The sequence below is a fragment of the Novosphingobium sp. CECT 9465 genome, from assembly GCF_920987055.1.
Lineage (GTDB): Bacteria > Pseudomonadota > Alphaproteobacteria > Sphingomonadales > Sphingomonadaceae > Novosphingobium.
The window spans coordinates 224,837-281,869 of sequence record NZ_CAKLBX010000003.1 but is presented as its reverse complement, the minus strand read 5'-3'; the positions used below and the strand labels follow the sequence as shown (position 1 = coordinate 281,869).

General features: G+C 61.6%; 48 protein-coding genes and 8 pseudogenes (2 of these 56 only partly in view). 27 read left to right on the top strand and 29 right to left on the bottom strand.

Features of this window, described 5'->3' with window-relative positions; translation table 11 throughout:
* The 3 genes and pseudogenes from LUA85_RS20640 to LUA85_RS20630 form a co-directional block, all read left to right on the top strand.
* Positions 1 to 809: pseudogene (locus tag LUA85_RS20640) on the top strand (helix-turn-helix domain-containing protein); its annotated part reaches 12 nt to the left of the window's first position; the annotation flags it as partial.
* A gap of 637 nt (positions 810 to 1,446) precedes the next feature.
* Positions 1,447 to 2,976 (top strand): group II intron reverse transcriptase/maturase, encoded by a 1,530-nt coding sequence (gene ltrA, locus LUA85_RS20635; protein ID WP_008828485.1) that lies wholly within the window; start codon positions 1,447 to 1,449, stop codon positions 2,974 to 2,976.
* A 67-nt stretch (positions 2,977 to 3,043) separates the two neighbouring features.
* Positions 3,044 to 3,592 (top strand): annotated as a pseudogene (locus tag LUA85_RS20630) (transposase); the annotation flags it as partial.
* 233 nt (positions 3,593 to 3,825) lie between these two features.
* On the opposite strand, the gene LUA85_RS20625 reads toward LUA85_RS20630, so the two are convergent.
* Both LUA85_RS20625 and LUA85_RS20620 read right to left on the bottom strand, forming a co-directional pair.
* Positions 3,826 to 4,425: a GNAT family N-acetyltransferase gene (locus LUA85_RS20625; RefSeq protein ID WP_004212923.1), complete on the bottom strand. Its 600-nt coding sequence runs from the start codon at positions 4,423 to 4,425 to the stop codon at positions 3,826 to 3,828.
* The gene (locus LUA85_RS20620) at positions 4,422 to 5,096 is read right to left on the bottom strand and encodes a YgjV family protein (RefSeq protein WP_080604539.1); all 675 of its coding nucleotides are present in this window, start codon (positions 5,094 to 5,096) and stop codon (positions 4,422 to 4,424) included. The genes LUA85_RS20625 and LUA85_RS20620 overlap by 4 nt, the downstream gene beginning before the upstream one ends.
* Before the next feature lie 528 nt (positions 5,097 to 5,624).
* Between LUA85_RS20620 and LUA85_RS20615 the strand changes: the two genes are divergently transcribed.
* Complete coding sequence (locus LUA85_RS20615) at positions 5,625 to 6,023, top strand: hypothetical protein (protein ID WP_004212919.1); 399 nt, start codon at positions 5,625 to 5,627, stop codon at positions 6,021 to 6,023.
* Between the two features lie 72 nt (positions 6,024 to 6,095).
* Here LUA85_RS20615 and LUA85_RS20610 read toward each other — a convergent pair whose 3' ends face one another.
* Complete coding sequence (locus LUA85_RS20610; protein WP_231472229.1) at positions 6,096 to 6,806, bottom strand: TonB-dependent siderophore receptor; 711 nt, start codon at positions 6,804 to 6,806, stop codon at positions 6,096 to 6,098.
* Between LUA85_RS20610 and istB the strand changes: the two are divergent.
* The 3 genes and pseudogenes from istB to LUA85_RS20595 all read left to right on the top strand — a co-directional run.
* Positions 6,730 to 7,068: pseudogene (gene istB, locus LUA85_RS20605) on the top strand (IS21-like element ISSsp5 family helper ATPase IstB); the annotation flags it as partial. The gene LUA85_RS20610 and the pseudogene istB overlap by 77 nt on opposite strands.
* 72 nt (positions 7,069 to 7,140) lie before the next feature.
* Positions 7,141 to 8,295 carry a TonB-dependent receptor gene (locus LUA85_RS20600; RefSeq protein ID WP_004212916.1) on the top strand — a complete coding sequence of 385 codons (1,155 nt, stop codon included), beginning with the start codon at positions 7,141 to 7,143 and terminating at the stop codon, positions 8,293 to 8,295.
* Positions 8,295 to 9,995, top strand: a complete 1,701-nt coding sequence (locus tag LUA85_RS20595; protein WP_062348204.1) for an alkaline phosphatase — start codon at positions 8,295 to 8,297, stop codon at positions 9,993 to 9,995. Before LUA85_RS20600 ends, LUA85_RS20595 begins: the two co-directional genes overlap by 1 nt.
* Here LUA85_RS20595 and LUA85_RS20590 read toward each other — a convergent pair.
* Positions 9,988 to 10,257: a hypothetical protein gene (locus tag LUA85_RS20590; protein ID WP_231472219.1), complete on the bottom strand. Its 270-nt coding sequence runs from the start codon at positions 10,255 to 10,257 to the stop codon at positions 9,988 to 9,990. The genes LUA85_RS20595 and LUA85_RS20590 overlap by 8 nt on opposite strands.
* Entirely contained in the window at positions 10,223 to 10,417 is a 195-nt protein-coding gene (locus LUA85_RS20585) for a hypothetical protein (RefSeq protein WP_231472218.1), read from the bottom strand. The genes LUA85_RS20590 and LUA85_RS20585 overlap by 35 nt, the downstream gene beginning before the upstream one ends.
* A gap of 11 nt (positions 10,418 to 10,428) precedes the next feature.
* Between LUA85_RS20585 and LUA85_RS20580 the strand changes: the two genes are divergently transcribed.
* The 3 genes from LUA85_RS20580 (at position 10,429) to LUA85_RS20570 (ending at position 14,604) form a co-directional block, all read left to right on the top strand.
* On the top strand, positions 10,429 to 10,611 hold the full coding sequence (locus LUA85_RS20580; RefSeq protein ID WP_143058613.1) for a hypothetical protein: 183 nt from the start codon (positions 10,429 to 10,431) through the stop codon (positions 10,609 to 10,611).
* A gap of 418 nt (positions 10,612 to 11,029) precedes the next feature.
* Positions 11,030 to 13,486 (top strand): TonB-dependent receptor, encoded by a 2,457-nt coding sequence (locus tag LUA85_RS20575; protein WP_231472217.1) that lies wholly within the window; start codon positions 11,030 to 11,032, stop codon positions 13,484 to 13,486.
* Positions 13,486 to 14,604, top strand: a complete 1,119-nt coding sequence (locus tag LUA85_RS20570; RefSeq protein WP_231472216.1) for a glycerophosphodiester phosphodiesterase — start codon at positions 13,486 to 13,488, stop codon at positions 14,602 to 14,604. Before LUA85_RS20575 ends, LUA85_RS20570 begins: the two co-directional genes overlap by 1 nt.
* A 727-nt stretch (positions 14,605 to 15,331) precedes the next feature.
* Here LUA85_RS20570 and LUA85_RS20565 read toward each other — a convergent pair.
* The 3 genes from LUA85_RS20565 to LUA85_RS20555 form a co-directional block, all read right to left on the bottom strand.
* Entirely contained in the window at positions 15,332 to 17,815 is a 2,484-nt protein-coding gene (locus LUA85_RS20565; RefSeq protein WP_004212907.1) for a TonB-dependent receptor, read from the bottom strand.
* A gap of 82 nt (positions 17,816 to 17,897) precedes the next feature.
* Positions 17,898 to 18,797 carry a FecR domain-containing protein gene (locus LUA85_RS20560; protein WP_062347978.1) on the bottom strand — a complete coding sequence of 300 codons (900 nt, stop codon included), beginning with the start codon at positions 18,795 to 18,797 and terminating at the stop codon, positions 17,898 to 17,900.
* Positions 18,794 to 19,369: an RNA polymerase sigma factor gene (locus LUA85_RS20555; RefSeq protein WP_004212904.1), complete on the bottom strand. Its 576-nt coding sequence runs from the start codon at positions 19,367 to 19,369 to the stop codon at positions 18,794 to 18,796. The genes LUA85_RS20560 and LUA85_RS20555 overlap by 4 nt, the downstream gene beginning before the upstream one ends.
* 124 nt (positions 19,370 to 19,493) lie before the next feature.
* On the opposite strand from LUA85_RS20555, the gene LUA85_RS20550 reads away from it, so the two are divergent.
* A complete protein-coding gene (locus LUA85_RS20550; protein ID WP_037472268.1) occupies positions 19,494 to 20,990 on the top strand; it encodes an alkaline phosphatase in 1,497 nt (498 codons plus the stop codon).
* Positions 20,991 to 21,064: 74 nt separating this feature from the next.
* On the opposite strand, the pseudogene LUA85_RS20545 reads toward LUA85_RS20550, so the two are convergent.
* Positions 21,065 to 22,498 (bottom strand): annotated as a pseudogene (locus tag LUA85_RS20545) (catalase); the annotation flags it as partial.
* A 7-nt stretch (positions 22,499 to 22,505) separates the two neighbouring features.
* Positions 22,506 to 23,372, bottom strand: a complete 867-nt coding sequence (locus LUA85_RS20540; RefSeq protein ID WP_004212898.1) for a recombinase family protein — start codon at positions 23,370 to 23,372, stop codon at positions 22,506 to 22,508.
* Between the two features lie 109 nt (positions 23,373 to 23,481).
* Between LUA85_RS20540 and LUA85_RS20535 the strand changes: the two genes are divergently transcribed.
* The gene (locus LUA85_RS20535) at positions 23,482 to 23,700 is read left to right on the top strand and encodes a hypothetical protein (RefSeq protein WP_006953930.1); all 219 of its coding nucleotides are present in this window, start codon (positions 23,482 to 23,484) and stop codon (positions 23,698 to 23,700) included.
* A pseudogene (locus LUA85_RS20530) lies at positions 23,694 to 24,356 on the top strand (Tn3 family transposase); the annotation flags it as partial. The gene LUA85_RS20535 and the pseudogene LUA85_RS20530, both read left to right, overlap by 7 nt.
* Positions 24,357 to 24,385: 29 nt before the next feature.
* Here LUA85_RS20530 and LUA85_RS20525 read toward each other — a convergent pair.
* Positions 24,386 to 24,511 (bottom strand): annotated as a pseudogene (locus LUA85_RS20525) (peptidase); the annotation flags it as partial.
* A 140-nt stretch (positions 24,512 to 24,651) separates the two neighbouring features.
* On the opposite strand from LUA85_RS20525, the gene LUA85_RS20520 reads away from it, so the two are divergent.
* On the top strand, positions 24,652 to 24,816 hold the full coding sequence (locus LUA85_RS20520) for a helix-hairpin-helix domain-containing protein (RefSeq protein WP_231472215.1): 165 nt from the start codon (positions 24,652 to 24,654) through the stop codon (positions 24,814 to 24,816).
* Here the strand turns inward: LUA85_RS20520 and LUA85_RS20515 are convergent.
* Positions 24,813 to 25,964, bottom strand: a pseudogene (locus LUA85_RS20515) (Tn3 family transposase); the annotation flags it as partial. The gene LUA85_RS20520 and the pseudogene LUA85_RS20515 overlap by 4 nt on opposite strands.
* Before the next feature lie 62 nt (positions 25,965 to 26,026).
* On the opposite strand from LUA85_RS20515, the gene LUA85_RS20510 reads away from it, so the two are divergent.
* On the top strand, positions 26,027 to 26,818 hold the full coding sequence (locus LUA85_RS20510) for an IS6-like element IS6100 family transposase (protein ID WP_231472214.1): 792 nt from the start codon (positions 26,027 to 26,029) through the stop codon (positions 26,816 to 26,818).
* Positions 26,819 to 26,845: 27 nt separating this feature from the next.
* Here LUA85_RS20510 and LUA85_RS20505 read toward each other — a convergent pair.
* From LUA85_RS20505 to LUA85_RS20490, 4 genes and pseudogenes are all read right to left on the bottom strand, one after another.
* Positions 26,846 to 27,139 (bottom strand): annotated as a pseudogene (locus LUA85_RS20505) (IS21 family transposase); the annotation flags it as partial.
* A gap of 159 nt (positions 27,140 to 27,298) precedes the next feature.
* Positions 27,299 to 27,553 carry a hypothetical protein gene (locus LUA85_RS20500; protein ID WP_231472213.1) on the bottom strand — a complete coding sequence of 85 codons (255 nt, stop codon included), beginning with the start codon at positions 27,551 to 27,553 and terminating at the stop codon, positions 27,299 to 27,301.
* Between the two features lie 99 nt (positions 27,554 to 27,652).
* On the bottom strand, positions 27,653 to 28,636 hold the full coding sequence (locus LUA85_RS20495) for an aldo/keto reductase (protein WP_231472212.1): 984 nt from the start codon (positions 28,634 to 28,636) through the stop codon (positions 27,653 to 27,655).
* Between the two features lie 111 nt (positions 28,637 to 28,747).
* Positions 28,748 to 29,131: a DUF2255 family protein gene (locus LUA85_RS20490; protein WP_231472211.1), complete on the bottom strand. Its 384-nt coding sequence runs from the start codon at positions 29,129 to 29,131 to the stop codon at positions 28,748 to 28,750.
* Positions 29,132 to 29,708: 577 nt separating this feature from the next.
* Between LUA85_RS20490 and LUA85_RS20485 the strand changes: the two genes are divergently transcribed.
* Both LUA85_RS20485 and LUA85_RS20480 read left to right on the top strand, forming a co-directional pair.
* Positions 29,709 to 30,449, top strand: coding sequence for an SDR family oxidoreductase (locus LUA85_RS20485; protein ID WP_231472210.1), 741 nt, complete (start codon positions 29,709 to 29,711; stop codon positions 30,447 to 30,449).
* Positions 30,450 to 30,561: 112 nt separating this feature from the next.
* Positions 30,562 to 31,461 carry an NmrA family NAD(P)-binding protein gene (locus LUA85_RS20480; RefSeq protein ID WP_231472209.1) on the top strand — a complete coding sequence of 300 codons (900 nt, stop codon included), beginning with the start codon at positions 30,562 to 30,564 and terminating at the stop codon, positions 31,459 to 31,461.
* 18 nt (positions 31,462 to 31,479) lie between these two features.
* On the opposite strand, the gene LUA85_RS20475 is transcribed toward LUA85_RS20480, so the two are convergent.
* The 3 genes from LUA85_RS20475 to LUA85_RS20465 all read right to left on the bottom strand — a co-directional run bounded on the left by LUA85_RS20475 (position 31,480) and on the right by LUA85_RS20465 (position 33,832).
* The gene (locus LUA85_RS20475; RefSeq protein ID WP_231472208.1) at positions 31,480 to 32,223 is read right to left on the bottom strand and encodes an SDR family oxidoreductase; all 744 of its coding nucleotides are present in this window, start codon (positions 32,221 to 32,223) and stop codon (positions 31,480 to 31,482) included.
* 55 nt (positions 32,224 to 32,278) lie between these two features.
* The gene (locus LUA85_RS20470) at positions 32,279 to 32,722 is read right to left on the bottom strand and encodes a cupin domain-containing protein (protein ID WP_231472207.1); all 444 of its coding nucleotides are present in this window, start codon (positions 32,720 to 32,722) and stop codon (positions 32,279 to 32,281) included.
* 201 nt (positions 32,723 to 32,923) lie between these two features.
* Positions 32,924 to 33,832 carry a LysR family transcriptional regulator gene (locus tag LUA85_RS20465; protein WP_231472206.1) on the bottom strand — a complete coding sequence of 303 codons (909 nt, stop codon included), beginning with the start codon at positions 33,830 to 33,832 and terminating at the stop codon, positions 32,924 to 32,926.
* 392 nt (positions 33,833 to 34,224) lie between these two features.
* On the opposite strand from LUA85_RS20465, the gene LUA85_RS20460 reads away from it, so the two are divergent.
* The 6 genes from LUA85_RS20460 (at position 34,225) to LUA85_RS20435 (ending at position 39,241) form a co-directional block, all read left to right on the top strand.
* On the top strand, positions 34,225 to 35,247 hold the full coding sequence (locus tag LUA85_RS20460; protein WP_231472205.1) for an aldo/keto reductase: 1,023 nt from the start codon (positions 34,225 to 34,227) through the stop codon (positions 35,245 to 35,247).
* Positions 35,248 to 35,419: 172 nt separating this feature from the next.
* Entirely contained in the window at positions 35,420 to 36,121 is a 702-nt protein-coding gene (locus tag LUA85_RS20455; RefSeq protein WP_231472204.1) for an NAD(P)H-dependent oxidoreductase, read from the top strand.
* Between the two features lie 250 nt (positions 36,122 to 36,371).
* On the top strand, positions 36,372 to 37,361 hold the full coding sequence (locus tag LUA85_RS20450) for an aldo/keto reductase (RefSeq protein ID WP_371823752.1): 990 nt from the start codon (positions 36,372 to 36,374) through the stop codon (positions 37,359 to 37,361).
* An 87-nt stretch (positions 37,362 to 37,448) separates the two neighbouring features.
* Positions 37,449 to 38,225 (top strand): carboxymuconolactone decarboxylase family protein, encoded by a 777-nt coding sequence (locus LUA85_RS20445; RefSeq protein WP_231472202.1) that lies wholly within the window; start codon positions 37,449 to 37,451, stop codon positions 38,223 to 38,225.
* A 73-nt stretch (positions 38,226 to 38,298) separates the two neighbouring features.
* On the top strand, positions 38,299 to 38,511 hold the full coding sequence (locus LUA85_RS20440; RefSeq protein ID WP_231472201.1) for a hypothetical protein: 213 nt from the start codon (positions 38,299 to 38,301) through the stop codon (positions 38,509 to 38,511).
* Positions 38,477 to 39,241 carry an IS6-like element IS6100 family transposase gene (locus LUA85_RS20435; RefSeq protein ID WP_001389365.1) on the top strand — a complete coding sequence of 255 codons (765 nt, stop codon included), beginning with the start codon at positions 38,477 to 38,479 and terminating at the stop codon, positions 39,239 to 39,241. The genes LUA85_RS20440 and LUA85_RS20435 overlap by 35 nt, the downstream gene beginning before the upstream one ends.
* A 106-nt stretch (positions 39,242 to 39,347) precedes the next feature.
* Here LUA85_RS20435 and LUA85_RS20430 read toward each other — a convergent pair whose 3' ends face one another.
* Positions 39,348 to 40,490, bottom strand: a complete 1,143-nt coding sequence (locus LUA85_RS20430; protein ID WP_231471603.1) for a tyrosine-type recombinase/integrase — start codon at positions 40,488 to 40,490, stop codon at positions 39,348 to 39,350.
* 217 nt (positions 40,491 to 40,707) lie between these two features.
* Here LUA85_RS20430 and LUA85_RS20425 point away from each other — a divergent pair, with 217 nt between their 5' ends.
* Positions 40,708 to 41,676, top strand: a complete 969-nt coding sequence (locus LUA85_RS20425) for a hypothetical protein (protein ID WP_231471604.1) — start codon at positions 40,708 to 40,710, stop codon at positions 41,674 to 41,676.
* On the opposite strand, the gene LUA85_RS20420 is transcribed toward LUA85_RS20425, so the two are convergent.
* Genes LUA85_RS20420 through LUA85_RS20410 form a run of 3 tightly spaced genes read right to left on the bottom strand, consistent with a single transcriptional unit; the run spans position 41,627 to position 44,222 of the window.
* The gene (locus LUA85_RS20420) at positions 41,627 to 42,670 is read right to left on the bottom strand and encodes a TniQ family protein (protein WP_231471605.1); all 1,044 of its coding nucleotides are present in this window, start codon (positions 42,668 to 42,670) and stop codon (positions 41,627 to 41,629) included. The two genes, LUA85_RS20425 and LUA85_RS20420, sit on opposite strands and share 50 nt — an antisense overlap.
* Positions 42,670 to 43,494, bottom strand: coding sequence for a TniB family NTP-binding protein (locus tag LUA85_RS20415; protein WP_231471606.1), 825 nt, complete (start codon positions 43,492 to 43,494; stop codon positions 42,670 to 42,672). Before LUA85_RS20415 ends, LUA85_RS20420 begins: the two co-directional genes overlap by 1 nt.
* Positions 43,482 to 44,222, bottom strand: a complete 741-nt coding sequence (locus LUA85_RS20410; protein WP_231471607.1) for a Mu transposase C-terminal domain-containing protein — start codon at positions 44,220 to 44,222, stop codon at positions 43,482 to 43,484. Before LUA85_RS20410 ends, LUA85_RS20415 begins: the two co-directional genes overlap by 13 nt.
* Before the next feature lie 33 nt (positions 44,223 to 44,255).
* Here LUA85_RS20410 and LUA85_RS20405 point away from each other — a divergent pair, with 33 nt between their 5' ends.
* On the top strand, positions 44,256 to 44,930 hold the full coding sequence (locus LUA85_RS20405; RefSeq protein ID WP_231471608.1) for a hypothetical protein: 675 nt from the start codon (positions 44,256 to 44,258) through the stop codon (positions 44,928 to 44,930).
* Between the two features lie 786 nt (positions 44,931 to 45,716).
* Here LUA85_RS20405 and LUA85_RS20395 read toward each other — a convergent pair.
* The 4 genes from LUA85_RS20395 to LUA85_RS20380 all read right to left on the bottom strand — a co-directional run bounded on the left by LUA85_RS20395 (position 45,717) and on the right by LUA85_RS20380 (position 49,673).
* Positions 45,717 to 45,995, bottom strand: a complete 279-nt coding sequence (locus tag LUA85_RS20395; protein ID WP_231472200.1) for a WGR domain-containing protein — start codon at positions 45,993 to 45,995, stop codon at positions 45,717 to 45,719.
* 116 nt (positions 45,996 to 46,111) lie between these two features.
* Positions 46,112 to 47,125 (bottom strand): ParB/RepB/Spo0J family partition protein, encoded by a 1,014-nt coding sequence (locus LUA85_RS20390; protein ID WP_231472199.1) that lies wholly within the window; start codon positions 47,123 to 47,125, stop codon positions 46,112 to 46,114.
* Positions 47,126 to 47,215: 90 nt separating this feature from the next.
* Positions 47,216 to 48,418 (bottom strand): AAA family ATPase, encoded by a 1,203-nt coding sequence (locus LUA85_RS20385; protein ID WP_026149984.1) that lies wholly within the window; start codon positions 48,416 to 48,418, stop codon positions 47,216 to 47,218.
* 169 nt (positions 48,419 to 48,587) lie between these two features.
* Positions 48,588 to 49,673, bottom strand: a complete 1,086-nt coding sequence (locus LUA85_RS20380) for a replication initiation protein (protein ID WP_371823751.1) — start codon at positions 49,671 to 49,673, stop codon at positions 48,588 to 48,590.
* Positions 49,674 to 50,477: 804 nt separating this feature from the next.
* Between LUA85_RS20380 and LUA85_RS20375 the strand changes: the two genes are divergently transcribed.
* Together LUA85_RS20375 and LUA85_RS20370 are read left to right on the top strand one after the other, a co-directional pair.
* Positions 50,478 to 51,164, top strand: a complete 687-nt coding sequence (locus tag LUA85_RS20375) for a toprim domain-containing protein (protein WP_231472197.1) — start codon at positions 50,478 to 50,480, stop codon at positions 51,162 to 51,164.
* Positions 51,165 to 51,222: 58 nt separating this feature from the next.
* Positions 51,223 to 55,440 (top strand): strawberry notch family protein, encoded by a 4,218-nt coding sequence (locus LUA85_RS20370; protein ID WP_231472196.1) that lies wholly within the window; start codon positions 51,223 to 51,225, stop codon positions 55,438 to 55,440.
* A 15-nt stretch (positions 55,441 to 55,455) separates the two neighbouring features.
* Here the strand turns inward: LUA85_RS20370 and LUA85_RS20365 are convergent, their stop codons facing one another.
* Both LUA85_RS20365 and LUA85_RS20360 read right to left on the bottom strand, forming a co-directional pair.
* Complete coding sequence (locus LUA85_RS20365; RefSeq protein WP_231472195.1) at positions 55,456 to 56,727, bottom strand: Y-family DNA polymerase; 1,272 nt, start codon at positions 56,725 to 56,727, stop codon at positions 55,456 to 55,458.
* Positions 56,727 to 57,033 carry the 3' portion of a LexA family protein gene (locus LUA85_RS20360; RefSeq protein ID WP_371823747.1) on the bottom strand. 143 nt of this gene lie beyond the right edge of the window, so only the last 307 of its 450 coding nucleotides appear in the window; its start codon lies beyond the right edge, outside the window; its stop codon occupies positions 56,727 to 56,729. Before LUA85_RS20360 ends, LUA85_RS20365 begins: the two co-directional genes overlap by 1 nt.

Genomic DNA, 57,033 nt, shown 5'->3' with positions numbered 1-57,033 from the left:
CACTCCTTAAAAAAATCGCCGATGAAGGCCCCTGCCGAGCGGGTGGTGAAGGACATCCGGCGGCAGACCCGTCGGCACTTCTCGGCCGAAGACAAGATCAGGATCGTGCTGGATGGCCTGCGCGGCGAGGACAGCATTGCCGAGCTGTGCCGCAAGGAAGGCATCGCCCAAAGCCTGTATTACACCTGGTCGAAGGAGTTCATGGAAGCGGGCAAGCGTCGCCTGGCTGGCGACACTGCCCGTGCCGCAACCACCGGCGAGGTGCAGGACCTGCGCCGCGAAGCCCGTGCCCTGAAGGAATGCGTTGCCGACCTGACGCTCGAAAACCGTCTGCTCAAAAAAAGTATGATCGCGGATGGGGGCGACGACGAATGAGGTATCCAGCATCGGAGAAGCTCGAGATCATCCGGATCGTCGAGCAATCGCACCTACCAGCCAAGCACACGTTGGACGAGCTCGGCATTGCCCGTCGGACCTTCTACCGCTGGTACGACCGGTTCCTCGAAGGCGGCCCGGAGGCGCTGGAGGATCGGCCATCGACACCGAGCCGGGTGTGGAACCGGATCCCGCCTGACATCCATGATCAGATCATCGAGCTGGCGCTGGGGCAGTCCGAGCTAAGCCCCCGGGAACTGGCGGTGCGTTTTACCGATGAGAGGCGCTACTTCGTGTCGGAAGCCACGGTTTACCGTCTGTTGAAGGCCCACGATCTGATCACCAGCCCGGCCTATGTCGTGATCAAGGCCGCCGATCAGTTCCACACCAAGACCACGCGGGTAAACGAGATGTGGCAGACTGATTTTACCTACTGTGCGCCTCGTCCCGGATGGTCCGGGGTGCATATGACTGGAATGCAAAGGAGAAAGGAGGAACTGAACGAATGCCTTGCCCTCTGCTGTGAGGGGGCATGAGCCCAAGCGGCGGTGACCTGCCGTCAACTGGCAGGGTGACGTAGCCCGCAGGTAAAGGGGATTGAGGCGAAGCCGTTACGCCGAGATGGTCCCCGAGGCTGTAGCGCTGGAAGGTTGAGGAACACGAACCGGTTAATCCGCATCCGAGGGCTGAAATGTCGCCTTCGCCTACACGGCTTAACAGGCGGAATGCTGATGATGGCGCCGGAGACGTATGTCGGCGACATCCGAATGTGGCCGGAAATGTAGCCCGTCCGCATGGAGCCATGGAGAGAATGCAGCCAGGCCATGGCATCGGCATCGACTTGCGGGACGCAAGGACAAGGACTGCGACCGGCAGCCTCCCCAGCGCGCGAAAGTCCAGCATATGAACGAGGGAAGGCATGATGGAATGCCAAGGGAGTTGGCCCCGATGTCCACCGTGCTGGCGGAGTCCCCGTAGTAGTCCGCGACAGGGAAAGCCTGTCACATGGCGAAGGGGGACAGTTCAATCAGCTTGAAGTGCAAACTACCTGACCAAACGAGGTGAAGACCTTTGATAATCAGCGAAATGCAGCACAAGCTCGCGACGTGGGCCGAGAGCGACCAGAACCGCAAGTTCGATCGCCTTCTCCGGCTCATTGCCGATCGGGCGTGGCTTGCCGAGGCGGCTCGGATCGTGCTGGCGTCGAGTGGCGCCAATACGCCGGGCATCGACGGAATGGACAAGCGACGGATGCAGGCCGTACTGGCAGAACAGCTGGCCAGTCTGCGAACGGACTTGCTGACGGGGAGTTATCACCCGCAGCCGGTCAGGCGAATCTATATCCCGAAAGCCAATGGCAAGAAACGACCACTTGGTATCCCGACCCTGAAAGACCGCATCGTCCAGCGCGCGATGCTGATGGCCATGGAGCCGATCTGGGAAAGCGACTTCCATCGCCTCTCCTACGGCTTCAGGCCGGAACGCAGCGTGCATCACGCTGTCCGGACCGTGAAGATACAGTTGCAGGATAGTGGTGCCGGAGCGCGGGGCCGCTGGATCATCGAAGGTGATCTGGCGAGCTACTTCGATACGGTCCACCACCGGCTTCTGCTTCGCTGCGTTCGGCGGCGAATCCGGGATGATCGGTTTGTTGATCTGCTCTGGCGATTCCTGAAGGCGGGCCACGTCGACCGTGGCCTGTTCGTCGCCTCAAGCGAAGGTGTACCGCAAGGCGGCGTGCTGTCGCCGCTCCTGTCCAACATCATGCTCCATGAGTTTGATGCGTGGCTGGAGGCGAAATACCTGAGCGACAAGGCGCGAAAGGATCGCTGGGCATGGAACTTCGGCATCCAGCAGGGGCGCCCCATCACGGTTCGCGAGAACCGGCAATGGAAACCTGCTGTCGCCTACTGCCGTTACGCCGATGACTTCGTTGTCATCGTCAAGGGCACCAAGGCACATGCCGAGGCCATCCGCGAGGAATGCCGGGCCTTTCTGGAAGACGACCTGAAGCTGACGTTGAATATGGACAAGAGCCATATCACCCACGTCGACGACGGGTTCGTGTTCCTCGGGCACCGGATTATCCGCAGGCGGGGATCGAGCGGACGCATGTCCGTGGTCTCAACGATACCCAAGGAGAAGGCCAAGACCTTCGCTCGCCGATTGGTCGAGGCTCTCTCCGGCAATCATGAGGTTGCCGCGGTGGACATGATCGACGGTCTGAACCGCCAGCTGGCGGGATGGGCTGCGTTCTACAGGTTCACCGACTTCACGGCGCGCACATTCCGGCGCATCGACACCGTCGTGTTCTGGAAAATGGCGCACTGGTTGGCGCAGAAGTACCGGTCCCGTATCAAGCCTTTGATGCGTAAATGGTACCGCATGCCGGAAACCGGCCAATCGAAGACGTGGCTGGTCTACGGTCGAAGCAATCAGGGCAATGCCGTCGGCAAGGCGCTGCGACGACTGGTCACAAGCCAGAAGATGCAGTTCCGGTGGCGGAATCCGGAGCGAAATCCCTACATCTATCGGGACGAGCTCCGAAACACCGTCACCTCCCGCTATCGTGATGTCGCCATGGCCTTGGACCAAGGTTGAATAGAGAGCCGTATGCGCTGAAAGGTGCACGTACGGTTCGGGGAGGGGAAGCGCTTATGCGCTTCCTACTCCACTCAAGATCATCGGGTGGGGCTGGATGTACCTGTCGACCGTGCTCGACGACTTCTCGCGCTACATTATCGCCTGGAAACTGTGCACCAACATGCGCGCCGAGGATGTGACCGACACGCTCGACCTGGCCCTTGGCGCATCGGGCTGCGACAGCGCCACGGTGCTGCACAAGCCCAGGCTGTTGTCGGATAATGGCCCCAGCTACATCGCCGGCGAATTGGCTGAATACATTGAGGCCCGGAAGATGAGCCACGTGCGCGGTGCCCCGATGCACCCGCAAACCCAGGGCAAGATCGAGCGCTGGCACCAAACCCTGAAAAACCGCATCCTGCTGGAAAACTACTTTTTGCCCGGCGACCTCGAAGCCCAAATCGAGGCCTTCGTCGAGTACTACAACCACCAGCGTTACCACGAGAGCCTGAACAACGTGACGCCCGCCGATGCCTACTTCGGCAGGGCTCCAGCCATCATCAAACAGCGCGAAAGGATCAAGCGACAGACCATCGAACATCGGCGCTTGCAACACCGCAAGCTCGCCGCCTAACATCAACCCCCAGACGAGGTCCGCACTCCGCTAATTTACGCCGCGAGTTGTGCCGAATGTTCTGACGACGGACACTGATTGCGTCTCCATTCAGCGAGGCTGACACGTGTCCGTAATGTCGGCAACGGGGCGGAACCTGCCGAAACGATCGCTGTCGAGCCGCTACCGTGAATCCGTGTCCCGATAATGTACAGGGGCCAGTCAGTCTGGAAAGGCGGGATGATAGTTATGCATCACGCTAACGCATCCTCCTCAGCATCAGCATCGAGCATTCGGCCCATCGCGTAGTAATCGCCAATAACGCCTGATTCTTTATTGGCTGCCACAACATCTCCGCACACGGTATAGCCAAGCCGTTCATAAAATGCGAACGCCCGGTCGTTGCGAACAGCGACGTGGAAGATCAGGAAGAGCAAGCCACGGCGACGTACCCATTCCTCGGCGGACTTCACCAGGCTTGCTCCAAGCCCACGTCCCTGCCACCGTGTCCGGATAGCCAGATTAAAAGAGGCAAATTCTGCAGCGCCTTCGATGCACACGCTCCGTACATCTATGTAGCCGACGAGGTCGCCTATGCGTTGCAGGACGAAGATGCCTCGCTCGCCGGCTACGGCGGCGTTTAGTTCGGCAGTTGTGCGGCGCAGGAGTTCCCCTCGATCCCGGACATCGAAGATCATATGTTCCGCTTCGCGAGCGAGGGCGATCTTCAAGCGTACCAAAGCTTTAGCGTCGTCAAGGTTCGCCGGCCGTAGCTCGCTCCAGCTCTGCTTTCCGCCTACTTGAGCTATCGAACGCGCCGGCGGGAGTGGGCGCGCGTATATTACCTGTGTCATGTGAGGATCTGGACTCCCTGTAACGCGCGCGCGCGCTTTGAGATCGCGAGTTTGCCGAGGGAAAGGTGACCAGAGCGGAAAGCGTGACGTGGGGAAAGCCGCGCCGGATAGCTGAGGCTGCGCGGCCCGTCCGCTTGACGCTGTTCCCGCTTCCAAAAGGCAAAAAGCCCGAGCAGATTCCCCGCGACCGATACAAGATCAACGGCCAAGGCGAACGGTGCGCCAATGAGAAGATTGTGGGCCAGCCAGAAGGGCGCGGCCACGAGAAAGACGATCTTCATCCGCGTCGTTGATCGCTGGGTCCGCGCAATGAAAGAAGATGCACCGCCGCAAGCGGCAAGGCCGGACAGGATTCCATGCCAGGTCGCCACGGTGAGCAACAGCAGCGCGAGCAACGTCGCGCCGTCGAGCGCGAGCTTGGCAACCCGGTCACGAACCACCAGCGCGACGGTGAGCTGCATCAGGGAAAGAAGGCATGCGGCCGAAGCGGTAGGCGCGCCGATCAGCGCGAAGTGAAGCGCGAATGCGCCCGCGCCCGCGCCCTGCACCATGAGCGCTCCCCGGCGCGAGGGTAGGAGCGGCCAGCTCACCACGCAGCCGAGACCAACAGCCCCGAATAGGATCGCAGCTAACCCGGTGCTCGCAAACGTTTGATCGAGGAAAAGCGACATGCACGCTCGCGTCGGGGTTGGTCCGGCTTCCACCGTGAAGGAAGAAGGTTAATGTGGCGTTGTCGTCGACCGCTTTCCCATCGCGAGTCCCGGCCACAATGGCATTTGGCTTTTGACGAGGACTGGTTCATTCTGCGTCCAGCGCGGCGCTCTTCCCCTTGGGTTCCGCCCTTGTTTGGACCAGGACAATGGTGCGTGACGCTTTCAAGCTTCTCGCCATCTCGACGTCGCTCGTGCTTTCTGGCTGCGTCAGTCCGCGAGAAATGGCCGCTCGCCATCGGGCGGCGTGTGCGAGCTACGGCTTCCAGCCTGGAACGGAGAGCTATGCGAATTGCCTTCTCCAGCTCGACGTAGGTGATTACGGCTACGGCCATCATAGGGGTGGCGTGCCGTTGTTTCCCGCCCGGCATCAGGCGCCCGCGCCGCCTCCGCCTATCGCCACGCAGGACTAAGGTCGGCTAAAGTTCACTGATGCCCCATCGTCCTGACCTATTGATCTACGCACTTTCGCTCGGAAGCGCAGCGCCCGTGGCGGCTCAGCAGGTGGTGCCCGCCAAACCACGAACCGCCGCGGGTGCGTCGAAGTTCGTCCAGGACATGCTGACCCGCGGCACAGCCGTCGCAAAGCCTTGGCCGGGTTTCGTGCGGAACAGCAGGATCACGAGCGTAGGAGTGAAAGGTGGTTGCCTCGTTACGCTCACGCTCGCCGACAAAAGCGCCCTCAGCGTGAAACTAGATCAGGTGGTTGCGATCCGACCGCTTTACTCGGCCAACGCGCCCCAGGCGTCGGTGGAGATCAAAGGGGGCGCGCAGCCCTACGAGGGTCTCGATATATTCGTCGGGGACAACGACGCGGTGCGCCGCGTCGGTGATGCCCTGGAGTTCATGCGCCAGTCCTGTGATCCATCGGCGAAGACTGGTTTCTAAACCGGCCAGCGGCGTCTCACCGACTTTTGCGAGGGCGGCTTGATCCGCACCCGACCAAGTTGGCCAACACCGTTATAATCTCATTCTAACCGTTGCGCGCACCGTCGTCGGCGCGCCGGGCATGATGTTGTTGTCGTTGTAGGCGGACGAGAAATAATCGCTGTTAAGCAGATTCTCGACGTTGATTTGCGCCTCGATCTGGGGGGTGAGCTTGAAGAATGCGGCGGCATCGACGCGGGTGAAGGCGGGCAGGATGGCGGTGTTGCTGATGGACGTGAAGCTTTTCGACTGGTGGTAGACACCGGCGCCGGCCCCCAAGCGTGGGGTGAGGTCGTAACGCGTCCAGAGCGAAGCCTGTTGTTTTGGAACCAGCGGAACCTCGCGCCCGGCCGGGGCGGCACTCGTCGTTTTGCGAATTGTCGCGTCCTGCAGCGCATAGCCCGCGCTGATCTGCCACTGGGGTGTGATCGCGCCGCTAAGGCCGAGTTCGAGCCCTTTGCTGCGCTGCGCGCCCGTGAGCACCGTCCGTGCGGGGTCATTGGGGTCGGCCGCGCGGGTGTTGGTGCGGTCAAGCTGGTAGATGGCGGCGGTCAGGTTCAGCGTCGGGCGGATATCCCATTTGAGGCCAAGCTCGTAATTGTCGAACCTCTCCGGCTCCAGCGCGGCGCTGGTGACATCGAGCGATGAGAATTGATCCCCCGACTGCAGCGAAATGATGGAGGCCCGCGACGAGCGCCGTCTTCTGCGCTTCCAGAAGCAGATGGCCGGATACAAGCTGCTCATCATCGACGAACTGGGCTTTGTGCCGCTCTCCAAGACCGGCGCCGAACTGTTGTTCGAGCTGATCTCCCAGCGTTACGAACGCGGCTCCACCTTCATCACCAGCAACCTGCCCTTCGACGAATGGACCGAAACCTTCGGATCTGAGCGTCTCACAGGCGCGCTCCTCGATCGCCTGACCCATCACGTCAGCATCCTCGAGATGAACGGCGAAAGCTATCGCCTCGCGCACAGCCGGGCCCGCAAGGCCAAAACCAGACCCTGAAAATTACACCAATGCCGGGGGGAGTGGCCCTCGGGCTACGCCCTCACGCCACTCCCCCCGGCATGTAACACGATGGCCTGGTTTTACGCCGCCGAATGGCCGACTTTTGCTCCGCCGTTGACAATCGAGGCACGGCTGCAGAATCGCGACAAGGGCAACATCAACTGGACGGTCGGCGGTGCCTGGTTCAAGGACAAGATCAGCCTGTTCAGCACGCTGGACGGCGCCGACACCTTCCGTACCGTGTTCGAAGCGAACTATCTGCAGCGGCGCGAAAGCCTCGCGGCCTTCGCAGACGTCGATTTCAAGGTCGCGCCGCGCCTTCGTGCCGATCTGGGCGTGCGCATCAGCAACGAAAAGAACCGCTTCAGCGGCTACACGCATGATCTCAACCCCTATGGCGTGTCGATCGGATCGCTGGTGTTCGCCCTGCCCGCCGAATTCGACAACAAGCTCAGTGAGACGAGCCCTTCGGGTCGCGCCACGGTCACGTATGAACTGAGCGAGGATGCACGGGTCTATGGCTCGGTCGGACGCGGCTTCCGTGCCGGCGGTTTCGACGGCAGCACGATCTGGTCGACCCCCGAAGCCGATGCATTCAAGTCGGAAAGCGTATGGGCCTATGAAGGCGGGGTGAAGTTCATGCCTGCGCGCGGCCCTGTGCAGTTCGAAGTTGCGGGCTTCTATTATGATTTCTCGAACATTCAGGCCGGTTCCTTCCGCACCTATGATGGCGCCACCACCAGCGTACGCACCAATGTGGGCAAGGCGCGCAGCTATGGCGGCGAGGCCAGCTTCACGATCCGCCCGGTGCGCCCGATGACCATCAATTTCGGCGTCGCGCTGCTCGACACGAAGGTCACCGCGATCGAGGCGATCACCGCTGCCGAAAAGGCGCGCCTGGGCAACGACTTGCCGTTCGCGCCGAACATGACGCTGAACGGCTCGATCCGCTACGAGTTCGCGCTGAACGATCGCATGACGCTGACGCCTCAGGTCGATGCCCGCTACGTCGATGCCTATTATGGCGATCTCGACAATACGGCGCCGGTCGGGGACTTCGCGCTCGTCAATGCGCGCATCGATCTCAAGATCGACCAGCGCTGGACCGTGGCCGGCTTCGTGCGCAACATCGCCGATGTCGATTACACGACCGGCGGATCGGCGACGCAGGCATTCAGCGGCACGCCGCGCACCTGGGGCGTTTCGCTCGGGGCGCGTTTCTGATGGCGCTGACGCGGCGCGGCGTTCTTGCGGGATCGGCGGCGGGCGGGCTTTTGCTCGCCGCCGGTCCCGCCGGGGCAAAAACGAACATGGTCTTCGCGCATGGCGTGGCGAGCGGCGATCCGCATGCCGACAGCGTCCTGCTGTGGACCCGCGTGACCGATCCTGCCCATGGGCCGGTCAGCGGCACATGGGAAATGGCCGAGGATGAACTGTTCACGCGCATCGCTGCGCGCGGATCGTTCAGCACATCGGCGGCGCGGGACCATACGGTCAAGGTGATCGCCTCCGGCCTGAAGGCGGGCCGCGAATATTTCTACCGCTTCCGTGCCATGGACACGGTATCGGCGATCGGGCGGGCAAAAACCCTGCCAACGGGACGCATCGATCGTCTCGATATCGTGCTCGCCTGCTGCGCCATGTATATGTTCGGCGAATTTCACGCCTACCGGGCCATTGCCGATCGGGAAGCGGTGGACCTCATCCTCTTCGTGGGCGACTATATTTACGAATATGGCGCCAACTCGATGCCCGCACTCATGGATGTTCGGGCGATCGAGCCAACGCACGACACGGTCACGCTCGCCGACTATCGCGCACGCTATGCACAGTGGCGTCGTGATCCGGCCCTGCGCGACGCCCATGCCCGCGCGTCGTGGATTTGCATGTGGGACGACCATGAAATCGCGAACGACGACTGGATGCATGGTGCCCAGCATCACGATCCGGCGGCCAACGGCGACTGGGAGGAGCGCAAGGCTGCGGCGGTTCAGGCCTATCTGGAATGGATGCCGATCCGCGATCCTGTCACTTCCGATCCCTATGGCATCACCCGCAGCTTCGCGTTCGGCGATCTCGCGACGCTGGCCCTGCCCGAAACCCGGCTCAAGGCCCGCCAGCAGCAATTGTCGCTGGCCAAGGATCTCGACTGGCATGTTGTCGACCGGCGCGGCAGTGGGGAGCGGGTGATATCCGACCCGGCGGAACTCAAGACACTCGACCTCAAGGCCCTGCCGCAAGGCGTCACGCGCGAACCCGATGTCGCAGCCTTCCGCGAGAAACTTGCCGATCCCGCGCGCGAAATGATCGGCGCGGAACAATGCGCATGGCTGGCGGACGAACTGAAGGCCCATAAGGATGCTCGCCGCCCGTGGTTCCTGTTCGGCAGCGCGACCATCCTGTCCAGCTACGTCTATCCCGATCTGACGAAGTTTCCCGATGGCAAGGTAGCGCTGGCGCCGATGTACGCCCTGACGCGCTATGGCCTGCCGCTTCTCAATGTCGATTCCTGGGACGGCTATGCCGGCGAGCGGGACAAGCTGTACGACCAGTTCGAGAAAAGCGGCGCGAACCTGCTCGTGCTGTCGGGCGACAGTCACATGGCCTGGATCAACGAACCCCATCGCGGGGACCGCCGGATTGGTCTCGAGCTTTCCGCCTCCACGCTGACCGGTCCTTCGATCGGGGAACTGCTCCTGCCGTCGGGGCCGGTCGGCGACGCCTTTGTCCACGACAATCGCGATATACGCTGGTGCGACACCAATGCCGTTGGTTTCGTAACGGTATCGCTGACACGCGACCGGGTGGAGGCCGACTTCGTCCGCGTCCTAACGCCGCGCCAGGCGATCGGAAAGCTCGACATCGCGCGCCATGCCAGCGCACGGATCGCCGAAGATGGGTTGAGCGGCTGGGAGATCAGCTGACCGAACGGCACTGCGTCGGAGCGATCCGGCGCAGTGCCAGCAGGCCGATGAGGCCAGCCAGGCATGAGGGCAGCGCGTAGATCGCCCGCAAGGTGGTTTCGCCTAGCCCATGCGCGGCACCCGGCAGGAAGCCGATAAAGGCGAGCGCCGTGAGCGCCCCGAAAACGCCCAGCGCGGCGGCGAGCTTGTTCGCGACATTGAACGGCGCATAGTGCGTGGCAGCAAAGCTATTGCCGCCCGATCGCACCAGATCCGACACCATCGCCCGCAGCAGCTATATAGTCCGCACCCCATGCGAAACTGCGGATGAGCAGATGGGCCAGCAGCAGCGCCCCGGTCCACCCGTGAATCCCCAGTGCCTCCTCTATGAAGAAGAGCGTCACCGCCCCTTCTGCCGCGTCGGCGGCGCCGAGCGCCCGCATAGAGCAACAGGATGAGCACCAGTTCCCGGCGCAGCAGTATCGGGACCAAGGAGTCTCGATTGCCTTGGTACATCCACATCGACGAGGAAAAGACCGCGAGGTCGCTGGCGCTCAAAGGCGCTTTTCTTGCTCCTTTCATGAACGGCTTGTCGCTGACATGGAACGACCGCCTTGCAGGATCTGATGATGATTGAGTTACAAATTACGACGCGGACTTTTTTGTACGAGAGATTCTATCCGTAAAACTGACTCACGGCATAGCAACCGGGCACAACAACTATCGGCTCGGGCGAAAATAGTCTCTGAGCCAGACCCAATATCGTCATTTGCTGCACAATGCCCGATGCTCGCCTGCGAACGTTCCCCTTACCGAAAAGCTTGGGCTACTTACTGAGCGCAGACGGACCAATACACAGCCACGCCTGATCTCTCTCGCGAAATTCGGACCTACACCGCACCTTGACCGCCATCATAAGCGTCAGGACACAATGCAACATGTCCGCCGCCCAAATGTCATCAAATCGACCCGAAACGGACCGGAAATCGCAACTTTTTTCATTTAACGCGATGCTGCAAGTGCGAAATTGCGCGCTGCTTTGGGGATATTGGGTCATGAATATTTTGCACACGCGTTCGCGCGCCTGCCTGCTTGGCAGTGCCGGCCTGCTCGCTCTGGTAGTAAGCGCGCCCGCTTTTTCGCAGACGCCCACGCCCGCAGCAGACCAAGCGGCGCAGGTCGATGGCGAGGCAACGTCCATCGTCGTGACCGGTGTTAAGGCCACGCGCTCTGCGACCGCCATTACCACAACCGAAATCCAGAAGATCCTGCCGGGCGTTGCGCCTTTCAAGGCGATCCAAACCCTTCCCGGCGTCATGTATGTGACCGCTGATCCGTGGGGCAACAACGAGCAGAACGCCTCGCTCTTCATCCATGGCTTCAGCGCTCAGCAGTTGGGCCACACCCTGGACGGCGTACCGCTGGGCGATCAGAGCTACGGCAATTTCAACGGCCTTTCACCCCAGCGCGCTATCATCTCCGAAAATGTCGGCAGCGTCGTCGTCGCCACCGGTACCGCGGAACTGGGCATCGCATCGACCAGCAACCTGGGCGGCGGTATCGAGAATTTCTCCAGCGATCCGCGCGCGCAGATGGGCGCACAGCTGAACCACACTTTCGGCAGCTACGGCACGGCGCGCACTTTCGTCCGTCTGGACAGCGGCGAGTTCGGCAACGGCAATAGCGGCTATGTCTCGGTTCTGCGCCATCGTGCGCGCGCTTGGGATTTCCGCGGCAAGCAGAAGGGATGGGCCGCCAACGCCAAATTCGTCCATGACGACAGCAATGGCAAGCTGACCGCCTATTTCAGCTATTCCGACAAGCAGGAACCCAATGAGGACGCGACCACCGTCTTCAAGAACCCTACCAATGCGGCGCAGGCCTATCAGCCCTATACCCGCCCCTTCTTCTACCCCGATTTCGACGGCGCGGTCGCTTATCTGAACGCCAGCGGCAATGTACCGGCCGCCGAAGCGCAGAATTATCGCAACTATTACAGCGCCGCGATCCGGACCGATTATCTGGGCTACATCAAATATCAGGCCCATCTGTCCGACCAAGTCGACTGGTCGAACCAGGTATATTATCATAATAATGACGGCGCGGGCATCGTCGCCGGACCGATCACGGTCGCGGGCCTGCCCAACCTGTTCTCGCTCTATTTCCCCGGCCAGAATCTGAAGACGGCCACCGGCAATTCGGGCTATGCGATCCGTACCACCGAATATCGCATCGATCGCGGCGGCATCCTGTCCTCGATCGACGCGACGCTGGGCAACCATCAGATTCAGCTTGGTGCGTGGTACGAATATAACAGCTCGGCCGCCTATCGGAACTGGTATGCGCTCGATGTGACCCGGCCGCAGGACTACAACCCCTATTCGCTGCCGCCGCATGATCCGCTGTTCACCCAATATGCCAGCGAGATGCGCACCAATGTTCTGCAACTTCATGTGCAGGACAGCTGGCAGGTCACGCCCAGCCTGCTGGTCCAGGGCGGCTTCAAGTCCAGCCTGCAATTTGCCAGCGGCACCTTCCCGGTCCAGCCGATCATCGGATCGCTGCCTGGTTCGGCAAGCGCCCTGCCCGAAGGCGAGATCAACACCAAGCGCTGGTTCCTGCCCGCGATCGGCGCGAAGTGGGACTTCACCGACAGCGAGCAGGTCTATGTCAACGTGCAGAAGAACCTGCGCCACTTCCAGCCTTATGGTGGCGGCGGCGTCACGCCGTGGAGCAGCGGCAGCCAGGCGGCATTCGACAATCTGAAGTTCAATGGCCGCCCCGAAACCTCCTGGGTCTATGAAATCGGCCTACGCAGTCGCCGGACCATCGACAGTTCGTTCCTGACCGGGATCGAAGCGCAGGTGAACTATTATCATGTCGATTTCAGCGACCGCCTGCTTGGCATCACGCCTCCCGGCGCGATCGGCGGCATCGGCGGCGGTGGCATCAGCGGCGGCACACCCGCCGTGTTCAACGTCGGCGGCGTGAAGACGGACGGTATCGACGCGGCGCTGACGCTGCGCTTCGGGCAGGTCTTCTCGCTCTACAACGCCGTGTCCTACAACCGCTCCATCTACGACAGCGACTATAGCACTATCACTGGCGCGGCGACTGGCACGCGGATCGGCGGCATCGCGACCGTGGGCGGCGTCGTGCCCACCGGCGGCAAGCTGATCCCTGTCAGCCCGAAGTGGATGAACAAGACGGTTGCGACGCTGACGCTCGGCGATTTCGATGCCCAGATGATCGGCGACTATGTCGGCCGCCGTTTCACCACCTTCACCAACGATGCATCGGTCAAGTCGGTGTTCCAGGCCAGCGCCCGGATCGCCTATCGCCTGCCCGCCAGCATAGTCGGCCTGCAAAAGGCGGAGATCAGCCTGAACGTCACCAACCTGTTCGACACGACGGGCGCATCGACGGTGCAGGCGAGTGCGAACACCAACAATTACAATGTCTACCCAATCCCGCCGCGCCAGTGGTTCGCCACCTTGTCGGTAAACTACTGATGCAGGACAGGTCGGTATCCCGCCGTTCGCTGCTTCAGGCGGGTGCCGGCCTGACCGCCGCACTTGCGACGGATGTGGGGGCAGCGATCGCCGCCCCGGCCCGTCGCAAGGGTCCGCCGCTGCTCATCGCCCATCGCGGCGCATCGGCGCTGCGCCCAGAACATACGCTTGCCGCCTATGCCAAGGCGATCCAAGACGGGGCCGACTATGTCGAGCCTGACCTGGTCGCTACGAAGGACGGCGTGCTGGTCGCGCGGCACGAGAATAACATCGCGGAGACCAGCGACGTTGCCGCCCGGGCCGATTTTGCCGCGCGCAAGACGGTCAAAACGATCGACGGCGAGCGACAGGAAGGTTGGTTCACGGAGGATTTCACCTTCGCGGAACTCAAGACGTTACGCGCGAAAGAGCGGCTGGGCGCCATACGGCCCGAAAGCCAATCCTATGACGGCGCATTCCAGATCGTGTCGATGGAGGAAATCGCCGATTTCGTGGCGGCCGAATCCGCCGCGCGCGGCCGGACCATCGGCCTGATCCCGGAGATCAAGCATTCCACCTATTTCGCAGGCATCGGCCTGCAACAGGAGCAGCGGCTGATCGATATCATCGGCAAGAGCGCCTATCTGCAACGCGCGCCGTTCGCCATCCAGTCGTTCGAGGTCGCTAATCTACGCGCGTTGCGCGGCAGGATCGGCGCCTATCCCAACATCCAGCTGGCCCAGTTGATCGGCGACCCGGCCCAGATGCCGGCCGATGTGCAGGCGGCGGGCAACAAGCGCTTCTATCGCGATATGCTGACGCCCGCAGGTCTTTCCGAAATCGCCAGCTATGCAGATTATCTTGCGCCCCATGTCCGGATGATCATTCCTGTGGACGAGGATCAGCGCCTGACAAAACCCACGGGGCTCGTCGATGCCGCACATGCGGCGGGCCTTCTCGTCAGCATCTGGACCTTCCGCCCGGAAAATCAGTTCCTGGCCGCCGATTTTCGCAGCGACAAAGGCGTTTCCGCGCGCAACGAAGAAGGCAGCATTGCAGAGATGCAGCGCTATCTTGCAACGGGTGTCGATGCGATCTTCACAGACGATCCGGCTTTGGGACGGCGTGCGATTTCCTAGGATAGAGAGAATAAAAACTGCCTATTCCAAATTCACCTCTACCGGTCATTTGATCGCCATCTGGACTGGCCAGCCACAGCAAGTCCACTTCTCTTGACCATCTGCAAGCCCGATCGCAGTTTCGGATCTTCGCGCCGCTTGTGGTCGAATTGCAGCCGTTGGTTGCGCCACCCGAGCCGGCGCGCGCAGTTGCTCCCAACGTCGATCGGCTTTCCAGTCACGTCAGGCCTGATTGGGAAAGCCTGATCCTAGTGCATCTGGAACCCGGCCCGCGCCCGTGCAATTCGTCAGCAGGGCACCGCCCATATATGCTTCGGCGTGAACCGCGTCCGCATGGTGCCATCCTCTGCTATCGTCGGGGAATCGTGATCTTTCGACCTGGATCAGGCCGCACTCGATATGCTCATACGTGCCCAGCCCCTGCCGGCAATTCCCGCCGAGAGCCTGATGTCGTCGAGCTGACGATCCTCGTCGCTTTCAGCCTGCGGTGATCCATGCCATCTGAAGCTGCCACGGTGATGGATAGGCGTCGGCAATGAAGCCGCCTCGTCACCTAGCGCTACCTCCGGCCCGTTTGGCTGCCGATATCGACCGATCTCTTCTACCCGTCAGGACAAATGCGCCATAATGACAAGGCGCCACCTGCCAAGGCATTGGCAGATGGCGCCTCACCGGGCGACCCGAAGGCTGGAGGCCCCGCATAAGCGGAGCCACCTTCGGCCGGTTTTTAGAAGCTCATGCGAACGCCCATCGCATAGGTGGCGGGCGCACCGACCATACGCGACGCGCCGTTCATTTCGGGATAATAGACTTCGTCCGTGATGTTTCGGCCCATGGCATAGATCGACCAGCCATGCGGCGATTCCAGCTCGATCCGGGCATTGAGCAGCGTGTAAGCCGGCGAGGTGTTGCCGACGACCGCGTTCAGGCGGTTCGATTCCTTGCCATGATGGAAGATGTTGGCGCGGCTCTTTAGCACCCAGCCATCACCGAATCTGTAGCTGTGGACGAGGCCGACCCGACCGGTCCATTTCGGCGCACCGGGCAGCGGATCGCCGACAGTCGCGGTCACATCGGCGATGCGGTTGGAATTAAACTCGGTGATCTTCGAATAGAGATAGGTGCCCGATGCGTCGAAATCGAGTTTGTGCCCGCCGCTGTTCAGCAGGTTGACGTCCAGTGCGGCTTCGAAGCCGCGGGTCTTGGCCTTACCGACATTAGTGCGGCCGTTGGTGTCATTGTCGAGGCGCGTCGTCGCCTGAAGATTGTCGAAATCATTGGCGAAGGCGTCAAGCGACAGACGGATCGGCCCTTTATAATAACGCACGCCCGCTTCATAAGCCCAGACCGTCTCGGACTGGAACGGCTCCGTCTCGGCCAGCGTCATGATCGACGTGCCATCAAAGCCGCCCGAACGATAGCCGCGCGCGACCGACGCGAAGACATTCAAATCGTCGGTGATGAACCACTGCGCGGCAGCACGGCCGGACAGGTCGTCATCCTTGAACTGCTTGTCCCACTGAAAATTGGGCGTCGTCGCGAAAAATGTGGCGTAATTGGATATGCCCCAAGGGTTATCGTCGATGTTGCGGCCCTGCGAATCCACATCGTCCTTGGTATAGCGCAGGCCCAGCGTCAGCTTGATCTTGGGCAACAACTCATAATCAGCCTGACCGAACAGCGCGGCGCTACGGCGGCGCTGATTATGGACATTATGATATATGGTCCGCGCGGCCCAGCTGGTCCATTGGCTCTGATAGTCGATCTTGTCGCTCATGTAGAAGCCGCCGATCAACCAGTTGAAACGCCCCTGCTGCTCGTTGCGCAGGCGCATTTCGAGCGATGCCTGGCTCAGATCTTCATCGAACAGATATTCATATTGGGGATAGGGCGTGCCATCGCCATTGCCGCCGATATTGCGCTGGCTCGACTGCCAGCCGGCGACCATGTCGAAGCGGGTGGCATCGTTCAGCAGGTGCGAAAATTGTGCGGACGCGCCTTTGATGTCGATCCGTTGCTGAAAATAGGCCCGCGAATAGAAGCTGTAGGGGTCTTTATCTTCGCCGGCATTGAGAACACTGCTGTCCTCCGCTGCGCTGATGCGGTCATATTGACGGGCATCGCCACGGTCGCGACTGGCAAAGGCCTTCAGCGTCAGACTGGTATCTGGACCGAAATCGATATCCACCGTACCGCGCGCGGCGAACAGATCCTTGTCGCCAAAGCCCTTGCGTGCGCCCGGATCGTTGATCGCAGGCACCTGTCTCTGGACCACGCCGCCGACGCTCAGTTGCGCGCCCGCCAGATCGCCCGCGCCCTTCCCGTTCATGAAGCCGCCGCCCTGATCGGTCATCACTGCCAGTCGCACGCGCATATTGTCGCTGACCGGACCGCCGATCGCCGCTTCCGCGCGCAGGCTGTCATAGCTGCCATAACGCACATCGGCATAGCCGTCGAACGTGTCGCGGCCGCCGCGCGTGATCGCGTTGACGACGCCGGCCGTGGTGTTGCGGCCATAGAGAGTGCCCTGCGGCCCACGCAGCACCTCGATCCGCTCCAGATCGAACAGAGGCATGCCGAGATAGGCGTTGGAGCTTTGATAGACGCCGTCCACATGAAGGGCGACCGACGGGCTGCCATTGGGCTTGTAGTCGTCGGCGCCGCCGATCCCGCGGATGGTCAGCAGGCCATAGCTTTCGCCGCCCGTGCTGTAGTTGATCGACAGGCCCGGTACTTCATCGACCAGACTGGCGAAATCGGTAATCTTGCGTTCTGCCGCTTCCACGCCCGAAACGACGGTGATCGCCTGCGGTACTTTCGACAGGTCTTCGACCCGCTTTTGCGCGGTGACGATGATGTCACCGCCACCCGCAACGCCCGCCCCCGCTTCGGCAGCCGACAATTCGGTCGGCGCCTTGGCGACGGCGAGCGAGATCATCGCCGCGCCCTCGTAGGAAATGGCCACGCCTCGTCCGGCGATCAGGCGGCGCAGCGCCTCGGCACGGGAAAAGCGCCCCTTGAGCGCGATCGAGCGGCGACCGGCGATGGCGTCATAGGGGAAGACCATCTGCACGCCGGCCTGCCGACCGAACTCGTTCAGCGACGTCGCCATATTCTGCGCCGGGATGTTGAAGGCGATAGCGCGATCGCTCGCGGCACTGGCGGGCGCCGCGGCGAGGATCAAGGGTAGTGCGACGACATGAAAACTCATTATTGCCCTCCGATGGAAGCGTCTCTCGGAGGATGGGATGGGTGGGCGCGGCACGACCTCTATCGCAGCTGCAAAAAAATTATCAGCCGGCCGTGAGGGTAATGGCTCCATTTTCGCTGCGCTGCGATCGGATGCCGAACGACGCATGCAATGCGGTCAGCAGATCATTGGGGTTGGTGGTCGTAAAACGCCCCCCCAGCCGAATGCGCGACAGCGCCGGATCGGCGATGACGATCCTGGGGTCGAGATAGCGATTAAATTCGGCCACGACGAAGTCGAGGCTCTCGCCTTCGAACACCAGTTGACCATCTTTCCAGCTGCGCGCCCGGTCCAGCGTTACCGGGTCGGCCGGTCCGATAGCCACGTTCTGGCCGATCACGCGCGCCATCGCCCCTGCTGTAAGCCCATCGCCCCGTACGCTATCGGCCATGCCATTCAGCACGAGAAAGTCGAAGGATTCAGGTTGCTGTCGCGCATTGAAGCTGCCGGTGCCGAGTGTGAATCGTGCGCTTCCTGCCTCCAATGTCAGCTTGCCGCGCAGCGAAGCCGGAACCGTAAGGCCGATCTCGCCACGCTCCAACCAGATGCGGCTGTCCCCCTTGTCGATCCGCCAACTGATCCGCGTGCCTGTATTAAGTTCGATCCGGGTGCCATCGTCCAGCACCAGCGCGCGCCGTTCACCTATCGCCGTTTTGGCATGTTCGCGCGCAGTGGCGCGTACCGCCAGCAGCGCGCCGGCGACCGACGCACCACCGGCCAAGACGCCGGCACGCAACATCCCACGGCGGTTGATGGCGGTGGGCGCCGGTTCGGCCGGACGGTCCTCGACCGCGCGTAGACGCTCCACCTGCTCGAAGGCATGAGCCACCTGGGCAAAGGCGATGGCATGGCGGGGATCGGCCGCACGCCATTGTTCGAAAGCCTGCGGCGTGACCGAGCCTGCATCGAGCGCCGCCAGCCAGCCGGCGGCTTCCTCCATCATTTTCTCTGGTGTCGGTGGCGTTGCCATAAGCGCGAAAACGGGGCCCTTTCTTCCTGCGGTGGCGCTTCCTGCATCGCATAGGCAAGAATGGCCAGCCCTTTGGCAAGATGCTTCTCTACAGTAGAGACCGACAAACCCATCCGCACCGCTATATCGCCCGGCAATAATCCTTCGATCCGCCGCATCTTCACCACCGCGCGCGCCTGTGGCGGCAATTGCTCCATCAGCGCGATCAGCCGTGCCAGCTCCATATTGCCCGATAGCACTGCAAATTGATCCGGCGCGCTATCGGCAATTTCCATCGCTTCCATATCGGCCAGATGCTCGAACCGCACGACGGTGGCGCGACGATGACGTTCATGCGCCAGATTGCGGATGATGGTGAGGACGAAGCTGCGGGGATTGACGATCTCGCGATGATGCGACGCATTGATCGCGCGGGCATAGGCCTCCTGCACCAGATCCTCGGCCTCGGCCGTGGGGACCAGCCGAGCCGCCTGCCGCCGGAAAGCGACCCGGTGCGGCAATATCTCATCAATGAACCAGCGGTCTACATCCCTCAACCAGGTCACGGCGGCTTCCCCCTTCAGATGAGCGGGGCGGTTAGTCAGTCGGCATGACAATATCGGGACAATATCCACATTCGTCGGGGGTCGCTGTCGCATTACTGTCAAACGCCGCCGATAGGGCCGCCCGATGCAAGCCTCTCCCTGGCATCGCCGCGCCGTGCTGGGCGCCATGGTCGCGCTTGGCGCCACGCCGCTCCGGGTGCTCGCCGCACCCTTCACTGCGCAGGCCGACCCCTTTGCGCTCGGCGTCGCCAGCGGCGATCCATCCCGCGACGGCTTCGTTTTGTGGACGCGCCTCGTCGGCCCCGACGCCCACCCTCTTCGGGCCGGATCGATCCCGGTCCGTTACGAGGTCGCCGAGGATGAAGGATTTCGCAACATCGTCCGGACCGGCGCATTGAACGCGCATCCCGAGGCGGCGCACAGCATCCATCTCGAACTGACCGGACTACGACCGGGGCGCCCCTATCATTATCGCTTCCATGCGCTTGGCGCGACCAGCCCGGTCGGGCGTACCGCAACCGTGCCGGACCGCACCAACCGGTTGCGGCTGGCGCTCACATCCTGCCAGCATTGGGAATTGGGATGGTTCGGCGCCTATCGCGACATGCTGGCGGGCGATCCCGACCTGATCGTGCAGGTCGGCGACTATATTTACGAAACATCCTATCCCGACCAGCCCAAGGTCCGCGATTTCGGCGCGCCCGAACCACGCGATCTGGATGGGTACCGCGCCCGCTACGCCCTCTATCGCACCGATCCGGATTTGCAGGAAGCGCACCGGCGCGTGCCCTGGCTCGTCACATGGGACGATCATGAGGTGCTGAACGATTATGCCGCGCTCGCCAATCGAGAGGGGCTACCTCCCGAAATTTTCGCGGCGCGGCGAGCGGCGGCCTATCAGGCCTATTTCGAACATATGCCGATCCGCCCCAGCCTGTGGCGCTCCATGGCCAGCCCGCGCCTCTATCGTGGGGTGGACTGGGGCGAACTGGCATCGCTTTCCATGCTCGACACGCGCCAATTCCGGTCCAACCCGCCATGCGCGGCGCCGTCGGTAGCCCGCAACGTCCGGCTCGATCATTGCGCCGAACGGTTGGCGCCCGATCGGACCATGCTGGGACAGGCGCAGGAGGCATGGCTGGCTCAGCGCCTTTCCCAAGAGCGGCGCCCTTGGACTTTATTGGCGCAGGGCGTGTTTTTTGCGCCGCTGGCGCTCGATGGCGGGGGTGACGCTGTCTATAGCGACCAGTGGGACGGCTATGTCGCAGGCCGCTCACGGCTGCTGGATCAGCTCGCCCGCCCCAATGTCCGCAATCCCCTAATTCTAAGCGGCGACGTCCACAGTTTTTGGCTGAATGATCTGCATCGGGCGGATGGCACCCCGCCAGTGGCGACCGAAATCGTCACCTCCGCCCTTGCTGCCCAATCGCCGCCAGCCGGCCGCTTCGGCGAGGTTCGCGCAAATAACCCCCACATCCGCTTTCATGACCTGAACCATAGCGGCTACGTCCGCATCGAGATCGAACCGACGCGACTAGTGGCACAATTTCGTGCACTGAATCTGAAATCGGCCCGGGCAAAGCCCAAGATCCTGCAACAGGTGGAACAGGATATCAGGTAGGCGACAACTGCATTTAGCCCGGCTAAAAGACATGAGCGACCAGGCGTTAAACTGATCGCTCATCATGTCTTCTCTCAAGCCAGCATACGCAGCGATGGTTCGCGGTCATAGAAGCGGAGAGCCGCCGCCTTGACGAACGCTGCATCGACCCCCGTGACGCCCGCGTCGGGCACCACGCCGGCCTTGTCGAGCAAGGGCTGCGCTGTCTCATTCGCGCCAATCGCCTTGAGATGGCCAAAGGCGTTCATCACAAATTCGACCGCCGCGCCTTCGTTCAGCAGCGTCGCGCAGCCCTCCTGCGACACTATGATCGCCACGGCATCGAAAATCTGACTCGGCGATCCTGCCAGCTGACCATCGGCCTTCTGCTGCTTGCCGTTGGAGAGCTTTGCGCCACCGACTTTGGGCGCGACGATCACAGCCTTGCCCTTGGCTTTTTCTACTGCCGTGACGATTGCTGCCAGTTCGTCCGCATCGCTGCCGTCCGCGATCAGAATGCCGACTTTGCGCCCCTCAAGCGTCGCCAGCATATTCTTATGGATCGAAAGTGCGTCTGAAGGCGGCATGTCGATCGGCTCCTTGGCGGCGGGCGTCTTTTTCGGCAGATCGATCGCTAAGCCGTCCGCAACCCGGCTCGCCAGGTCTTCGTCCACATTGCGTAGATTGGCCACCATCCGGCCGGGCACCTGATCGAGCTGTGCCACCTTCGAGAGTTCGAACACGAAGGACGAGGCGATATGGGCTTGTTCACTGATCGTCTGTGAACGGTAGAATAAACGCGCCTGACTGTAATGATCGGCGAAGGTTTCCGCCCGCACGCGCAGCTTGTCGCCGCTCTCTTCAGGGCCAGTGGCGGCGTTTGCCGTTACAAAGCCGACGTCCGGGCTTTCGCGCGGTCCACCTTCCTCGCCATGCGCCGCCAGGCTGTTGGGTTCATAATTGGCACGGCCCTTGGGCACCATCGTCTGCATTTTTCCGTCCCGCTGGAAATTGCCGAACGGACAGCGCGGTGCGTTTACCGGGATCTGATGGAAGTTGGTGGTGCCGAGACGTGAATTTTGCGTATCCAGATAGGAGAAGAGCCGGCCCTGAAGCAGCGGATCATTCGAAAAATCGATGCCTGGCGGAACATTCGAGGGCAGGAATGCGACCTGCTCGGTTTCGGCGAAGAAATTGTCGACATTGCGGTTGAGCGTCAGTGTGCCGATCAGGCGCACGGGCACATCCTCTTCCGGGATGAGCTTGGTCGCGTCGAGCACGTCATAGGGTTGCGCCTCGGCAAACGCCTCGTCGAACAATTGGATACCCAGATCCCATTGCGGGAAATCGCCGGCGTCGATCGCCTCGAACAGGTCGCGGCGCTGATAGTCATTGTCCGCCGCCTGGAGCTTCAGCGCTTCGTCCCAAATGGTAGACTGAATCCCAAGTCGGGGCTTCCAGTGGAACTTGGCCCAGTCGGCCCGAAGCTGCGATTTTGGCCAGGTTGAAGAACGAACACTGAACGCTTGATTGATTCTACCAGGACCGTTGCTGACCACCGACCTCGTAGATATCGGCTTCCATGGAGCAATTGTAGCTCTCTGCGATGTTGAACATCTCGGAGAGGAGGCTTTGGATTTCCTCATCAAGGGAAATGCCATCCGGATCGGGGTCATAGGCGACGGTCAGTTTGTAATCACAATTGCCGTTTTTTACCATGGCGTAGTCGCGTTCCAGCATCGCCTCAATCCGCTCCCGAGCGGGTTTTCTACCTCTTCCACGCTTGTTGAAGTTCTCGATAATCAGATGCAGGGCGATGCTGGCAGTGGGCGGCTTTTCCGGCAGTTTGGTCTTTGACGGAATAATGTCGAGCGCCCGATAGACGGTCATTCGTGAGACCTTCAGGTCGCGGGCAACGCGGGCCTTGCTGGCGCCGGCGGCAAGGCGACGGCGGATTTCATCGTCATCGACGTTCTTCTTCCGGCCTTTGTAAACGCCTTCGGCGCGCGCCGCTTCGATCCCGGCGCGCTGACGATCCTTGATGAACTTCAGCTCCATATCGGCGACCATGCCGAGTATGGTGATGACCATTCGCCCCATGTCGCCCGCCGTCGTCACCTCTGGCTCAAGGATGCGCAGCGAAGCTCCCTTTTCATCAAGCTCATGCACCAGGTTCAGGACATCGCGCGTGGAGCGGCCGAGCCGGTCGAGCCGCAGCACGACCAGCTCGTCGCCGGTGTGCATAAACTGCATGATCGTTTCCAGTTCCGTGCGCCCGCTCCGCGAGGCCCCCGATCCGGTCTCGGAACGGATAATTTCGCAACCTGCATTCTTGAGGCGGCCAATCTGGATATCCAGATCCTGGTCCGTGGTGCTGACGCGGGCATATCCGATACGAGCCAAGTGCAAAATCCGTCACATTAGGGTGGCTCTTGCAGTGTATCGTCACATTGAGCGCAAACCCACCCTTTTGTGACAGACGAATGGTGTCACTCGGCCCTATCACTCTGGGGTGTACCCAAATGTTATAGGCCGATCAGCCGCCTCACGCTGCAAGCCGTCCAAAATCAATCCGGTCGTTCAGGTCGAGGTCGAAGCGGCCATAAAGGTAGCCGACTGGCTCAAATATATCGAAAATGGCGCGGCAAAATCGGGCACCGCCGATCCGATGGGCACCTATGACTTTACATGGATGTGGGAAGAACTGGGGCTTAGCGACCTCCGGCGGTAACGGCCATCATACGGTTCTTGAAATGTTCTCGCTTAGCGTTGTCTGGCGTACCTTCCACGCGATGCCCTCTCCCTCAGAAAAGACTCTATGCCTTCACGCCCAACGCGACGCCGGCCAATGTGCGAGCGCTGGTCGGAGGTAAGATCAATGAACCGCTCATCGAGCGCAACTGGCCCGACATCCTGCGCATCATGGCGACGATCGCAGCGGGGATCGTCGCCCCCAGCCAGATTCTTCGCAAGCTCGCCTCTTACCCGCGCCAGAATGAGCTGGCCCTCGCATTGCGAGAGGTGGGCCGCATCGAGCGAACCCTGTTCATGATCGACTGGATTCTTGATGCCGGCCTCCAGCGCCAGGCTCAGATCGGCCTCAACAAGGGTGAGGCCCACCACGCCCTAAAGCGCGCCATCAGCTTCCACCGCCGAGGTGAAATCCGGGATCGATCCGGCGAAGGCCAGCACTATCGCATCGCCGGAATGAACCTGCTCGCCGCCATCATCATATTCTGGAACACCATGAAGCTCGGCGAGGTCGTCAATACCCGGGCCGCCAGCGGTACCCATATCGCGCCTGATCTACTCGCCCACGTCTCGCCGTTGGGATGGGAACACATCAATCTAACCGGGGAATATCGCTGGCCCAAATCCTTAGCGTAGGATTCCGCCCCCTCCCGCAAACGCCCCCTTATGGCGTCGTCCTGCCAGTCTTGGGCAGGGCTTGGAAAGCCGGCTCCTGCTGCACCAACGATCCGGAGAATGGTCCCCTGCGGCACGTCGGCAAGCGGGACCGGCTGCATCAGAGGCAGCATCAGAGATTCCCTTCACCCTCCATTGTAACACTCGCGCGAACGAAAGGGGAACAGGAGAGTTGAACCATTCGCCGCAACGAGGGGGACGGTTCCTCTTGCGACCGTCGCGGCAGATGGCACGATGCGCGTTCAAGGAGATCACGATGCCCGCCACCAACGTCAATACCGCCAGCGCCGCAGAACTCGACGCTGTTCCGGGTCTCAATGGGCATGGCCCGGAGATCGTGCGCTACCGCGAGGAGCGCGGCGGCTTCAGCGATTTGCGCCAACTGGGGTCGGTTCCGGCTGAGGGCGGAATGACACCCTAAGCGCCGGCGTCCTTGGGCCAAAGGTACTCGCCAGTGAGGAGGATGTGTGCCCATCCGAGCGGCGAAATATGGGCGAGAAGATGGTCGGGGGTATCGAGCCCTTCGCGGCGCCGGGCCTCAACGGCATGGCCAAGGTGCAGGGTGTTCCAGTAGACGATGATGGCGGTGAGCAGGTTGAGGCCGGCGATCCGGTAATGCTGACCCTCCGTCGTGCGGTCGCGGATTTCGCCCTGACGGCCGATGCGCAGGGCATTTTTCAGCGCATGATGTGCCTCGCCTTTGTTGAGGCCGACCTGTGCACGGCGCTGCATGCCGACGTCGAGTATCCATTCGATGATGAACAGCGTCCGCTCGATCCGGCCCACCTCGCGCAGCGCGGAGGCAAGATCGTTCTGGCGCGGATAGGAGGCGAGCTTGCGCAAGATGCTGCTCGGCGCGACCTGTCCAGCGCTCATGGTGGCGGCGCAGCGGAACAGATCGGGCCAGTTGGAAACGATCAGCGCCTCACGCGCCTTGCCGCCCACCAGCGGGCGCAATTCGCTCGGCGTCGCGGCAGGGTCGAACACGTACAGTCGTTTGGATGGGAGGTCGCGGATGCGCAGTACAAGGCGGCAGCCGAGCATCGCGCTGATCCCGAACAGATGATCGGTGAACCCGCCAGTGTCGGCGTACTGCTCTTCGATCCGTCGCCCTGCCTCATTCATCGTCAGCCCGTCGAGTAGATAAGGTGCTTCGCTGACCGTGGCTGGAATGGTCCGCGATGCAAACGGCGCGAAGCGGTCGTTGACGTGGGTATAGGCCTTGATGCCGGGATCGTTGCCGTAGCGGGCGTTGATCGTATTCATCGCTTCGCCCTGCCGTGCGGCGGGGAAGAACTGGCCATCGGCCGATGCGGATCTGCCCATACCCCAGACCTGGGCCATCGGCAGCGCCCCTTGCGCCGCGACCACGTTGGCCAGCGCCTGGTCGATCGCCTCGCTTTCGACGTGCCAGCGAGCGAGACGGGAGAGTTGCCAATAGTCGTGAGTGTTGGAAGCCTCTGCCATCTTACGCAGACCCAAATTCAGGCCCTCGGCAAGCAGGACGTTGAGCAGGCCGATTCGGTCGCCGCATGGCACGCCGGTGCGCAGATGCGTGAAGGCATCAGTGGGCTCTGTTGCAAAAATCGTGAAGCTTGAGCATGCTTGGCGGAGATTGGACGGACGGAACGATGACGGATTTCAAGTGGCGCCATTTCCAGGGTGATGTGATCCTGTGGGCGGTGCGCTGGTATTGTCGCTATCCGATCAGCTATCGCGACCTTGAGGAAATGCTGGCGGAACGCGGCATTTCGGTCGACCATACGACGATCTATCGCTGGGTCCAGTGCTACGCCCCGGAGATGGAGAAGCGGCTGCGCTGGTTCTGGCGGCGTGGCTTTGATCCGAGCTGGCGCCTGGATGAAACCTACGTCAAGGTGCGGGGCAAGTGGACCTACCTGTACCGGGCAGTCGACAAGCGGGGCGACACGATCGATTTCTACCTGTCGCCGACCCGCAGCGCCAAGGCAGCGAAGCGGTTCCTGGGCAAGGCCCTGCGAGGCCTGAAGCACTGGGAAAAGCCTGCCACGCTCAATACCGACAAAGCGCCGAGCTATGGTGCAGCGATCACCGAATTGAAGCGCGAAGGAAAGCTGGACCGGGAGACGGCCCACCGGCAGGTGAAGTATCTCAATAACGTGATCGAGGCCGATCACGGAAAGCTCAAGATACTGATCAAGCCGGTGCGCGGTTTCAAATCGATCCCCACGGCCTATGCCACGATCAAGGGATTCGAAGTCATGCGAGCCCTGCGCAAAGGACAGGCTCGCCCCTGGTGCCTGCAGCCCGGCATCAGGGGCGAGGTGCGCCTTGTGGAGAGAGCTTTTGGCATTGGGCCCTCGGCGCTGACGGAGGCCATGGCATGCTCAACCACCATTTCGCAGCAGCCGCCTGATCGGCGCAGAGCGACAGCCTACCTCTGACTGCCGCCAATCTTTGCAACAGAGCCCTTCCTGGCCCCGCCGTTCCCGCTCCCGAATGTAGTCCTTGATGATCGTGTAGCCGCCGGTGAACCCGCATTCGTCACGCAGCCGGTCGAACACCCGCTTCGCGGTGTGCCGCTGCTTCCGCGGCATGGAGCGATCCGCCTCAAGCCAGCCCTCAATGATCGGGATAAAGGGATCAAGCTTCGGCCGCCTGACCTCGGCCGTCCGCCGGTAGCCCGGTGGCACCGAGAACGTCATCATCTTCGCAACCGTATCACGGGAGATGTTGAAGGCCTTCGCCGCCTGACGCTGGCTCATGCCCGCCGCGCAGGCCTGGCGAACCCTGAGATATAGTTCCACGCTGAAAATCCTCCCGCCCTCCCTGCTGTCGCAGAAAGGGAAAAGGTGGACGACTTTTACGCCGCCCGCAGCAGCTCCATGCCGCCGCTTCCGTGGCCTAATTTCTCACCGCCGTTCTCACTGTCCCGTGGAATGAACATGCCAGGCCGACCGGGCTCCCGGCACGAAGGTGACATGGCCGCCGATAGCCCGCTTGTTTTCATCGACGTCGAAGAGCATGTCCACCAACACATTGCCGGTGAAGTTTTCAGTCGGACCAATCCTGCTGGCGCGCGAACCGTTCGGAGAGATCGTCATAGTCTCCTCCCCGGAGGCGGGTACGGCCCCCATGAGGGCGAGCGGTAATGCCGTTGCGAGTATCGTCTTCTTCATGATTTCCCTTTCTGGTGCTGATTTCGGTTGGCCCAGCGTGATCCGGCGGCCTGCCATTCGTTTCTCGCTATTGCCGCTTGGCGTCCGTAGACCGCTTCGCTAGAGCCCCGACCGGCGCAGTATTGCTTCCGGGTAACGAGCGCCCTGGATAACGATGTTGGCCTGCTTGATCTCGTCGAGATCGGCCTGATCCAGCGTGACGTTCAGCGCGCCGATATTCTCCTCGAACCGTTCGAGCTTGCGGGTGCCGAATAGGGGTACGATCCAGGGCTTTTGCGCCAGCAGCCAGGCAAGCGCCACCTGCGCCGGCGTCGCGGCGTGTTTCTCGCCGATCTTGCGGATCAGATCGACGAGCTTCTGGTTGGCGGCACGCGCCTCTTCGGCGAAGCGCGGCGTTTCCGCCCTGATGTCCGAGCTGTCGAACTTGGTGTTGACGTCGATCTTGCCGGTGAGGAATCCCTTGCCAAGCGGGCTGTAAGGCACGAGCCCGATGCCGAGCTCCTCGATCGTCGGAATGATTTCGGCCTCGGGCTCGCGGGTCCACAAGGAATATTCGCTCTGCAGCGCCGCAACCGGCTGCACTGCATGCGCCCGCCGGATGGACTGCGCCCCCGCCTCGGACATGCCGAACCACAGGACCTTGCCCTCAGCGATCAGGTCCTTCACCGTGCCGGCGACGTCTTCCACGGGCACTTCGGGATCGACCCGATGCTGGTAGTAGAGATCGATATGATCGGTCCTGAGGCGCTTGAGACTGCCTTCGATCGCACGGCGGATCTGTGCCGGCTTGCTGTTGACCCCGCCGCGATGCTCGCCGGTCTCCTGATCGATGTCCCAGCCGAACTTCGTCGCAATCTTCACCTTGTCTCGCACCGGGGCGAGCGCTTCGCCGACCATCTCCTCGTTAGTCCAGGGGCCGTAAACCTCGGCGGTATCGAAGAAATCCATCCCGCGGTCGGTGGCGGTGCGAAGAAGGGCGATCACCTCCGCCCGGTCGGGAAGCTCGCGGGCTTTGCCATAGCCCATCGCTCCCAAGGACAAGGCAGAGACTTCCAATCCCTGACCCAGTTTGCGCTTGATCATGTTGCGTCTCCTTTTTGAGGTTTGTCTTGGCGGCCATGAATCGATCGACCGTCCGCCGATGCGCCACGGTCTCAGGCCGCCCCGTGCGTCGAGCCCCGATACGATCCCCTATCAGGAACTTGACTCGCGCGGGGCGATCCTCACGGTTGCCGCGCGCGCTCGGTCGCTGATCATGGGTGTCAGATACGGGCTCTTGCCGTACTTTGCGCGGTAAGCCTCGTCGATGCGGTCGTTGATTGGTCCCTCGACCGGCTCGAACGCGACCTCACGGGTCATGCCCGCCGCAATGATCCGCCCGGCCTTCTGGCGAAGCGCGGCCTGATACCAGCGGGAGTTTCGGCCGTTGTAGCCGCGCACATAGAGCGAGCCCTCGACCACGACCTCCCAGATCCAAGTCGGGGTCCCATAGGTGGCGCCGTCCTCGCGGAATGGCGCGATCTTCAGATCATCGGCTTGATCGATCTTCGTAAGTTCGTCCTTTGTCCAACTCATCATCGTCTCTCTTCAATAGCCGACCGGTTCGACCCTTGGCCTTGATCGGGCTAAGCCGGGCGAATATCTCCGCACTGGCGTCGATGACCTCCAGGCTGATCAGTCCAGTGAGTACCGGGAGGACTACCGGCTCCTTGATATTCGTCTCCAGCCAATCGGCAGACACGCCGTAGAGCGGCTGGAATGGCGCAGGGGCAGGCAGATGCCGTTCGAGCTGTCGTTGTTGCACGCTGGATGGAATATAGCGCGCGTGCAGCGTCCCGATTAGCCGAGACGATTTGCATGAACCTATGATTCAGACTCATCAATCAAAATATAGCCGGATGATGAGAAGCGCGCGCCTGTCATTCACATCGCGGTCGGCAGACCCGTTGCAGCATGACAGAATTTCGGCTAAAAAGTTCCAGTCGAAAGAGTGCTGACCGGATGGTAGCCCGGTCGCCGTTCCACAGAATGGCAACTCGACCCGCAGGGGTAACCGCGACACCTGGACCGGCTTGCCGGTCGTAAAGGTGTGTCCGCTGGTAACCTCATGTCATCGTCGGCGCACCTTCTCAGTTCATAAGAAGGAAGCACGACATTGAATCTCACAGGAAACACGATTCTCATCACCGGGGGCGCAACCGGCATCGGTCTGGCGCTGGCGAAGCGCCTCGTTCGGCAAGGCAATCAGGTCATCGTCTGCGGCAGGAACGAGGCTTCTCTCGACAAGGCCCGGCAGGAGGCGCCCGAGCTGATCACCCGCGTCTGCGATGTCGCCGATACCGGCAGCCGCCGGTCGATGGTCGAATGGCTGAAAGCGAACCATCCGGCCCTGAACGTCGTCATTAACAATGCCGGTGTCCAGCATCACCGCGATTTCACCAACGATCCTGGAATCGACACGCTCGACCAGGAAGTGGCGATCAATCTCACGGCGCCGATCCACCTGATCGCGGAGCTGTTGCCGACGCTGCGGCAGCAGGCGCAGGCTTTCATCATCAATGTCAGTTCGGGCCTAGCGTTCTCGCCAATGGCGGATGTTCCTGTCTATTGCGCCACGAAGGCCGCCATCCATTCCTTCACGCTCAGTCTGCGGCACCAGTTGAAGCCGACCGGAATCCGGGTGATCGAGATCGCCCCGCCGATCGTCGATACCGGCCTTGGCGGCGACACGCGCAGCGAAGGAACGGTCAACAACATGATGGTCACGCCGGACGAGTTCGCCACCGAGGCGCTTGCCCAGCTCGAAGCCGACAAGGATGAAGTGCTCATGGGGGTCTCGGCAAAAACGCGCGAGCTCGGCGAAGCCATGTTCGAGCGGATGAACAATCGCTCCTGACCTGTCACGTGGCGCGGCACGCGTCTATCCGGCACGCCGCGTCGCCGAGAATGTCCCGGCCGAGATGCCCTCGGTCGGGAAACTGGAAAGGCAGTTCTGGAGGGCTCATCACATGAAAATCCTGGCAATTGGCGCTGCGGGAGAGCTGGCCGGTCTGGTCATCCCCGCGCTTACAGAACGCGGCGCACAGGTGCGCGGCTTCGTCCGCAAGGCGGAACAGCTCCAGATCGCGAAGGACCGCGGCGCCCGCGAGGTCGCCGTCGGCGATCTTGCTGACCCCGCCAGCCTCGATGCGGCGCTTGAAGGCGTGGACGGCGTCTTCCACATCGGACCCGTCTTCGCGCCGGATGAGGTGCAATACGGCAGGAATATCATTCAGGCGGCAGAGCGCTCCGGTGTGCGCAAGTTCGTGTTCTCGTCGGTGATCCATCCGATCCTCAACCTGCCCAACCATGCCGCCAAGGCGCCGGTCGAGGCGGCGTTGATCGGCTCGAACCTCGAATACACCATCCTTCATCCGACGGTGCTGTTTCAGAACTATGCCGCGTCATGGAGCGGGATCATCGAGTCGAGCGTGCTGGGCGAACCCTGGTCCGCCGACACGCGCTTCAGCCGGATCGACTATCGCGACGTCGCCGAGGCGGCCGCGATCGCATTCACCGAAGATCGCCTGGCCTATGGGACGTTCGAACTTTGCGCTCCCGGCATCATGAACCGCCATGACGTGGCCGCGCTCCTCGGCGAGGTTCTCGGGAGAAAGATCGGCTGCGCGACGCTCGATCGCGCCAGACTGGGAAACGTGCCCAAGGACATGATCGCGATGTTCGAGCACTACGATCATCACGGCCTGCTGGGGAACTCGCTCACCCTTACTGCCATCCTCGGACGGGAACCGCGGACATTGCGAGCATATTTTGAGGAGCTGAACTCCGACGCTGCGGAATGCGGCAGAATCAATCCCTGGCAATCGGAAAGATCCGCCGGTTCGAGCGGACCTTTATCCGAGACATAGATTCGGTGGAACGCCGGGCTACCAGGGCTGGCTTGCGGGGCCGACGGTAAACTCGTTGATCGTGGTGTCCTCCGGCGCATCGATCGCGAAGGATACGACATCGGCGATGCGGTCGGGCGCAATCCCGTGCTTGTCGTAGAGCTGCTTCATCGCCTCTGCGGACCCCTTGTCAGAAATCGAGTTCAGCAACTCGGTATTGATCGCGGCCGGATAGATGGTTGTCGTGCGGATGTTGGTGCCTTCTATGGCGGATTCGATGCGCAGCACCTCCATGAAGTCGCGCACGAACCACTTGGTCCCGCCATAGACCGCGCTGCCCGGATAGGCCTTGAGCCCGGCGACCGATGACGTCGCCAGCACATGCCCGGATTTCTGTGCGATGAAGGTCGGAAGCACGGCCGCGACGCCGTTGAGGACGCCCTTGATGTTGATATCGACCGTCTCGTGCCAGTCATCGGTCTTGAGCGCCGAGAGTGGTGCTGTCGGCATGATGCCGGCGTTGAGGAAGATCGCGTCGATCCTGCCGAATTTCTCCTTGGCGAGTTTTGCAATCTCTTCGCTGTCGGCCGGCTTGGTCACATCCAGAATGCTATAGACAGCTTGCCCGCCGGCCTTTTCGATCTCGCCCGCAAGCTCTTCGAGCCGATCACGACGCCTTGCTCCCAGAACGACCTTGGCCCCCTTGGCGGCGAGCTGCTTCGCTGTCGCCGCGCCAATTCCGGAGGATGCGCCGGTGATGATGACGACCTTGTCCTTGATCATCCGTTTTTCTTTCCCTTGTTTTCCGAGGTGAGGGCTGCGATCGTCGATTCCGAAATCACGCACCCACGGCCTTTGCATCGGCGTCAGAGTTTGGCCGAGACCAGGCGCCGCTGTACTGCTCGTCGGTTACATGCTCCAACCAGTCGACGTTCTTGCCGTCGACGTTTTCCTGCAATGCGATATGGCTCATCGCCGAATCCGGGGCAGCCCCGTGCCAGTGCTTCTCGCCGGGCTCGAAGAAGACGACGTCGCCTTCATTGATCTCCTCGATCGGACCGCCCCAGCGTTGCACTCGGCCTTTTCCTGCGGTGACGATGATGACCTGGCCGACCGGATGGGTATGCCATGCAGTGCGTGCGCCCGGCTGAAAACGGGGGTGCCCACCGGTCATGCGCGACGGCTCGTTCTGCGGGAAAAGCGGCTGCACCGACACCGAGCCGGTGAACCAGTCGGCCGGCCCCGAAAATGGCGCCTGCGAGCCCTTGCGATAGAATTTCATGATCTGCTCCTTATCCGGGGATCGAAGAAGCCCCGTTTCAGTCCAAAAATATCCCTCCGATATGAAGTGCGCTACCGGCGTTCATGTTCATGAGGTCGTGAGCAGAGCTCAGTAATGGGCCTTCGGCGTCGCAATTTCGCCAGCCAAGCGTAGAACGTCGCCAGCTTTTCCGTGTGACTGCACCTTCGACTTGCATTGAATTCATAACCCCATCGGCCGCAGCTCGCGAATGAGGTCGATCAGCAGTCGTAGTCCCGTCGGCACCTGACGGCGGCTTGAATAGTAGATGTGGAAACCATCGCCCATCGATATCCAGTCCGTCAGCACCAGCCGCAGCCGGCCGTCGGCGACATAAGGTGCCACGAGCGGTTCGGGAAAATACATGAGGCCGACGCCACCGAGGACGGCGATCAATCCTGTCTCCGCCAGGTCCACGGTGATCGACGTCGGGACGGCAACCTGCATCTCCTCGCCGTCGCGCTCGAGTTCCCATCGGTAGACCCGATCGTCGCCGAGCCGGTTGCTGATGCATCGGTGCTGAAGCAGATCATTGGGGTGCTCCGGAACCCCGAACCGTTCGAGATAGTCCGGCGATCCCGCCACCACCCAGCGAACATCGCACGACAGCCTCTGGGCGATCATGTCCTCCGGGACCGTGCCGCCATAGCGAATGCCGGCGTCGAACCCCGCATCCGTCACATCGACCATGCGATTGCTGGCGACGATATCGAGCTCGACGTCCGGGTAGCGCTCGACAAAGGTCGGAAGCACCGGGGCGAGCAGCAAATTGGCCGCTTCGACGGCGACGTTCAGGCGGATGCGGCCCGTTGGCGCATCGCGAAAGCGGTTCAGCGTCTCCATCGCGGTGTCGATGACCTCGAACGGCTCGCCGATCGCCGCGGCAAGCGCCTCGCCGGCGGCCGTGAGCGTGACGCTCTTGGTCGTCCGGTTCAGCAGCCGGACGCCAAGCCGGCCCTCCAGCCCTTTCAGCGCATGGCTCAGGGCGGACGCGCTCACCCCGATTTCGATCGCGGCGCGGCTGAAGCTGCGATGCCTGGCGATGGCCAGAAAATAGGTCAGGTCCGCAATATCGGCGCGATTGGTTTGCATACTACGCTCTTTCGTCAGTGCCACTCATAATTTTCGTTCCCCACCTCGAATTCCCTCTACACGATGCCCGAAGGAGCGAAGACGTGCTCCGTTTCAGCGTGCCGCGCTCATGCGGTGCAGGCCCGCTCCGCTTCGGCTTCCGGCGGATGCCATGTCCGGCGGTCAGATACCGCCCGGATCGCGAAACCACCTGTCGACGCACCGGATCGCTTCGCTCATTTCAGCACGAAACACTGCTGAATTGCTCTCACAGGACCATGCAACAGAGCCCGGTAACGCAAGCGCCGATTCCGGTTTAGGGTCCGCTTCCGAGAAAGGCCTCGGTCAATCCATACAATTTCGTGTCGGCCAGCGATGGTCAGCCAGATAATTTACAGCATCCGACGCGGCACATGAAACGTCTCTTCAAGAATGACGAAAGGAAAAAAGGTATGCAATACGCTCATCTTGGTCGCTCGGGCCTGAAGGTAAGCCGCCTGTGCCTTGGCACAATGAACTTCGGCGAGTTGACCGACGAGCCGGCCAGCTTCCAGGTTCTGGATGCGGCCGTCGGGGCCGGCATCAACTTCGTCGATACCGCCGACGTCTATGGCGGCCTGCAGTCTCCCGATATGGAAAAGGGTTTTGGCCTTTCCGAGGAGATCATCGGGCGGTGGATGGCTGAGCGCGGCAGCCGCAACGACATCGTGCTCGCGACGAAGGTGTATCAGCCGATGGGCCTTGGGCCGAACGATCGCCGGCTGTCGGCACTGCATATCCGGCGTGCCTGCGAGGACAGCCTGCGGCGTCTGAAGACCGATCACATCGATCTTTACCAGATGCACCACATCGACCGCTTCACGCCCTGGGAAGAGATCTGGCAGGCGATGGAGCTTCTGGTCAGCCAGGGAAAGGTCATCTACGTCGGCAGCTGCAATTTCGCGGGATGGGACATCGCCACCGCGCAGGGCGCGGCGAGCCAGCGCAATTTCATGGGGCTCGCGGCCGAGCAGAGCCTCTACAATCTCGCGGCCCGGACCGTCGAGCTTGAGGTGATCCCGGCGTGCCGCCACCATGGCCTCGGCCTCATTCCCTGGAGCCCGCTCGGCGGTGGCCTCCTGGGCGGCGTGCTGAAGAAGGCGGCGGGACGCCGGGCGCGTCCGGCGATGCAGGAAAAGATCGCGCGCTATCGCCCGCAACTGGAGGCGTATGAGGGGCTTTGCGAGGATCTCGGCGAGCGTCCGGCCGACGTCGCGCTGGCGTGGCTGCTTCACAATCCTGTCGTGACCGCGCCGCTCGTCGGACCTCGCACGGTCGAACAGCTCACCCAGACCCTGCGCGCGGCGGACATCTCGCTGTCCGACGATGCGATGCGCTGCCTCGACGAGATCTGGTCCGGGCCTGGAGGAGAAGCGCCGCAGGCCTACGCCTGGTAACGTCTCACCGGCAATCAAGCCCGCGCTGGCCATAATGTTGGAAGAAGAACGCCGCCAAATGGTTTCGCTTGTTCGACATCGTGGCGGTGCGGGCTTTTGTTTTTCCATTGATGAATGAGAGCGAAGAGATTTGGCGGGCCGGCTCGGTCTTATGAGCGCTCCTCAAAGGTCCATGCAGCATTCCAAGGGTAACCGTGGCGCCTCCAGCGCACTAAATTCTTTCAATGGAGACGTGAACAACAAAGGTGGTGGTGCCATGAATCGACGCGATTTTCTGAAAGCCGAACTGGTTCTGGCAGCGACACTTGGCAGCGGTTTGCTCACCGCCGGCCCCGCGCAGGCACAGACGACCGGCAAGCCGCACAGGGCGCGTGTCAGGACACTCCTGATCGCTTCCCACCCGTACCCCGAACGGTCGGTCATGATCAAGGGATTGCAGCAGGCGGCCGAGAGCGTCGACGGCGTGACCGTGCGCAATCTGGAAACCATCTACGGTTTCGACACCCGGGCCATCGACGGACAAAACGAACGCGAAATCACCCGGCAGCATGACCGGATCGTGTTTTTGTTCCCGACCCACTGGTTCAACATCACGCCGATGATGAAAGCCTATCTGAACGACGTATGGGGCAGCGTCGGTCCGGGCTTGTGGCAGGGCAAGGAAATGCTCGTGGTTACCACCGCGGGCGGCGGAGCCTCGACATACGGCCCGTCGGGCCGGATCGGCATCGATCTGGCCGACGTCTTTTGGCCGATGAAAGCCAGCGCTCTGCATGCCGGCATGACCTATCTGCCGCCATTGGTGTTTCAGGCGGTCACGGCGTCGGACCTGCCCCAATATCAACAGCGGTTGATCGAGCGGCTTCAAAGTTGAGGCGGCGCTCCGATCGCCACCGCTTGAGATGCGCTCAAAGCCATTGAAGAACAGGAGACCCGGAATGACGGATACCCCCGAAATAAACGATTCAACGCCCGTTCGCGGCGTCACGAGCCGCCGCACTGTACTTGGCGCGGGCCTCGGCCTTGCCGCCGCTTCGCTCATGAATGTCGGGAGCGTTTTCGCTCAAAGCACGGGTTCCGGAGGTGAGAACCGGGACACCGCAACTCCAACAAAGGAAAAATCCATGGACAGCCGCAAACTCGGCAATCTGGAGGTGTCCGCCATCGGCCTGGGTTGCCTGCCTCTGGTCGGCTATTACGGCAACGGACCACGCGACCGCAAATCGAGTGTGGCGCTGATCCGCGCCGCCTTCGAGCAGGGCGTGACCTTCTTCGACACCGCTGAGGTCTATGGGCCGCATCTGAGTGAAGAATTTGTCGGCGAAGCGCTCGCGCCGGTGCGCGATCAGGTCGTCATCGCCACCAAGTTCGGCTTCGGCGTCGAGGAAGGCCAGCCGACGGCGCTGAACAGCCAGCCCGACCATCTGCGACGCGCCGTCGACGGCTCGCTCAGGCGGCTTAAGACCGACCACATCGATCTGCTCTACCAGCACCGTCCCGATCCCAAGGTGCCGATCGAGGACGTCGCCGGCGCGGTCAAGGATCTGATTCAGGCCGGCAAGGTGAAGCACTGGGGCCTCTCGGAAGCGAGTGCGGCCACCATCCGCCGCGCCCATGCCGTCCTGCCGGTCAGCGCCGTGCAGAGCGAGTACGCGATCTGGTGGCGCGAGCCGGAGACCCGGATCTTCCCGACGCTCGAGGAACTCGGCATCGGCTTCGTGCCCTATTGCCCGGCCGGCCGCAGCTTCTTTGCCGGTGCGGTCAATGCCGCCAGCCGCTTCGATACGACGGATCGCCGCCATAACCTGCCGCGCTTCGCGCCGGAGGCGCTGGCAAAGAACCTGGCGCTGTACGAATACGTTCGTGGCTGGGCGGAACGGAAGAACACGACCCCGGCGCAGTTCGCCCTGGCCTGGGTTCTCGCGCAGCGGCCCTGGATCGTGCCGATCCCCGGGACGACGCAATACATGCATCTTGCCGAGAACGTCGGTGCGCCAACCGTGCGCCTGAGCGCTGACGAACTCAGCGAGTTCGACGCCGGCGCATCGAAGATCACCCTGGTCGGCGGCCGCGCCGATCCGTTCACCGAAAGCCAGTTCGACCACACGGCATGAGGTAGCTCGCCGTCGACGCGGGCGGTTCCCTCGTCGCACACGGCCTCTCAAGCTGGAATTCACGAACCCCAACACCGGGAGACCGTAATGAAACGCTTCCTCGCGCCAGTCTTAGGATTCATCATCATGGCAAGCACCGCACACGCACAGCAACCCAATCCCGAAGGTCGCCGCTTCTCGCCGGATCAGGTCCGGTCCGTTGCGCCGGCGCTCGAGCAATACACGCAGGACCGGCTTTACGGCAGCGTCTGGAATCGGCCCGGTCTGAACCGGCGCGACCGCAGCCTGGTCACGGTCGCCGCTTTGATTGCCCGCGGCGAGGCGCCGGCACTGACCTACTATGCCGATCAGGCGCTTGAGAACGGCGTCAAGCCCGCCGAGATCTCGGAAACCATCACGCATCTGGCCTATTATTCCGGCTGGGGCAAGGCGATGGCCGCCATCGGCCCGGTCAGTGAAGTCTTCGCAAAGCGCGGCATCGGCGCGGATCAGCTCCCGAAGACCGATCCCACGCCGCTGCCGCTGGACGAGAAGGCCGAGGCCGACCGGGCGACGCGCGTCGGGGATCAGTTCGGCAAGGTCGCGCCCGGCCTCGTGCAGTACACGACGGACTATCTCTTCCGCGATCTGTGGCTGCGACCGGACCTTGCGCCGCGCGACCGCAGCCTCGTCACCGTTGCCGCGCTGATCTCCACCGGACAGGTCGAGCAGATCACCTACCATCTCAATCGCGCGATGGATAACGGGCTCACCGAGGAGCAGGCGGCGGAAGTCATCACGCATCTTGCCTTCTACGCCGGCTGGCCCAACGCCATGTCGGCCCTGCCGGTGGCGAAGGGTATCTTCGAGAAGCGGCGCGGTTGATGCGATTGGCGGCGCCGCGCTTCGCGGCGCCGCCAACTGCCGTACGCGCCCAACAGAAAAGGATCGAAACTCCATGCGACCACTCATTGCCGCGGCCTTTTTTGTGATGACCTTCGTCACGCCGACGCTTGCCCAGACCATCGAAATTACCCCGAACGGCTCCCTACCGTCGGCGGTTGGTAAACCTGACGGCTCTGTTGCAAAAATCGTGAAGCTTGAGCATGCTTGGCGGAGATTGGACGGACGGAACGATGACGGATTTCAAGTGGCGCCATTTCCAGGGTGATGTGATCCTGTGGGCGGTGCGCTGGTATTGTCGCTATCCGATCAGCTATCGCGACCTTGAGGAAATGCTGGCGGAACGCGGCATTTCGGTCGACCATACGACGATCTATCGCTGGGTCCAGTGCTACGCCCCGGAGATGGAGAAGCGGCTGCGCTGGTTCTGGCGGCGTGGCTTTGATCCGAGCTGGCGCCTGGATGAAACCTACGTCAAGGTGCGGGGCAAGTGGACCTACCTGTACCGGGCAGTCGACAAGCGGGGCGACACGATCGATTTCTACCTGTCGCCGACCCGCAGCGCCAAGGCAGCGAAGCGGTTCCTGGGCAAGGCCCTGCGAGGCCTGAAGCACTGGGAAAAGCCTGCCACGCTCAATACCGACAAAGCGCCGAGCTATGGTGCAGCGATCACCGAATTGAAGCGCGAAGGAAAGCTGGACCGGGAGACGGCCCACCGGCAGGTGAAGTATCTCAATAACGTGATCGAGGCCGATCACGGAAAGCTCAAGATACTGATCAAGCCGGTGCGCGGTTTCAAATCGATCCCCACGGCCTATGCCACGATCAAGGGATTCGAAGTCATGCGAGCCCTGCGCAAAGGACAGGCTCGCCCCTGGTGCCTGCAGCCCGGCATCAGGGGCGAGGTGCGCCTTGTGGAGAGAGCTTTTGGCATTGGGCCCTCGGCGCTGACGGAGGCCATGGGCATGCTCAACCACCATTTCGCAGCAGCCGCCTGATCGGCGCAGAGCGACAGCCTACTGTGACGCACCATAATTGACGTCATGCCGGGTCCAAGCGGAGCCTTTAGCGCTTCAACAATAGTGACATTGGCCTGCTTCTGCCTCAGCCGCTCCCTCGCAACTTGCCCAGCACCCGTGCGGCCGCATTATTGCCTACGGCAAGCTCGCGGGCATATCGCAGCGCGGTGGTCGGCGAGGACCAGCGCAGCGCCAGCGCGATCCCTGCGCCGTCCTCGCCCGCTGCGAACAGGTCCTGTGTTAACCCGACCCGGAACGAGTGCGCGCTCAGCCCACGCACGGTGTCACCTTCCATCCCGGGCTCGACTTCGACGAGACCGCAATCGACCGCCTCCAGCACCCGGCGACGCAGGATCGCAACCACCCCCTGACGCGTGAGCGGCCTGGCCCCGATGTAGTGCCGCACAATTCGCTGCCCGGAGGCGTCTGGCGGACCGCTCAGAACATTGATGCGCCGAAACACCGGACCCTCGCCGATGCCGCTTGCGAGCAACCAGGTCGATAGGCGCGCCATGGTGTCGCCCGACAGCCAGGCCAGAGCCCCCTCCCCCAACTGGTCAGTCTTGGAATGCGCGATGTCGAGCCGTCCGCTGCCATCGCCGACTTGGCGCAGATCGGAAACCGTGGTGCCGACCAGTTCGGAGACTCTTAAGCCCGCGTCATAGGCGAGACTGATCAGCGCTGCGTCACGCAGACCGATGATGTCGCTGCCGCACGAGGCCAGCAGTGCGTTGACGGTTACCCCCTCGGGCGGTGCCTGACCCTCCTGCATCGCCTCGCCGAGCCGTAGCGGCGCAGCCTGCTTTTGCCGTTCACGCTTTTTGCGGCGGATGGCTTTCAGCGTATCGCGCACCATTCCAGCCTGGGTGGGCAGCGGCTCTGTGTCGCCAAAACCCAGGATGCGGTGAATGCGCGCGATCGAGGCGATCCGGCGGGCAAGGGTGGCGGGCTTGGCACCCGCGCGCGTGTCCGATCCTTTAGACAACCAGTGCAAGTAGTGGACCAGCGTTTCCGGTTCGGCGGGAACAGCCGTGGCGACAGGCCGTCGCGCCTTGCACCACCCTAGAAAGCATTTGAGATCGGCCGTGATGGCCGCCTTGGTCGCCGGCGCCATCGCCGCGACTGCGGCCTCAAGCGCCAGCGGACTGGCGGCGCGGGTATCGATCAGCATCCCGTGGCCGCCGAGCACCAGTTCCACCGATGACGGGAACGGACGATCGGTTGTCATGCGGAAGGATCGTTTTGGGTGGATTTCATGGGCACTTTATGGGCCAAAATCGGCACTCTGGGCAATGCTGATTTTACCATAATATTAGATTATGGAAATACCGCCGATTTACGATGCTATGGATAGGATACCAAAGCGTAGGTTTAGTAAACTCTGTGTTGACGACGATTCCCTGTCCCGTTAGCCAGTTCGCAGCCTCCAGAGCGAAAGCCTTGAATTGAGCAGCACGATCGACGCCGGCCCTATCGCCTTCCGTATCGGCCAGATCGATGCTCTGGCCAAATGCCTGCTGGCCTCCGACACCTGCTATTCCGCAGAAATGCGCGCCGCACTCGCCCTCCACTGGCTCAGCCGTGCCTGGGAGCAATACCGCCAGGACCGGGCGATTACCCTCGGGGCCTCGCTGATCGGCGCCGAATGCATGGGCGAGCGTAACGCCTTCCTCGCCCTCTTCGAGCACGCCCTGCCAACCCCCGAAAAGGTGATCGCCGAGGCCATCCGGACAGTGCGCAAGATCGCAATCCTGCCGATGGCCAGCGAAGCCCGAGAGACCGAAACCATCGTCGCTGCCAGCCTTCCCGAACTCAGTGCCGTACTCGACGCGCTGGGTCACGCCAAGCTGCCCGGCGATCCACTCGAGCGGCTGCTTTCCCTCGTCGAGCGCTTCCGCTATTCGCGCGGGAACGAGCCCGATGCCCTGACGGCAACCGCCCGAACCCCGTGCTGGGCAATCAACCTGGCGGCGAGCGCGCGCGGGCATGCCTTTCGGCTGAGCGAGACCCCCCTCCCCTTCCCCGGCCTTGTCCAGCGCCGACTGTTCAGGGCCGACCGCGACCCCAGCCAGCGCCGCGCCCAAGCCCGCGAGAGTCTGCACGATGCACTCTATGCTACTGCCTGCGATATCGCCCGTTTCCCGCGCGGCGCCGATGTTTTTGCGCGCGAGTTTCCGAGCCAGCGTTCGAACTCGCGCCTCTATCATGCCTGGATGCTGCTGTTCGGCCTTGGCACCCTCACCCCCGCCCAACTTGCCCGCGCGCTTGGCGCGACCAAGGCCGGTGCTGCCAAACTCCTGCGCCAGCTGGAGGCAACACGCATGGCCTACGCTCAAGGCCCGTTCACGACCTTTGTCTGCGCCATTACGCCAACCCTGGCACTGCCAGATTGGCGGCATCAAGCAAGCTTCTAGACGGCCAGGCTGCCGTCGGCGGGAGAGGAAGACCCTCGTAGCGCGCGAATTCCGCCGCCAGCTCCCTTTCTTTCTCCTGGCGTTGGCGCACAGTGCCGTATGTGGCGATCAGCGCAAAGATGTCGCAGGTCCATTTGGATCTGGGCTTGGGGAGCTTGCAGGTCCGCAGACGCAATGCACCTCGAACCGGCGTTTCAATTCTACCTTCAGTCAGCGGCCTCTCGGCCAGTCTGGTTGCGATCATACGCTCAAAGCGGTGCGCGGCTTTCGTACGTGGGCTGTGCGCCAGCGCCAGCATGCCGATCCGTTCGCGCGCAAAATGGTACTGATTGGCTACGAACTGCTCCTGATAACGCTGGTATGGCGGCGCAAGCCCCACCCAATCGCTAGGGCGCATCAGGCAGTCGATCACTGTCTTGTTTCGCGCAAGCGCGGCAGAAGTCGGTTTGATTTTCCATTGAATTCTGCGAGATCGCATCACGGCATGCGCCAAGAACGCCTGCAATTGCCGCCCCGTGTCCTCCAATGGAAGGCTCCGCATGTCGGTGAGCGGCAACCCGTGCAGGCTGCATAGCCAGGTCGCCCGAAAAATCCATTCGCGGCGCACGATTATAGGCCCGCCAGCCAGATGCGCCTCGTAACAGCATAGCGCACAGACGTAATGGCGGTGCGCAGAGGGCAGGAGCGCCTCCGCCTCACACGCGAGAAAGGTCGCATTGATCTGCTCGGGATCGATTTCGACCGCCCATGCAAGCCGTTCCACCATCGCATCGCAGGCCGCATGCAGCGCCGGATCGAGACCGCCCTTCCCTCGCGCCAGGTCCAAGCGCGAAAGACCCGGCGCGATCTCCAGATGGCGGAACAATTGTGCCCGGCTCACCCGGTGGGCGGCGGTCAAGCGGCTCAACCACGAATCAAACGCTTCATCTCTGCGTGGCTTGATCGGGAACGCCAGCGTCTCAGGCTCAAGATTGGGCGACCACTTGGCGGCCATCAAGCTGAAGCCGGGAGCATCGCTGCTGCTGCGCGCAAATCTGCAAATTCAACACGCTGACGACCGTCGCGAGAGGCAATCTTATGGCCCCAATGCAAAAGCCGTTTGAAATTCCCTGTCACGCCATGGCTGGTGCGCCAGATGAATTCGGCCATCTCGGGCTCAGCGAAGCGTTCCGGCTCGATGATGCGCAATCCCCGCGCCAGCGCAAGGATCAGGCGCTGGGATGGCTCTCCAGGCGGCCAGAGCGGCAATCGCAGGACGATCGAGCGATAGGCCAGCTCGACGTCCTCGGCAAAGATGTCTGCGGCGATTTCGAGACCGGCGACAACCATAGACACATTGCCTTCGCTCATCAGAAACCGGAATGCATCGAGGGTGTCACGCCTCGCCCTGCCGCCCGCGGTGAGAATGGCGTGAACATTGTCGACCGCCACTAACCGCGTCCGCTGTCTGCCGAGCAATTCAACGACTTTCAGGTCGGCAATCCGGTGGATACTGGTGGTGATCGGCCAACCCTGCTTCCACAACAAGGTCAGGTTGATCTTGAGCGACGTCGGACTAGCTGGGATCACGGTCCTGAGGACGGGAGCATACCGGGCATCCCGCCACCCTTCAGGCTCTGGAAAGTCGCATTCGATACGCCGCTGGGCTTCGCGCAGGATCGATGTCTTCCCCATACCGGATTGACCCACGAGAATGACGCAGGGCGGCCGTTCATCAGGCTCGTCATGTGCGATATCAACCAGCGTTTCCACGGCAAAACGCGCTTCGTCGAAGTCGATCCAGAAAGCGGAACTGTGCGGCTGACCTAATCCCTCCATTTGAGCCACCCTTCATCGTGTAAGTCGGCCACCGATACCCAACTGGGTACATTGGAAACCTCCTGATTTGCCGGCTGAGCGGCGTGGGATACACCTTCCCTTTCCAGCCTTTTTCGCGCGTCTCGCAAGCCCCGCGTCCGGGATTTCGCGTTGAGAACTTCCTGCCTGTTGGCATGCACAAGCCGCGCAATTTCAGCCTGACCCCCAGCATGCTGGTAAACCACGCCGGAATGGCGCCGTGCAGCGACCGCAACATCCCATTCAGGCCTGGTCACGTTCGGATAATTGCCCACCGCAGCAGCAGCGACAAGAACTCCATCGATGACAGGATAGACCTCCTGGATAGTCCTGTCGTCGTAATGGATCATGACCTTGAGACCCAGGCGCGGCGCCAAACTTTCGTGCCAATAGCGAATATGATCAATCTTCACGCCGCCCGATTGAACGGTCCGCTCGACCCACGGCAGAAATCGGCGGGTTAGCTGCTCGATATCGACACCTGGCGGCGCCAGCGGCCCGTGGCTCTCGACACCCGTGGACCACATTTGCGCAGGTGCGACGCGACCCAGTCCTTCGTGAGGTGTATGATGATAGCGGCAAATCTCCCGGACCAACCACCGCTCGAATTCCTCAAGCGTCATCGCCGCGTCCGCTTCCGCATCATGGCCGTCTCGCGCCGTAACATTACCTCCGGTCGCCCCCGGAAGAAGCCGCATTCTACGCGTCATGGTGCCGATCAGACGCTCGATATGCGTGCCATAATGCGCCGGACCACGTGGGCGGACGTCCGGATCGATGCCATAAGTCTTGCAAGCGCTTCTAAAAACTTCCGCGCGATGAGATCCGGCGTGATCGGCATGCAACTTCCTGAAAAAACCATGCATTGGATATTCGATTTCGAGACCGAGACTCTCGAGCAACGGCTGTTTCGGCAACAGAGCATTGGCGATTGCCCGTCCGCATCGAAAAATCGAAGGTGCCCCAAAACTCACGTAGAAGCCGAGAATGCATCGGCTCCAGACGTCGATGAGCAAGGTCACCCACGGTCGGCCCAGAGCCATACGGTGTGTGCTGTCGACAAGTATGACGTCGGCGGGGGTGTGATCCATCTGGACCACATCGAGCAAACCATCGCTGTGGTATTCCCCCGGGTGCGCCTCGTGGGCGGTACGCCGTTTCGAACCCATGAAACGAGCCTTCTGCGGCTCGCTTATCTCCCCGATTATCCGCTCGATCGTTCGAAAACTTGGAACGATCCCGGGATCGAAGCCGTAGTCGCCATTATCGGCGATCAGCAAATAACGCACCTGCTGCGCCGCTTCCCGAACACTGAGCGGCACTTTCGTCAGAACGATTTCTTCAATGAGGCCATCGATCGCCACGAGGACCTCTGGCGGCGCTTGTCTACTTCCTGGCTTTGGACCGCGCGGCCGTGAGGCCAGGCTCTCGGCAATGGGCTTGCTGCGATAGCGCCGCGCCAACTCCCGAATTCGCCGCTCGCCCAAGCCAGTTTCCCGGGCAATGACAGAAACAACGTCGGCCGCCAGCGGCGCGTCCAGCGGAACCAATTTGCGGAAAGTTTGATAGAGGTCCGCGCCGCGCGTTAGCGCAGCTTCCGAATACGCTGCCATTCTTGGCGGTTTGCGTTCGATCATAGGGAAATTTCCCTCTCTTTCGGCCGCGCAGACTGTCGTTTGTTTTGACCACCGTTGAAAGCAGAATCTTTTGTGCGTCATATTTGACTGTCACTTTATCGCGAGAATATGACTTTAATTCAATAGTTTACACCCGATGTTGGAAACTTTGTCGCGTGACATCCGCAACTGTTCGGGCTCGGTGCCGCCTCGCTTGCCCTCGCCGGCCTTGCACCGCGGGAGGCATTCCGCGCCGAACCCGAGAGGCCGCTCCCAGCGCTACTGGCCAACGCGATCGGTGCCGCGGCAGGCGACGTGGCAACGGACCTCGCCGCCGTTACGGCAATGGTTGCGCGTGGTGATGAACACCTCGCCGACCTTTACGCCTCGTCACAGACTCCCGCAGTGTGGCACCTCATCTGTGGGCTGGGGCCCCTCACCCGCGCCGAACTCGCCCGTGCGCTCGGCGTGACCCGCCGTACCGCCTCACAAGCCGCCGTGGCGCTTGAGAAGGCAGGCCTGGCCACCTTACGCCCCGGTGACCACGCCTTGGCCCCAAAGCGCGCCCAGACCGCCTCCTGACCCCTTTCAGGGCAAGAGGGATACCTCGCGGTACGGCACCCCAATCCGCTTGGGTGCACTCGCCCGGCGCCGCAGCAGTTGGCGCGCAAAGCGCGACGCCTCGTCCTCGCTCGCAAACGAGACCGCCCTCCCCTGCCCGCGTGAGCCGATTCGGCCCCAAGCAAATTCGACGATCGACGCGCCGAAAAGATCACGGCTTAGGGCAATGGTATAGCGCCGCGCGATATTGCGTTCTCCGCATACCGCCTCAAGCCAGACGAAGCTGCCGTGGTTCAGGCTGTCCATGCGCGGACACATGCCGCAGAAGGAATCGCGAGTTCCAACGGGAATTTTGAATCAATCGAGTCAGACTGATTCACCTAGGCGATTTGTTGCTATCCCATTCGCAAAGCCAGCGCGTTTCACGTCCAGTACTGGTCTAACACCGCGCGTACAGCTTCTTCCGCCTCTTGCCGCGTTGCACCGCCCTTGCTCAGTAGTGTGAGGCGGATGCCCTTGCGATCAGCACCCTCGATCCGGAGCACTGGCTTGCCACTCGGGCTTGCGACCGTTTCAGCCTTTCCTGACTTCTTGGGGGAACCTGACTTCTTGGGGGGGTCTACAGCCAGTGATAGTGCCTTGATCACATCAATCACTGGCATTGACTGCCCGGTTGCCTGGCGCTCGGAAGCTAGACGCTCAGCCTCCCGGAAGGCGCGTTCCTTGCGATCATCTGGCTTCAGGAGCGCCTTGAGAGCAATAGCATTGCGAATGCCAAGCTCCTGCGGTTCGGCAAAAGCCCTGGTCAATTCCTCAGGAAGTCGGGCGAGATCAAGATACCGCGTGAGCCAGCTTTCAGAGACCTTCAGCCGCTCGGCCATCGTCTTTTGACGACCGTCATAGTACGCGGTGAGCGCTCGGAGATAATCCCTTGCCCTTTCAAGATCGGTGAGATCGTCCCGGGCGCGATTTTCGATGTCGGCAAGCCTGAACGCCTCTTCATCGCCAATCTCACGCACATCGACAAGGAACTTGAAGTCAGGGTAGTTATGGGACCTCAGCCAGCTAATCGACCAATGTCGCCGCGCGCCGCAGATGACCTCAAAATCATAGTCCTCGTTACCGGATATACGACGAACAATCGCGGGAATTTCCTGCCGGCCCTGAGCCTTGATGCTCTCAATAAGATCCGAACACCGTTCTTCGTTGAGTAAGGCGTAATCACGGTTATGGCCTGCCCACATCCGGCATTTGGCAGGATCCACCAGTTCATGTGTCCGATTAACAATCGCCCCGGACGCAAGGTCGGCGAGCCGATTTGAACGCCCGGTGAGCACATTCGAGGCAATGCTCGATCGACGGGGCGCCGCGACATCATCATTAAGGTCTATACCTGCCGCTAAATCGGCCGCAAAACCGCTGTTTTTCTTACTCATGCAACCCTCCCGCTAGCAGAATTGCACGCGTGCAATTTTCCGGTTCCTCGTGAATTCCACGACCAATTGCACGCGTGCAATTCCGGGGTCTCATGCCAACGCCTCCTGGCGTAGGCGCTTCTGATGACTGGGCCACATCGAACGAATATCGACTTCGATCTCAGAGTTCACGCCATCAAGGTAATTCAGGCATCGGTTGCGCACAGCCGAACTGGTGGCGGGGCCGTCGAGCTCATAGACCGTCATCAAGCGCGCTGTTGCGTTGTCGATCTCGGCCGAATCCTTCATCGGCGTGCGAACCATCGCATGCCCAAAAAGCGTGCGCATGAGCTGTAGCAGCTCCTTCTGCATTGATTTGTTCTCATCGACTTTCGAAGCAACGAAGCGAAGAAACTTTAACTCCGGCGCGAGCCCACGCTCCGCAAGCTGCTCGATCGTTTCGTCCAACATCGAGAGGAATGCTGCTGTTGAAGAGAAATCCATAACGGTCGGCGGAACCGGCACCACCAACGAATTTGCCGCACGCAGCACAGATAGTGAAATCGCGCCAAGGGCCGGTGGAGGATCCATCACGACGACGTCGAAGCGATCCGAGATGCTTTCAATTCCTTCCTTCAACCGATCGAGAAGGGAGCCATTGCCCTGTGCCATCCGCGCTGCGAGCTCATATTCTGAATTGAACAGGCGAAGGTTGGCGGGGATCAGTTCCAAGCCATCGAAATGGGTTTTGCGGAGCGCATAATCGAGGGACGATCGTTCACCCTCGCGAAGGAACGGGTAAAGCGTATCATCTTCGGTCAGATCAAGATCGGGGACGTAGCCGAAAAGCGTGGTTGCCGACGCCTGGCTGTCGCAATCAACGAGCGCAACGCGGTATCCTCGAATGGCAAGATATTGGGCCAGATGGACCGCCAGAGTGGACTTGCCGACGCCGCCCTTGAAGTTCTGAACCGCTACGACGCAACAGGGATCGTCTGCGGTCCGATAGGGCCTCGTTCCAAAGACACCGCGCATGTCGTTGAGTTGCGCCAACGTATATCGCTCGCGCCTGTTGTTGTCGGTCCTCGCCGGCTCAGGAAGCCGCCCGTCCTTCTCGGCATCCCGTATCGCAGCTGGAGTTCGGCCCACAAGCTCCGCTGCCTTGCCAATCGTGAAAGTCGGTTCGCGGCGGTCATCGGCCCGGGCGCTACGCGCAGAATCCCGCAACTTTTCGAGCACTGACGATGTCCGACTGGCCAGCGTCGCGACTGATACCAAGCGCTCCGCTTCCTCAATTTGAAGTCCGTTAGACACATGCCCACCTTTCGCAATTGAGCGTGTGCTACACCCACTTGCGCTTTTGGGTCAAGAAATTCGCAATTTTCGAAAGTGGGTGGCTCAAATGGGGCTCAAATTGGCCAGACTCGGCTCCAACCTGACTCGGTGGGGGATGTCGAAATTGCACGCGTGCAATTTGCAGACATCATGGCCTGCCCCGACGATTAACCCAGCCCTCACAAAACCCCTTCCACGATGAAGCCAACTTTGCCCCACGGAGCTTTTCCAAACGCTCGCCCATCTGTGCGCGAAAACCATCGGCGATCATATCCACATCCCAACCGCCACCATATTGCCGACCGATCGAGAGGAATTCGGATTCTTTTTCCCCGTAGCGCAGCGATCCTCTCGGAAAGCTCGCCTCAGCGGGCTTTCCGCTTGCGACTGCCTTGCGCGGAGCCGGAATAGCCCCCTGCCCCGCCGCGATGGTTTCGACCGTCCCTTCCCGCCGCGCTTGCCGGCCCGCGGAATGACGATCCAGTTCGTCAACCGTCTCGATAACCTCAGGAGCACCCTTTGGCTCAAACCGGAACTCAAGCTCGGTAACCGTTCTACCCTGCCGAATTTCGCGCCACTCAACGCGGAAGTGCGCCAACTGGTCGATCTCTGATTTGGCTTTTTCAAGGACTTTGCGGCGAAGCTGGGCGAAGTCGGTGTACACTTCGGGGGGAATACCCAGGGCTGCCCTGAGCGCCTGCATATCGCCCCTCCAAGTTGCCTGACGACGATGCAACCGAAGCGCCCCCAGTTCATAAAGCTTCAGCGCGTAATTTGAACGGAAGCCAAGCACCGCTTGCCGATTGAGGACGGCATAGGTCTCTGACGCTTGGATGAGCTTGCGCGCATCGGGCGTGAACTCCCACTCGATCCAGCCTGCTTCGCCGCCTTCTTCCTCCGTTTCCTCACGTGACCGCGAGATCAGTGAGAACAAAAGCGTGGCCTTCTTGCCGCGCCAGGATTTGTCATCAACGGCGAAGAGCGTTCGGTGGAGTTCCTGGAGCATGTCGGTAATCCGCTCATTGCCCTTATGGCCCCGCCGAATGTCAGCCTTGCGGATTCGGTGTGGCCGGTCCTCCCAGGCGTCACCTCCGGCAGTCAAGATCATCAGTGCCAGTAACCGAGATGCAGTAAGGCTGAGCGATTCGCCTTTGACGAATTTGATTTCAATGATGCTGCCCGGTTTGGCGAATTCATCGCCTCCCTTCGCCTTCAGAGCTGCTGCAACGCGCATGGCGCGACCCGGAGATACTTCCTCCGGTGTCTCTTCAACAGCTACGGCTATTTGGCTAACTTCATTTTCCATGCCACATTGCGATCAGGACTTGGTTCTTGGGCCTTCATTGCTGCCTGACCTGACCTCATCAGTCAAGTCAGGTCAGGATAGAAATCTGACTACCCCCCCAAACGGTCAGGATCAAATTGCGGCAGTTTGGGTCGCCAAGGCGCGAAAACAGGCGAGTCGGCACACTCATGATCAAAATTGGAAATTGGCCTTGATTTCGACCTTCGCGGGATTCAGAAACTCACCTCGGCAGGCACGGAACACCCGTTTAATTGATTCCCCCAAGGAGTCAGGATGGCCCCGAACAGTCAGGTTAGTTCCCCCGGTGGGTCAGGCTTAAGCCCCCACTGGGTCAGGCAAACTCCCCCACGCGGTCAGCTAGGCAGTCGTAAACTATTGAAATATAGCTGCTTTGCGCGCCCTGAATCTGAATCTTTAGAATCATGAATCCTTCCGCTGCAAGCAGCGGCGTCTTTCAATTGATTTTTTGGAAGATCAGATACCGATTCGCGAGCATCGCCCACGTACTGCCCAGCAGGCAAGCACAGGACACTCCATTAACTACGGGGGAGGGTGAGGGGGTCTGGTTGAGATGGCATGTCAATTGTCCGCAACAAACCTTCGTCAGAACTGCGCGCTCTGGTTCATCACCTAGGGGGCGTTTGGTCCGGAGACTCAGCAAGCTGTCATTGCCCAGCCCATGCAGACAGAACCCCATCACTATCAATCCGTCAGGGCGACCGCGGAATACTCGTGACCTGCCACGCTGGTTGTGACAACCGAGATGTCATTCGCGCGATTTCGAGGATAGCGCAGCTGCCAAGGTTCGAACCCTCCGCAGTCGAACCCAATCGCCGACAAGCCGAAACCGCTCATCTTGCTATCTGGCAAGCTGGACGAGCAATTGAGGGCACGCTTGCCGAGCGTTACGTTCGCGACGTCCGCAATGTTTGGGCACCGCTCGAAGACCTGCGCTACCACCCGAGGTGCCCCAAAGGACCGGGAAGGCTCGCTCTCTTTGAGCCAGCGCTGCTTATCGCGATGCGAAAGGCCGGGGAGATAGCGGCGATCCAACGAGTCTTCCTCGATCCGCAAAGTGCGCAATATATCGAAAAGCGAGTGCTTGGTCAGGCTATCGGTGCAGCCTGGACGAACGGTCCCCCGGGAAAAACCATCGGCATATGCGAAGGCTTCGAGACCGCAGCTGCCTACACTTCGCTGACAGGCATCCAGACTTGGGCCAGCATGGGGGCCAGGCGCTTCCACCAGGTGCATATTCCAGTGCACGTCGAAACCCTGATCCTTCTGGCGGACAATGACGCCGAGGGCAGGCGCGCCCGCGCGCGCGCAGCCGAGACCTACCGCCGCCCTGGTCTCACCATCGAGACCGAATGGCCACCAGCGCGCATGAATGACTGGGCGCAACTTCTGAAGCGGTGAGGGGAGGGGGGCTGGAGCGGGTGTGCCGCTGATCGGCACGAGCTCAGGAGATCCCCGCATGACCACTACGCTTCCGCGCGCCAGCGCAATTCTCAGTGCTGCGCGCACACTTGCCGCCAAGCTTCTCCTCACTGTTCCAATCGATCGCGCCGCACTAAGCGAGGCCATGATCCAGAGCACTGGCGGCAGAGATGCGGCGGGGGCCTGGCAACAGCGCGATAGTTTCGAGGCGCTGGAGGTCGCACTGGCGATGGCGGTTCCCCGACTTGTGGGTCAAATGGAAGCTGGCGCCGCGATCCGCACGCTCGAAGCACTGACCAAGGATCTCCCGACCCATACTGTTCGCAGCGAGGCGCAGATCGCCTTCCAGCAGTTTTCCACTCCGCCCGCGCTGGCTTATCTCGCGGTTAATCTTGCACGGCTTTCGGTCGAAGACGTTTTTCTTGAGCCCAGCGCAGGGACCGGGATCATTGCCTCGCTTGCTCAGGGTCTGGCGAAGAGTTCCGTGCTCAACGAACTCGAACCCACCCGCGCGGATCTGCTGGAGGGGATCTTCCCTGAATCGCATGTGTTCCGGCACGATGGCGCCAAGCTTGGGGCTTTACTGTCGGGAAACACGCGGCCGAGTGTGATCGTCATGAACCCGCCGTTCTCGATCTCGCAATCGCGGGGCCAGGATCAGAACACTGCCGCCCGCCACTTGCGCGCGGCGATCGACCATCTCTTGCCCGGCGGGAGGGTCGTCGCGATCATGCCGGACTGGTTCTCTCCCTCGGCCAGCTGTGGCGAAGTCTTCCGACGCACGCTTGAGAGCGCGCGCGTTGTCCTGTCACTGCGGCTCGACAGGGGCGGCTATGCCAAGCACGGCACCGGCATCGCGGTTCGTATCCTGGTGATCGACAAGATTGCCGGCGAGATCGGTCTTTCAACCATCAACCGCGCGTCGGTCAGCGAACTCTATGCGGCGCTTCCCGCGATTCCGCCGCGCGCCGCACTACGCAAGGCCAGCGAGAGCGTCGCGCCGCGGCCAAAGCTCAGTCTGTTCCGCTCGGTCAGGACCGGCCCAGCGCGGCCAGTAATTGTCCGCGCAGCACAGACCAACGAGGTCCGGCCTGTCGCCTACGCGGTACTCGATGAACCCGCGGCCATGGGCGAACAGCGCGGCGTCTATGCCGACTATCGCCCCTCACGCGTCGTCATCCCGGAGGCGGGCGAACACCCGACCCATCTCGTCGAATCCGCCGCCATGGCCTCGATCGCCGCACCTCGGCCCGGCTACGTGCCCTGCCTACCCGAAAGGACGGTGACGGCACGTCTGCTCTCGGCTGCCCAGCTTGAAACCGTGATCTATGCCGGCGAAGCCTGGTCGCGCGATCTTCATGGCCGCTTCAGTCATCCATCCGGCGAAGTGGCGCTGAAGGAAGATCCGGACGGTCAGCTTTACCGTACCGGGTTCTTTCTGGGTGACGGAACCGGGGCGGGGAAGGGGAGGCAAGCGGCGGCCTGCATTCTTGACCAGTGGCTCAAGGGCAATCGCCGCCACATCTGGATTTCAAAGAACGCGCCGCTCCTCGAAGATGCGCAGCGCGACTGGACCGCGATAGGCGGGCTGCCGTCGGACATCCTCGAACTTGCGCGCTGGAAGATCGGCGAGAAGATCACTGCGCCCGAGGGCATTCTGTTCGTGCCTTACGGCACCTTGCGCAGCTCGCGCGTCGAAGACACACGACTTGACCAGATCGTGCGCTGGGCTGGTGAAGACTTCGAAGGCGTGATCGTATTCGACGAGGCCCATGAAATGGGCGGCGTGGCCGGCGGGGAAGGGGCGCTGGGGAAGAAGCAGGGCTCGCTGCAGGGTATCGCCGGTGTCCTGCTCCAGAACACGCTACCGCGCGCCCGGGTGCTCTATGCCTCGGCAACGGGAGCATCCGACGTCAACAACCTCGCCTATGCGGTCCGTCTCGGTCTGTGGGGGCCGGGCACGGCGTTCGCGGCCCGCGAACAGTTCATCAGCGAAATCCGCGACGGCGGAATTGCTGCGATGGAACTGGTTGCCCGCGATCTCAAGGCATCCGGCCTATACCTGGCCCGGGCACTGAGCTTCGCCGGGATCGAGTACGACATCCTGCGACATGACCTTACCCCGGAGCAGATCGCGATCTACGACACCTATTGCGAGGCCTGGACGAACATCCATCAGAACCTCGAGGCCGCACTCGAACTCACCGGCATCGTCGATGGTCTTGAGAACAGGACGCTCAACAGCGGCGCCAAGGCGGCGGCGCGCAGCCGGTTCGAGGGCACCAAGCAGCGCTTCTTTGCGCAAGTCCTGCTCAGCCTGAAGCTCCCCTCGATCTATCCCGCAATCGATGAGCATCTGGCCAGCGAGGAAAGCGTGGTCGTCCAGCTCGTCAGCACGGCGGAATCGATCCTCAACCGGCGTCTCAACGAACTGGACCCCGAGGAGCGTGAGGCGCTGGAACTGGACCTATCGCCACGCGAGGCGATCGTGGACTACCTCACCCGCGCCTTCCCGACCCGGCAGATGGAAGAATATGTCGACGAACTCGGCGATGTCCGCTCGCGCCCGATGTGGGACCAGGCCGGCAATCCGGTCCACAACCCTCAGGCCGAAGCCGCTCGAGAGCAACTCATCGAGCATATCTGTGCCATGCCGCCGATCCCGACCGCGCTCGATGCGCTACTTGTACACTACGGCGTGAGTGCGGTGGCCGAAGTCACCGGGCGCAGCAAACGCCTAGTACGCGATGGTTCGGGGCAACAACGCCTCGAAAGCCGCTCGCCCAGGACCAACCTTGCCGAGACCGCCGCGTTCATGACTGGCGCAAAGCGTATCCTCGTATTCTCGGATGCCGGCGGCACGGGGCGCAGCTACCACGCCAGCCTGGATGCGAAGAACCAGCAGCGCCGAGTCCACTTCCTGCTCGAACCAGGCTGGCGCGCGGACCGGGCCATCCAGGGCTTGGGGCGCACCCACCGGACCCACCAGGCCTGTCCGCCGCTGTTCCGGCCGGTCACGACCGACTGCAAGGGTGAGGCGCGGTTCACCAGCACGATTGCGCGGCGGCTCGACGCACTGGGCGCGCTCACCCGCGGCCAGCGCCAGACCGGCGGCCAGGGCATGTTCGAGTCCTCAGACAACCTCGAGAGCAGCTACGCCAAGCACGCCTTGCATGACTGGTACGGGTTGCTTGCAATGGGCAAACTCAAGAGCACCTCGCTCGCCGAGTTTCAGACAATGAGCGGGCTCGATCTCACCGATCAGGACGGTGTGCTGCGCGAGGACCTGCCGCCAATCCAGCGATGGCTCAACCGTATCCTCGCCATGAGGATCGCGGTGCAGAACGCCATCTTCGACGAGTTCCTGACCCTTGTCGAAACGCGCGTCGCGGCGGCGAAGGAGGCTGGCACCTTCGACATCGGAGTCGAGACCATCTCGGTCGAGGCTTGCCAGGTTCTGTCGGACACGGTGATCCGGACTGATCCCGTGACCGGCGCTACTTCGCACCTTCTAGAACTGTCGCTGACCCAGCGACGCAAGGTCCTCTCGCTCGAGCGGGTGCTCAAGTTGGCGTCTCACGAGGACAAACCGCTGTTCATGCGCAACGGCAAATCGGGGAAGGTTGCCCTGGCGATCCGTGCGCCCTCGCACATGGATGAAGAGGGCAATACCATTCGGCGCTACGAACTCGTTCGGCCGCTGCGCAGTGAGTACCTCCGCGCCGACCACCTCGATGAGTCAGCTTGGGAGACGGTGTCCAAGGCCAGGTTCCGTGCCCTGTGGGAAGAGGAATATGCAGCAGATGAAAGCCAGCTGGTCACGGAGACCGTTTACCTCGCGACCGGACTGCTCCTGCCGATCTGGGGCGCGCTTCCAAAGGAAGACCTCACGGTCAATCGTATCGTCGACAAGTCTGGCACCTCTTGGCTCGGTCGTCATGTCCACGATCTCTATGTCGACGCGACCCTCGAGAAGCTCGGGGTCAACCGCACGGTTCCGACCGATCCCGACAAGATCGCTGCCGCCGTCATGGGCGGCGGAACATGGAAGGCGCCGCACCCCCTCAATTTCACAATCCGCACGTCGCGGGTGAACGGTTCCCGCAGGATAGAGATCGTCGATGCCGAAGCCGCGCGCATTCCCGAACTCAAGGCGAAGGGCTGCTTCACCGAGATTATCGCCTACAAGACGCGCGTGTTCGTGCCTCTCGACCGGGCTGACGCGATCATCTCCGGTATTGCCGGGCAAGCGTGACCTGTTTGGCGTGCGCTAGGTGAGCCTGGCCGAAGGGATGTCCGACCAGCGCGTGGTAAAGCTCGGCGACAGGTTTTCGCGCCGCATGCGCCATTCGCCGCTCTTCTGTGCCAATCCCAACCTTGCCGTGCCGCGCCCATAGCGGGCGTTGATCTGATCGATCGCGCTCATGAGCCCATCGTCAGCTTCCTCGATCCTGTCGAACAGCGAGGCAGGGGAATCTCCCGGCATGCCGAGGTCGAGCAGCAGCACACCGGCCTTTCGCCAATCATAGCCTGCACTCCAGATACGGTCGAAGATCCGCAGCACGGTGGCCGAAATCTCGCGGGTATCCGACGTTGGCCGATGAAACGTCGCCGAGCCCGACAGCGACTTTTGCGGTGCGCCTTGGGCAAATGGATCGGTCCGGATGAACAACTGGACCGCGCCGGCCACCTGCCCGGCATGACGCACCTTTTCGGCGACCCTTTCGGAAAAACTCATCACGGCATCGTGAACCTGGCTCTTTTCGCGGATTGCTGCGCCGAAGGTTCGCGAGCAACAAGTCGTCTGTTTTGGCGAAGGCTGGTCTTCAAGGGCATGGCAAACGAAGCCGCGCAGTTCATGTACAGTGCGCAGGCCGACCACACCCATGCTCTGCCGGACCCAGCCATCGGGAGCGTTGGCGAATTCGTGGGCGGTGTGAATACCGCGCTCCTCAAGCATCACCGTCCAGCGCCTACCCACGCCCCAGACATCGCCGACCGGGGTTTTGCGCAAGGCAGCCTCGATCCAGGCCGGATGATGGACGAGATCGAGAACACCGCCCGCCTTGGCCGATTTCTTCGCCAACCGATTAGCGAGCTTGGCCAGAGTCTTGGTTGGCCCAACGCCGACCGACACCGGAATTCCAGTCCATCGTCTGGTCCTCTCGCGCAGGACTCGGCACCATTCGGTGAGACTTGGTACGGCCAATCGGTCGAGATCGAGGAAGCACTCGTCGATGCTGTAGATCTCGTGAGAGGGCGCGCTCGCACCCAGCACGGTCATCACGCGTTCGGAGATGTCGCCATAAAGCGCATAGTTCGACGAGCAGACGGCAATGTCATGTTCCTCGACCAGTTTTCGGATCTTGAACATGGGCGCGCCCATCGCGACGCCCAGCACCTTCGCCTCGTTTGAGCGGGCAATGACGCAGCCATCGTTATTAGAGAGGACCACCACTGGGCGCTCCCGCAGGCGGGGCTGGAACAGCCGCTCACAGGATGCATAGAAGTTGTTGCAGTCGACCAGCGCAAAGGTGGCCATCAGCGGCCGCAATGGCGCCGGATGCTCGTGGTGACGACGCCCCAGATCTCGCAGTCGTTTTCGCCAATGGGCAACGAGGGATAGTCCATATTCTCGGCTGCGAGATGCCACTGCCCGGCCACCTTTTTCAGGCGTTTGACGGTCAGGTCGCCGTGCAGAATGGCAATGACGATGTCGTCGGGCTGGGGGCTGATCCCGCGATCGATGACCAGCAGGTCGCCATCGAATATCCCCGCATCGCGCATGGATTCCCCGGCGGCGCGGACGAAAAACGTGGCCGCGGGCCTGCGGATCAGGTGCTCGTTG

Coding starts and splice junctions, on each gene's coding strand:
- LUA85_RS20625 (WP_004212923.1), bottom strand. CDS start 4,425: ATGACACAGGTAATATACGCGCGCCCACTCCCGCCGGCGCGTTCGATA.
- LUA85_RS20620 (WP_080604539.1), bottom strand. CDS start 5,096: ATGTCGCTTTTCCTCGATCAAACGTTTGCGAGCACCGGGTTAGCTGCG.
- LUA85_RS20610 (WP_231472229.1), bottom strand. CDS start 6,806: ATGAGCAGCTTGTATCCGGCCATCTGCTTCTGGAAGCGCAGAAGACGG.
- LUA85_RS20600 (WP_004212916.1), top strand. CDS start 7,141: ATGGCCTGGTTTTACGCCGCCGAATGGCCGACTTTTGCTCCGCCGTTG.
- LUA85_RS20595 (WP_062348204.1), top strand. CDS start 8,295: ATGGCGCTGACGCGGCGCGGCGTTCTTGCGGGATCGGCGGCGGGCGGG.
- LUA85_RS20590 (WP_231472219.1), bottom strand. CDS start 10,257: ATGGTGTCGGATCTGGTGCGATCGGGCGGCAATAGCTTTGCTGCCACG.
- LUA85_RS20585 (WP_231472218.1), bottom strand. CDS start 10,417: ATGCGGGCGCTCGGCGCCGCCGACGCGGCAGAAGGGGCGGTGACGCTC.
- LUA85_RS20580 (WP_143058613.1), top strand. CDS start 10,429: ATGAGCACCAGTTCCCGGCGCAGCAGTATCGGGACCAAGGAGTCTCGA.
- LUA85_RS20575 (WP_231472217.1), top strand. CDS start 11,030: ATGAATATTTTGCACACGCGTTCGCGCGCCTGCCTGCTTGGCAGTGCC.
- LUA85_RS20570 (WP_231472216.1), top strand. CDS start 13,486: ATGCAGGACAGGTCGGTATCCCGCCGTTCGCTGCTTCAGGCGGGTGCC.
- LUA85_RS20565 (WP_004212907.1), bottom strand. CDS start 17,815: ATGAGTTTTCATGTCGTCGCACTACCCTTGATCCTCGCCGCGGCGCCC.
- LUA85_RS20560 (WP_062347978.1), bottom strand. CDS start 18,797: ATGATGGAGGAAGCCGCCGGCTGGCTGGCGGCGCTCGATGCAGGCTCG.
- LUA85_RS20550 (WP_037472268.1), top strand. CDS start 19,494: ATGCAAGCCTCTCCCTGGCATCGCCGCGCCGTGCTGGGCGCCATGGTC.
- LUA85_RS20520 (WP_231472215.1), top strand. CDS start 24,652: ATGCCCGCCACCAACGTCAATACCGCCAGCGCCGCAGAACTCGACGCT.
- LUA85_RS20510 (WP_231472214.1), top strand. CDS start 26,027: ATGACGGATTTCAAGTGGCGCCATTTCCAGGGTGATGTGATCCTGTGG.
- LUA85_RS20500 (WP_231472213.1), bottom strand. CDS start 27,553: ATGAAGAAGACGATACTCGCAACGGCATTACCGCTCGCCCTCATGGGG.
- LUA85_RS20495 (WP_231472212.1), bottom strand. CDS start 28,636: ATGATCAAGCGCAAACTGGGTCAGGGATTGGAAGTCTCTGCCTTGTCC.
- LUA85_RS20490 (WP_231472211.1), bottom strand. CDS start 29,131: ATGATGAGTTGGACAAAGGACGAACTTACGAAGATCGATCAAGCCGAT.
- LUA85_RS20480 (WP_231472209.1), top strand. CDS start 30,562: ATGAAAATCCTGGCAATTGGCGCTGCGGGAGAGCTGGCCGGTCTGGTC.
- LUA85_RS20475 (WP_231472208.1), bottom strand. CDS start 32,223: ATGATCAAGGACAAGGTCGTCATCATCACCGGCGCATCCTCCGGAATT.
- LUA85_RS20470 (WP_231472207.1), bottom strand. CDS start 32,722: ATGAAATTCTATCGCAAGGGCTCGCAGGCGCCATTTTCGGGGCCGGCC.
- LUA85_RS20465 (WP_231472206.1), bottom strand. CDS start 33,832: ATGCAAACCAATCGCGCCGATATTGCGGACCTGACCTATTTTCTGGCC.
- LUA85_RS20460 (WP_231472205.1), top strand. CDS start 34,225: ATGAAACGTCTCTTCAAGAATGACGAAAGGAAAAAAGGTATGCAATAC.
- LUA85_RS20455 (WP_231472204.1), top strand. CDS start 35,420: ATGCAGCATTCCAAGGGTAACCGTGGCGCCTCCAGCGCACTAAATTCT.
- LUA85_RS20450 (WP_371823752.1), top strand. CDS start 36,372: ATGGACAGCCGCAAACTCGGCAATCTGGAGGTGTCCGCCATCGGCCTG.
- LUA85_RS20445 (WP_231472202.1), top strand. CDS start 37,449: ATGAAACGCTTCCTCGCGCCAGTCTTAGGATTCATCATCATGGCAAGC.
- LUA85_RS20440 (WP_231472201.1), top strand. CDS start 38,299: ATGCGACCACTCATTGCCGCGGCCTTTTTTGTGATGACCTTCGTCACG.
- LUA85_RS20435 (WP_001389365.1), top strand. CDS start 38,477: ATGACGGATTTCAAGTGGCGCCATTTCCAGGGTGATGTGATCCTGTGG.
- LUA85_RS20430 (WP_231471603.1), bottom strand. CDS start 40,490: ATGACAACCGATCGTCCGTTCCCGTCATCGGTGGAACTGGTGCTCGGC.
- LUA85_RS20420 (WP_231471605.1), bottom strand. CDS start 42,670: ATGGCCGCCAAGTGGTCGCCCAATCTTGAGCCTGAGACGCTGGCGTTC.
- LUA85_RS20415 (WP_231471606.1), bottom strand. CDS start 43,494: ATGGAGGGATTAGGTCAGCCGCACAGTTCCGCTTTCTGGATCGACTTC.
- LUA85_RS20410 (WP_231471607.1), bottom strand. CDS start 44,222: ATGACGCGTAGAATGCGGCTTCTTCCGGGGGCGACCGGAGGTAATGTT.
- LUA85_RS20405 (WP_231471608.1), top strand. CDS start 44,256: ATGCGCCGGACCACGTGGGCGGACGTCCGGATCGATGCCATAAGTCTT.
- LUA85_RS20395 (WP_231472200.1), bottom strand. CDS start 45,995: ATGGACAGCCTGAACCACGGCAGCTTCGTCTGGCTTGAGGCGGTATGC.
- LUA85_RS20390 (WP_231472199.1), bottom strand. CDS start 47,125: ATGAGTAAGAAAAACAGCGGTTTTGCGGCCGATTTAGCGGCAGGTATA.
- LUA85_RS20380 (WP_371823751.1), bottom strand. CDS start 49,673: ATGCGCGTTGCAGCAGCTCTGAAGGCGAAGGGAGGCGATGAATTCGCC.
- LUA85_RS20370 (WP_231472196.1), top strand. CDS start 51,223: ATGACCACTACGCTTCCGCGCGCCAGCGCAATTCTCAGTGCTGCGCGC.
- LUA85_RS20365 (WP_231472195.1), bottom strand. CDS start 56,727: ATGGCCACCTTTGCGCTGGTCGACTGCAACAACTTCTATGCATCCTGT.